Origin of the sequence: Burkholderia sp. AU33803 (assembly GCF_002223095.1) — a bacterium.
GTDB lineage: Bacteria > Pseudomonadota > Gammaproteobacteria > Burkholderiales > Burkholderiaceae > Burkholderia.
The window spans coordinates 1,368,131-1,424,610 of the sequence record NZ_NKFJ01000004.1 but is presented as its reverse complement, the minus strand read 5'-3'; the positions used below and the strand labels follow the sequence as shown (position 1 = coordinate 1,424,610).

The following is a 56,480-nucleotide window of genomic DNA, read 5'->3' as shown; positions in this document are numbered from 1 at the left end:
TGGCGCGTTTTTTTTCGGTGCATAACCGGGCCGCGCCGGCCGGAACGATTCCTTGAAAAAAATGAATTTGTATTCGAATTGAATTCTTTCAATTCGGATTGCTAATTGAATTTGAAATGAAATGTTTGGGTTGATGCGGTGGCGATGCCGACCTGGCTTTGCCGCCGGCAGCAATCCGATACTGGGCGAATCGCTTGGGGGATGGATGGTGGGCATGAAAGTCGAAGAACGTCTGGCTACGTCGAACAGCGGACTGGCTACGCTGGGCCGTCCGCGAGAGTTCGGCAAGAAGCAACAGAATCCGGTGCGCCGGTTCGGCGGCATCGGCATCGTCCTAGTGCTGCATGCGGTGCTGATCTACGCGCTGCTCAACGGCCTCGCGACGAAAGTCGTGCAGGTGATCCAGCACCCGATCGAAACCCGCATCATCGAGCCGGTCAAGCCGCCGCCGCCACCGCCGATGCCCGTGGTCAAGCTCCCGCCGCCGAAATTCGCGCCGCCGCCGCCGCCGTTCGTCCCGCCGCCGGAAGTGCCGGTGCAGGCGCCGCCGCAGGCGACGATCACGCACCAGTCGGCCCCGGTACCGTCCGCACCGGCCGTGCAGGCGCCGGTCGTGGCGCCTCCCGCGCCGGCCAAGCCCGTCAGCCATGACGTGGGGGTGGTCTGCCCGAATTCGGACACGCTTCGCGCGTCGATCCAGTATCCGAAAGAGGCGCAGGAAAACAACATCACGGGCGACGTGACGATCGAGTTCGTCGTGGATGCGGAAGGGAACATCACGAACGAGCGTGTGGCGCAGTCGGCTGATCCGATCCTCGATCGTGCTGCCTTCAACACCGTGAAGCGCTTCAAGTGCGTCGCGCAGGGCCAGTCGGTGCGGGTCCAGGTTCCGTTCTCGTTCAATCTGAATTGATGCAGTGGGCGGCCCGGTGCGATCCGGGCCGAAAAAAACCATCTCGAACTGGGGTATTCAGTTCTTCGAATTAACTGGAGTGGGGTATGACGAAGCGTTCACTGGCCGCGCTGGCGGCAAGCATCCTGATGTCCGTCGCCGCAATCGACGGGTTCGTTGCACCACAGCTCGCCCACGCGCAGGCGAGCGGCGCGGCCGGCACGTCGGCGCAGGCCGCGGCACCGTCGGCTGCGCCGGCCCCGGTTCCGGCGGCCGCCGAGCCGGCTCCGCCGCCCGCGCCGGCCACGACGGAAGCGGTCGAGAATCCGTACGGGCTCGGTGCGCTATGGAAGAACGGCGATTTCGTCGCCCGTTTCGTGCTGATCCTGCTGGTGATCATGTCGATGGGCAGCTGGTACATCATGATCACGAAGTTCCTGGAACAACTGCGCGCCAATCGCCGCGCGAAGCTGGCGGATGCGCAACTCTGGACCGCGCCGTCGCTGGCCGAGGGCGCCAAGCTGCTCGACGAGGCGTCGCCGTTCCGGTTCATCGCCGAAACGGCGATCGAGGCCGGCGAGCATCATGAAGACGCGCTGCTGGAAGCGGTGGACCGCAATACGTGGATCGACGTGTCGGTCGAGCGCTCGATCACGAACGTGTCGAACCGGATGCAGGACGGGCTCGCGTTTCTGGCCACGGTGGGCTCCACCGCGCCGTTCGTCGGGCTGTTCGGCACCGTCTGGGGGATCTATCACGCGCTGACGGCCATCGGCATCGCGGGGCAGGCGTCGATCGACAAGGTCGCGGGCCCGGTGGGCGAGGCGCTCATCATGACCGCGATCGGCCTCGCCGTCGCCGTGCCGGCGGTGCTCGGCTACAACTTCCTGGTCCGCCGCAACAAGTCGGTGATGGAGCGGGTGCGCAATTTCGGCGCGCAACTGCATACCGTGCTGCTGGCCGGCAATCGGCGCCCGGCACGCGCGTCGTCGTCGCCGGCCGCGGCGTCGCTCGCGAACTGACCGGCTGACGGAGACGCGCGATGGCCATGAACGTCGGGCAGGACGATAGCGACGAGGTGATCGCCAACATCAACACGACGCCGCTCGTCGACGTGATGCTGGTGTTGCTGATCATCTTCCTGATCACGATTCCGGTCGTGACGCACACGATCCAGCTTCAGTTGCCGAAGGAGACGGTGCAGCCGCTGCAGACGACGCCGAAGAGCATCGAGATCGCGGTGAACCGCGATGGCGATTTCTTCTGGGGCGAACAGCTGGTGGATGCCACGACCCTGCTCGCGAAGCTGAAGGACGTGTCGCAGCAGCAGCCGCAACCGAGCGTCCACGTGCGGGGCGACCAGAACACGCGTTACGAGTTCATCGGCCGGGTGGTCACGATGTGCGAGCGCGCGGGGATCGCGAAGCTGTCGTTCATTACGGAGCCGCCGGCGCGCGGGGGATAGTCGCGCAGTGGAATCGGGGTGGGACAGGGGGCTGGCGGTAAGTGGGGGAGCGCTGACGCTGGTCGACCGCGAAGCATGGGATCCACGTAAGCGCTGAAGCGCTAACGTGGATCGACAGGAGTTCGACGATGGGAATGAACGTGCCTTCGGGCGGAAGCAACGCCGAGCCGGAAGTGATGGTCGATATCAACACCACGCCGCTGATCGACGTGATGCTGGTGTTGCTGATCATGCTGATCATCACGATCCCGATTCAGATGCATTCGGTGAAGATGGACCTGCCGGTGGGTAAGCCGCCGCCGCCGGCCGCGCCGCCGGAAATCGTGCAGATCGATATCGACTTCGACGGCACGACGACATGGAACGGCGCCCCGGTGCCGGATCGCGCGGCGCTCGAGTCGAAACTGGCCCAGGTGGCCGCGGAACCCGTGCAGGCGGAGATCCATCTGCGCCCCAACAAGCTGGTGCCGTACAAGGACGTGGCCGCCGTGCTCGCGTCCGCGCAACGCGTGGGCGCGACCAAGATCGGCCTGATCGGTAACGAACAGTTCATGCAATGACGACACGGACGAGCCGATGAACCAGCGACGATGGAAACGGATGATGGCGGTGACGGCGCTCGGCGCGGCGGGCCTGCTCGGCCGCCCGGCGCTGCCGGCGGACGCGCTGCGGCCGGACGTGGCGAAACCGTTGGCGGCCGCGCAGGAGCTGTACCGCGCACACAAGTATCGCGACGCGCTGGGCAAGATCGCGCAGGCGGCGGCCGTGCCGAACCGGACGCCGTACGAAACCACCGTGGTTGAAGAAATGCGTGGCGCGGCAGCGATGGCGGCCGGCGATTCGGGGACGGCCGCGCAGGCGTACGAGAGCGTGCTGAACTCCGGGCGGCTCTCGGGCGACGACGAGCAGCGGACCACGGCGGCGCTCGCCGGCATCTACTTCCAGCAGAAGAACTACCCGCTGGCGATCCGCGTCGCGCAGCGCTACCTGAAGGCGGGTGGATCGGACCCGGAAATGCGCACGCTGCTCACGCAGTCTTACTACCTGTCGAACGATTGCGCACCGCTCGTGAGCCAGTTGAAAGCGAGCACCGACGCGCAGGCGAATGGCGGACACGCACCGGACGAAGGGCAGTTGCAGATGCTGGCGACCTGCGCGCAGAAAGTGAAGGACGGCAACGCATATCGCGGTGCGCTCGGGCTGCTGGTGGCGTATCACCCCAGCCCCGCGTACTGGGACGAAATGGTCACGGCCATTCGCGGCAACCCCGGGTATCTGCCGTCGCTCGACCTCGACATCTACCGGTTGCGGCGGGCGACGGGCTCGCTCACGACCGCCAACGCGTACATGGAAATGACGCAGCTCGCGCTGGTGGCGGGCTCGGCCGCCGAGGGCAAGCAGGTGATCGACCAGGGGTTCGCATCCGGTGTACTCGGCAAGGACGCGCAGGCGGATCGCGAGAAGCGGTTGCAGGCGCTCGCCGCGAAGCGCGCGCAATCGGGCGGCGACGCCACGACGCCGGCAGCGCCGATCGACGCAGGCATGAACCTCGTCTTCGAGGGCCATGCACAGCAGGGGCTGCCGATGATGGAGCAGGCGATCGCGAAGGGCGGCCTCGAGCATCCCGACGCGGCGCGGCTGCGGCTCGGTGAGGCGTATTACGTGGCTGGCCAGAAGGCGCGTGCGGTCCAGGTGCTGCGCACGGTCAAGGGCACCGACGGTTCCGGTGATCTGGCACGGCTCTGGACGGTGGTGGCCTCCCGGTAACGCAACGGACGTGCACGGCCGCGCGCAATGCTGGCGGTCGGAAAGCGGTGTGCCGCCGCGATCGCGCGGATGCACGACGAACAGGTCAGCCGATGAAAAGGGGAAAACTTGTTAATTAGTAAGCCGAATGAAATGGACGAGCGATGTGCGGGCGCACGACGCGAGTGCGCTGCCGCACCGCGCGTGGCTTGCACGTCGCGACAGCGTGCAGCGGGGGATCGCGCCGGGCCGGCTGCGTCGCGGCATCGGTCGAGGCTTGACGACATCAAACCGATTTCGACTGCGAGGAACCGTCTTTCCATGGTTTTGCCCCCTGATGAGTCGGTGCTCGTCGCCGTGTCGCTCGGCAACAAGATCCGGGCGCTGCGCCAGCGCCTGAAACTCACGCTCGACGAAACGTCGACGATCGCCGGCATATCGAAGCCGTTCCTGTCGCAGGTCGAGCGCGGGCGGGCGACGCCGTCGATCACGTCGCTGGTGCGGATCGCGAAGGCGCTGGGCGTGACGATGCAGTACTTCATCGACACGCCGACGGAAGCGCGCTCGGTATGCCGCGGCAACGCGCTGCAGTATTTCCAGTTCACAAACTCGGCCAGCCGGTTCGCCAGGCTGACGAACCTGGTGGACGGCCGCAAGCTCGATGCGATTCTCGTCCGGATGCCGGCGGGGCAGCTGTCGTCCGAGATGACGACGCACGCGGGCGAAGAGTTCGTCTACGTGTTGCGCGGGCAGGTGGCGCTGACGCTCGAGGATTGCACGTTCACGCTGAACGAGGGCGATACCGCGCATTACGAATCGACGATGCCGCATGCGTGGCGCAATACGGCCGACGAAGAGGCGGTGATCGTCTGGGTCGGCACGCCGAGGCTGTTCTAGCGAAGGCGGCCGGCAGGAAGGAGAAGTACCCGGTCGACGGCGGAAGGTGCGCAGTACGGCGCATACAGGTTCGCATTTTACGGAACCAACCGCCCGTCGAGCCGGGAAGAAGCAGGCAATGCGCTCAATGTAGGTGTTTAGTATAACGAATCAAAATAGAAAAAGACGGTGATGCCGAATGGCGCTGGTGCTACGAGGCCGATCCGTTCGAGTCGTGGCAGTCGATAGCGTGGCAATCGCGGGTTCCGGTACACGGGCACCCAGGACGCGCAAGGAATTCACAAGGTTCCGGCGCACAGCAGGTGGGGTCTTACTACGAGCGAGAGGGAACAAGATGAAGCAGAGAGTTTTGGCGTTGGCCATCAACAGGATAGTCTGGGCGGAACTGGCGCTGACGGCCGCATTGGCGCCGCCGGCGTTCGCCCAGAGTCAGCCGGCGCCGGGCGCCGTCGCGATCGCGGATGCGGTCGCGAGCGGCGCGCCCGTGACCGTTGCACAGGCGGCCGGCACGGCGGGCAGCGCCGCTGCACCGGACGCCGCGGCGCCCGATGCAGCACCCGGTGCAGCGGCCGAGGCGACGCCTGCCGCACCCGCCGCGAACGGGCAGGGCAAGGTCGCGCAGATCAAGCGGTTCGAAGTGACGGGCTCGCTGATCCGGCAGGCCGACAAGACGGGTTTCCAGCAGGTGCAGACGATCACGCCGAAGGAAATCCAGGCCAGCGGCGCGGTGACCGTCGCCGACTTCCTGCGCGATGCGGCAGCCAACTCGGCGAACAGCTGGGGCGAAGGGCAATCGGGCAACTTCGCGGCCGGCGCGGCCGGCATTGCACTGCGCGGCCTCTCGGAGAAGTACACGCTCGTGCTGGTCGACGGCCAGCGCGTCGCACCGTATGCGTTCTTCTCGAACAGCGTCGATTCGTTCTTCGACCTCAACACGATCCCGCTCAACGACATCGAGCGGATCGAAATCGTGAAGACGGGCGCCGTGTCGCAGTACGGTTCGGACGCGATCGGCGGTGTCGTCAACATCATCACGAAACACAATTTCCGCGGCCTGCAGCTCGACGGCAGCCTCGGCAGCGCGATCAACGCCGGCAACGGCGACGGCACGATGAAGTTCGGCGTGCTCGGCGGCTTCGGCGACCTGAACGCCGACCGCTTCAACGTGACGGCCGCGCTCAGCTACTACAAGTCGAACGGCTTCACGCTGGCCGACCGTGATTCCACGCGCAGCCAGGACTTCACGGGCAAGCCGGGCGGCTTCTCGCTGCTCGCGCCGTCCTACTGGAACATGCCCGACGGCAGTGCGCAGGCGCTGAACGGCGGCTGCCCGTTCGGCGGCTCGGTTCATCCGGCCGCGCCGAATTCGCTGTCGGCCGGGTTGCCGGGCACCATCTGCGGGTACAACACGGCGGAAAGCACGTCGATCCTGCCGATGACCGAGCGCCTGAACGCGAAGCTCCACGGTGACTTCAAGATCGACGACAAGACGACCGCGTTCGCCGACTTTATGGAGAGCTACAACACGACCACGACCAACGACGGCCTGTGGAACAACGTGATCGGCAACTCGCAGAACCCGGCGCTCGTCTGGAATCCGCAGACGAAGCTGCTGTCGCCGTTCAACTACACGGTGCCGGTCAGCAACCCGTACAACACGACGGGTGCGGCCACGCCGCTCACCTATGCGTTTCCGAACACGGTCGCGCAAAAGACCTGGGCCAACTACTGGCGGGCGGCCGCCGGCATCAAGGGGTCGTTCACACTGCCGTACGGCGACTGGGACTGGGCGACGTCGGTCAGCCATTCGCAGAGCACGGTGTCGAACGTGTTCACGAACCAGCTGAACGTGAACGCGCTGAACAACATCTACCAGAACGGCACGCTGAATTTCGCGAACCCGGCCGCGACGCCTAACGCGTTCAACGGTCTCTATCAGGAGGCGAACAACCTCGGCATCTCGAAGCTCGACACGATCGATGCGACGCTGTCGACGCCGAACCTGTTCCATCTGCCGGCCGGCGACGTCGGCATCGGCTTCGGCGCGCAGTTCACGCACCAGAGCGAAACGCTGACGCCGGGCTCCGAATACCTGAGCGGCGCCGTCATCACGCCGGACCTCGAGACGGTGGATGGCCAGCGCAACGTCGCGGCCATCTATTACCAGATCAACATACCGATCATCGAGAACCTGACGTTCAGCCAGGCAGGCCGCTACGATCACTACACCGACGTGGGCGGCGCCTTCTCGCCGCGCTTCGCGTTGCGGTACCAGCCGATCAAGGCGCTCACGTTGTATACGTCGTACAACCGCGGTTTCCGCGCGCCGACCTTCGTCGAGGACAGCAAGTCGCAGACGCTCGGCATCCAGGTTGACCCGGCCACCGGCCAGAACTACACGTCGATCACCGTCGGCAACCCGAACCTCGCGCCGGAGCGCACGCGCAACCTCAATATCGGCTTCCAGGTCTCGCCGAGTCGTTACACCGACCTCGGCTTCGACTGGTACAAGATCCGCATCGACAACGTGATCGGCCAGGGCAAGCCATCGCAGGTCGTGACCGACCCGACGACCGGCCAGCTGCTGTACAAGGTGATTCCGTACCAGAACCTCGGTTACCTCGACACGAACGGCTTCGAAGGCACGTTCCGCCAGGGCCTGCCGCTGAAGGGCTGGGGCACGATTACGCTGTCGGGCGACTGGGCTTACGTCAACAGCTACAAGATCGGCTTCCCGGGCGCCGCGCCGGTCAACGGCGCGGGCAACAACTTCACGATCACGCAGCCGTTCGGCGGCAGCTTCCCGCGCTGGCGCGGCAACACGACGCTGGACTGGAACTACCGGAAGTTCGATGCGGCGCTGACGTGGCAGTTCACGGGTCCGTACGCGCAGAACCTGATGCCCGAGCCGAACAAGGTTGGTTCGTACAGCCAGTTCAACCTGATGGTGACGTACACGGGCTTCAAGAACTGGACGATCTACGGTGGCATCGACAACCTCTTCAACCGCACGCCGCCGTTCGACCCGATCTTCGCGAACGGCACCCTGAGCCAGAGCGGGTACGACACGTCGGTGTACTCGTACATCGGCCGATTCGCACAGGTCGGCGCGACGTACAAGTTCTGATGGCGATCGCGATGCACTGACAGGTTTGGGACAGGCCGCTCCACGTCCACTACCCCCTTTTCGGGGCGGCCTTTTTTCACCTGGCGCCACGACGGCCCGCAACCGGGACGCGCGGCGGTGCAGTTCATCCGATCGGGACCAGCACGAACCATCCGCGGGACGCGGCCGTATGCGGCGTCCGGCACGGGCATCGATTGCGCGCAGGCTTCGCACCCGCACGCTTCCGGACAGACTGACCATGAGACTGTTGAATGGGCGACGGGCACGCGTGCCGCGCCACTCGCACCTGACGCGCACGCACGGGCGGATGCGCACCGCCGCGCGCGCCGCGCTGCTCGCGTGCGCCGTGTGGCTCGTGTCGGGCGGCGTCATGCCGCAGGCCGCGCTCGCGGTGCCGGCAATTTCGCAATACGACCATCCGAAGTATCCGCCGGGCTTCACGCATTTCGACTACGCGAATGCGGATGCGCCCGACAGCGGCACGCTCCAGTTCGAAAACTACGACGAAGCGCAGAGCTACGATTCGCTGAACCCGTTCCTCGTGCGCGGCGCGCCGGCGCCGGACATCAAGAACCTGATGTTCGACACGCTGATGCAGCGCAGCTGGGACGAGCTCGCGTCCGAATACGCGCTGATCGCCGACGACGTCGACGTCGCGCCCGACGGGTTGTCGGCGACGTTTCACATCAACCCGGCCGCACGCTTCTCGAACGGCGACCCGATCACCGCGGCCGACGTCAAGTATTCGTTCGACACGCTGTCGAGCCCGCAGGCGTCGCCGCTGTACAACGCGCAGTTCGCGATCATCAAGCGCGCGGTGGTGGTCGACGGCCACACGGTGCGTTTCGAGTTCAAGCATGCGGAGCGCGACGCCGCGCTGATCGCGGGCGACCTGCCGGTGTTCTCGCCGAAATGGGGGCAGCGCGCGGACGGCACGCGGCCGCCGTTCGACCAGATCGCGAACGTGCCGCCGATCGCGAGCGGCGCGTACCTGATCGACCAGCGCAGGAACGACAAGCAGATCAGCTACGTGCGTAACCCGCACTACTGGGCAGCGAACCTGCCGTCGCGACGCGGCATGTTCCGCTTCGCACACGTGTCGTTCAAGCTGTACCTGGATCAATACACGGCGCTCGAAGCGTTCAAGGCCGGCGACATCGACGCGCGCATGGAATACAGCGCGACCCAGTGGGCGCGCAAGTACGTCGGCAAGAATTTTCGCAACGGCATGCTGACACGCGGCGAGTTTCCCGACGGCCCCGCGCAGATGCAGGGTTTCCTGATGAACATGCGCAAGCCGATGTTCCAGGACGTGCGGGTGCGGCATGCGCTCGCGCTGGCGTTCGATTTCGACTGGATGAGCCGGATGATGTTCTACGGGCAGTATCGCCGCACCAACAGCTTCTGGGAGGCGAGCCCGTTCGCGGCATCCGGCATGCCGAGCGCGAAGGAGCTGGCGCTGCTCGAACCGTTCCGTGCGACGCTGCCGCCCGAGGTGTTCGGCCCGATGGTCCGGCAGCCGTCGACGCTGCCGCCTAACTCGCTGCGCGCGAACCTGAAGGAGGCGCGCGACCTGCTCGCGCAGGCCGGCTGGCACTACCGCGACGGCGCGCTGCGCGACGCGAACGGCACGCCGATGACGATCGAGATCATCGACGACCAGCCCGGCATGGACCGGCTGATCCTGCCGTACACGCAGGCGCTCGCGATGCTCGGCATCCACGCGTATCTCCACGAGATCGACAGCGCGCTCTACCTGAAGCGGCTCGACAATTTCGAGTACGACATGACGACGTACATCTACCTGCCGGTGACGATTCCGGGCGCGGAGCTGACGCGCCGCTTCGGCAGTGCGGCCGCGTCGCAGCCCGGATCCGAGAACTATCCGGGCGTGAAATCGAAGGCGGTCGATGCGCTGATCCGTGCGGCGCTCGCAGCCGACACGCTCGACGATCTCGAGACGGCCACGCACGCGCTCGACCGCGTGCTGATCAACCTGTACGCACTGATCCCGCAGTACTACCTGCCGAACGCGCGGATCGCGTACAAGGCGACGCTCGGCCACCCGGCGATCGTGCCGGACTCCTATCAATACGAGGACTGGATCATCGACTACTGGTACGTGAAGCAACCGGCGGCGAAACCCGCACCGGCCGCCTGACGGAGGAACGACGATGCTGGCATACATACTCAGGCGCTTGCTGCTGATGATCCCGACGCTGATCGGGGTGGTGACGATCACGTTCGCGGTCACGCAGTTCGTGCCGGGCGGCCCGGTCGAACAGGTGCTCGCGCAGTTGCGCCACGGCAGTGCGCGCGGCGGGGAGGCGGGCAGCGCAGGCGGCTACCACGGCAGCCAGGGCGTCGACCCGCAGCAGATCGAGCAGATCCGCAAGCAGTTCGGCTTCGACAGGCCGCCGCTCGAACGCTACGTGCTGATGCTGAAAAGCTATGCGACGTTCGACCTCGGCCAGTCCTATTTCGCGCACCGCAGCGTGTGGGCGGTGATCTGCTCGAAGCTGCCGGTGTCGATCACGCTCGGGATGTGGACAGTGATCCTCACGTACCTGGTGTCGGTGCCGCTCGGCATCGCGAAGGCGGTGCGCAACGGGTCGCGGTTCGATACCGTGACGAGCGTGCTGGTGCTGGCCGGCTACGCGGTGCCCGGCTTCGTGCTCGGCGTGCTGCTGCTGATGCTGTTCGGCGGCGGCACGTTCTGGCAGGTATTTCCGATGCGCGGGCTCACGTCCGACAACTTCGACGACCTGACGCTGATCGGCAAGGCGCTCGACTATCTGTGGCACGTCGTGATGCCGGTGACGGCGTCGGTCGTCGGCAACTTCGCGATCGTCACGATCCTGACCAAGAACACGTTCCTCGAGGAAATCGGCCGGCAATACGTGCTGACCGCACGCGCGAAGGGCGCGCCGGAGCGCGACGTGCTGTGGAAGCACGTGCTGCGCAACGCGGCGATCCCGTTGCTCACCGGGCTGCCGGCCGCGTTCGTCGGCGCCTTCCTGAACGGCAACCTGCTGATCGAGACGCTGTTCTCGCTCGACGGCATGGGGCAACTGTCGTACGACTCGGTGATCCGCCGCGACTATCCGGTCGTGCTCGGCTCGCTGTTCCTGTTCACGCTGATCGGCCTGCTGACCAAACTCATCGCGGATATCTGCTATGTCCTCGTCGACCCCCGTATCCAGTTCAACCGCCTGGACCACTGACCCGGCGTGCGTCGCGTGCGCGGCCTCGCCGTCGCCGTGGCGGCGCACGTGGCTGCGCTTTCGCGCGCAGCCGCTCGGCTACTGGAGCCTCGTGATCTTCGCGGTGCTGTTCGCGCTCAGCCTCGGTGCGGACCTGCTGTCGAACGACCGGCCGTTGATCGTGCGCTACGACGGGCACTATTACTTCCCGATCGTGAAGGACTATCCGGAGACGGCGTTCGGCGGCGACTTTCCCGCGATGACGAACTATCTCGATCCGTATATCCGCACGAAGATCGAGTCGCACGGCAATTTCGCGATCTATCCGCCGAACCGGTATCGCTACGACACGATCGACTATTTCGCGTCGCGGCCGTATCCGGCGCCGCCGTCGTCGAGCAACTGGCTCGGCACCGACCAGTTCGGCCGCGACGTGCTCGCGCGGCTGCTGTACGGGTTCCGGCTGTCGGTGCTGATGGCGTTCGCGCTGACCATATCGGGCGTGCTGGTCGGCGTGCTGACGGGCGCGCTGCAAGGCTTCTACGGCGGCCGCACCGACCTGGTCGGGCAGCGCCTGATCGAGATCTGGAGCGCATTGCCGGACCTGTACCTGCTGATCATCTTCGCGTCGATCTTCACGCCGTCGCTGTGGCTGCTGTTCATCCTGCTGTCGATGTTCGGCTGGCTCGTGCTGTCCGACTACGTGCGCGCCGAATTCCTGCGCAACCGCGCGCTCGACTATGTGAAAGCGGCGCGCACGATGGGGCTGACGAACGCACAGATCATGTGGCGCCACGTGCTGCCGAACAGCCTCACGCCGGTGATCACGTTCCTGCCGTTCCGGATGAGCGCGGCGATCCTGTCGCTGACGAGCCTCGATTTCCTCGGCCTCGGCGTGCCGCCGCCGACGCCGAGCCTCGGCGAGCTGCTGCAGGAGGGCAAGAACAACCTCGATGCGTGGTGGATCTCGATCGCGGCGTTCGCGGCGCTGGTGGTGACGCTGCTGCTGCTCACCTTCATGGGCGATGCGCTGCGCAACGCGCTCGATACACGCACGCGCGGTTCGGCATTCGGCGGAGGGCGGTGATGACGAGACCGTTGCTGCAGATCGACGGGTTTTCCGCGCATTTTGGCGCGCACGCGGCCGTACAGGACCTGAGCCTGTCGATCGCCCGCGGCGAGCGCGTGGCGCTCGTCGGCGAATCGGGGTCGGGCAAGAGCGTGACCGCACTGTCGATCCTGCGGCTCGCGCAGCAGGCGACGCTGTCGGGGCGGATGCTGTTCGACGGCGAGGATCTGCTCGCGAAAACGGAGCAGCAGATGCGCGGGATTCGCGGTGCCGACATCGCGATGGTGTTCCAGGAGCCGATGACCGCGCTCAATCCGCTGTATACGATCGGCAAGCAGATCGCCGAGAGCCTGCGGCTGCACGAGGGGCTGCGCCCGGGCGACGCGCGCGAGCGCGGAATCGCGCTGCTGCGGCGCACCGGGATTCCCGAGCCGGAGCGCCGCATCGACAGCTTTCCGCACCAGCTGTCGGGTGGGCAGCGGCAACGCGCGATGATCGCGATGGCGCTGGCGTGCCGGCCGCGGCTGCTGCTCGCGGACGAGCCGACCACCGCGCTCGACGTGACGGTGCGCCAGCAGATCGTCGACCTGCTGATCGAGCTGCAGGAGCAGGAGGCCGCCGCGCGCGGAATGGCCGTGCTGCTGATCACACACGACCTGAACCTCGTGCGGCGCTTCGCGCAGCGCGTGGCCGTGATGGAGAAGGGCGTGCTGGTGGAGACCAACACGACCGCCGCGCTGTTCGCGGCGCCGCAGCATCCTTATACGCGCCGGCTGCTCGACAGCGCGCCGCAACGGGCGGTCGAGCCGGTTGCCGCCGGCGCGCAGACGATCCTCGACGTGCGGCACCTCGCGGTCGACTACCGTATCGCGGCAAAGGGCTGGCGCTCGGTGCTCGGCAAGACGACGTTCCGCGCCGTCCACGACGTGCAGCTGAGCCTGAAGCGCGGCGAAACGCTCGGGATCGTCGGCGAGTCGGGCTCGGGGAAATCGACGCTCGCGTCGGCCGTGCTCGGCCTGCAGCGGCCGGCGTCGGGCGGGATCGAGATCGATGGCATGCCGCTGGCGTCGCTGCGCACGACGCAGGGCCGGCGCACGCTGTACGGGCGCATGCAGGTGGTGTTCCAGGATCCGTTCGGCTCGCTGTCGCCGCGCATGACGGTCGAGCAGATCGTCGGCGAGGGGCTCGGCGTGCACCGGCCGCAAGTGGCCGGCGACGCGCGGCGCGCGCGGATCGCCGCGCTGCTGCAGGAGGTGGGCCTGCCTCCCGAGGCGATGCTGCGCTATCCGCACGAGTTTTCCGGCGGGCAGCGGCAGCGGATCGCGATCGCGCGGGCGCTGGCGGTGGAGCCGGAACTGCTGGTGCTCGACGAGCCGACGAGCGCGCTCGACGTGTCGATCCAGAAGCAGGTGCTGAATCTGCTGACGAATCTCCAAAAGAAGTACAAACTCAGCTACCTGTTCATCACGCACGATCTGGCGGTGATGCGCGCGATGGCCCACCGGGTCATCGTGATGAAGGCGGGGCGCGTGGTCGAGGCGGGCGAGACGCTCGACGTACTGCACGCGCCATCCCATCCGTATACGCGGGCGCTGCTCGCGTCGTCCATGCTGGCGCCCGAGCGCGGCCCGCAGGAGCAGCAAGAGAGAACCGATGATTGACGAGAACCGGGCGCCGGGCGTCCGAGCCGTGCAGGCAGCACAGGGGTTGCGCAGCGACGCCGATTTCTGGTCGCTGCGTATCGTCGACGAGACGATCGACGAACACGCGGTGCGCAACGACGTCGCGCAGCCGTTTTCGCGCACGCGCGAGCGTGGTGCGATGCTGACGGCCTGGGCCGGCACGGGCGCCGGCTATGCGGCGACGCCCGACCTGTCCCCGGCCGGGCTGCAGGCGGCGCTCGACATCGCGACCGCGCGGGCCCGGGCCAGCGCGCCGTGGGCGCTGGTCGATCATCGCCAGGCCGCGCGTCCGCAGGCGAGCGGCACCTATGCGTCGCCCGATGTCGACGCGGCGCTGCCGTCGCGCGCGGAATGGATCGAGCGTCTCGCGCACGAATGCGCGGCGGCAAACCTCGGTGCGCGTATCGTCGAGCGTTCGGCGAGCGTGATGATCGTGCATACCGAGCAGTGTTACGTGACGAGCGACGGCGTACGGATCGACCAGCGCTTCCGCTTCCTGATGCCCGAGCTGCAAGCCGTCGCCCATGGCCACGGCGACACGCAGACGCGCTCGCTCGGCCAATCGGGCACGCTGGCGCAGGGCGGCATCGACGTGCTGGCGCGCTACGGTTTCGACGGCGCCGGCGCGCGCGTGGCCGACGAGGCGCTGCAGTTGCTCGCCGCGCCGAACTGCCCGACCGGCCGGCGCGACCTGCTGCTGATGCCGGACCAGATGATGCTGCAGATCCACGAGTCGATCGGCCATCCGCTCGAGCTCGACCGGATTCTCGGCGACGAGCGCAACTTCGCCGGGTCGAGCTTCGTCAGGCCGGAGATGGTCGGCCACTATCAGTATGGTTCGCCGCTGCTGAACGTCACGTTCGATCCGGAGCCGACGGCCGAAGCCGCATCCTACGCATTCGACGACGACGGCACGCCGGCGCGCAAGCAGTACCTGATCCGCCACGGCGTGCTCGAACGGCTGCTCGGCGGGGCGCTGTCGCAGCAGCGCGCGGGCCTGCCGGGCGTGGTCAACTCGCGTGCGTCGAGCTGGAACCGCGCACCGATCGACCGGATGGCGAACCTGAACGTCGAACCCGGCGACCAGTCGCTCGATGCGCTGATCGCGGGCACCGAGCACGGGATCCTGATGCGCACCAACACGTCCTGGTCGATCGACGACCACCGCAACAAATTCCAGTTCGGCTGCGAATTCGGGCAACTGATCGAGAACGGCCGGCTCACGCAGGTCGTCAAGCGCCCGAACTACCGCGGCATCTCCGCCCAGTTCTGGCGCAGCCTGCGCGCGGTCGGCGATGCCAGCACGTTCGGCATCTACGGCACGCCGTACTGCGGGAAGGGCGAGCCTGCGCAAATCATCCGTGTCGGCCACGCCGCGCCGGCCTGCGTGTTCGCCGGCGTCGACGTCTTCGGAGGCGCGTGATGACGGGATTCGATCCGATGACACGCCAGGCCGGAATCGACTGGCATGCGTATTTCGCCCGGCTCGCCGAGGAGGCACAACGGCTGACCGCGCGGACCGAAACCGTGCTGCTCGGCTTCTCCGGCGAAACGTCCGACTTCATCCGTTTCAATGGCGGCAGGATTCGCCAGACCGGGCGCGTCACGCAGGGGCGGCTGTCCGTGCGGCTCATCGACGGCGCGCGGCAAGCGCATTCGGCGCTGACCGTGTGCGGCGATCCGGCAGCCGACCTGCGCGAACTGGCGGACGCGCTCGCCGTGCTGCGCGACGTCCTGCGCGATGCGCAGGACGATCCGCACCTGCTGTTCGATACCTCGTCGTGGGTGCAGGAAACGCGCCGCACCGGGCGCCTGCCGAATGCGGACGGGCTCGCGCGAATCGTGGCCGAATGCGCGCGCGGGCTCGACTTCGTCGGCTTTTACGCGGGCGGCACGCTGGCGCGCGGCTTCGCGTCGTCAACCGGCAGCCGCGGCTGGTACGAGGTCGAGAATTTCAACTTCAGCTGGTCGCTGTACGACCCGAGCGGCCGCGCGATCAAGACCGTCTATGCGGGCGACGACTGGCGCGATGCAGCGTTCGCGGCCAAGGTCGACGCGGCCGCCGCGCGGCTGCCCGTGCTCGGCCGCACGCCAAAGGCGCTTGCGCCCGGGCGCTACCGCGCGTACTTCGCGCCGGACGCCATTCACGAGATGACGAGCCTGCTCGGCTGGAGCGGCTTTTCGGCGCGCGCGGTGGCGAGCGCCCGCAGCCCGCTGCATCGCCTGTATGCCGGCGAGGTCGCGCTCGATCCGCGCGTATCGATCACCGAGGATTTCTCGCTGGGCATCGCGCCCGCGTTCAACGCGGACGGCTACCGGCGCGACAGCGTGCCGCTCGTCGTCGAAGGGCGGGGCGCCGGGCAGCTCGTCTGCGCACGCACCGCGCGCGAGCAAGGGGGCACGCCGAACGGAGCGGACAACGGCGAAGCGCCGCAGTCGCTGACGATCGCCGGCGGCACGCTCGCCGATGCCGACGTGCTGGCCGCGCTCGACACGGGGCTCTACGTCGGCAACCTCTGGTACCTGAACTTCTCGGACCCGATCGCGTGCCGGATGACGGGGATGACGCGGTTCGCGACGTTCTGGGTCGAAGGCGGGCGCATCGTCGCGCCGGTCGACGCGATGCGGTTCGACGACAGCTTCTACCGGCTGTTCGGGTCGGCGCTCGAGCAGCTCGGCGCGGCACCGGCGCTGCTCGCGAACGACGACACGTACGGCGAGCGCGCCACCGGAGGCGCACAGCTGCCGGGGCTGCTCGCACGTTCATTCGAGCTCACGCTGTAGCGCGTTCGCGGACCCTCGCCGATGCCGTCATTCTTCATCGACCGTCCCGTCTTTGCGTGGATCGTCGCGCTCGCGATCGTCGTCGCGGGCGTGCTGGCCATTCCACAACTGCCGATCGCGCAGTATCCGCGCCTGGCGCCGCCGCGGGTCGTGATCACCGCGTCCTATCCGGGCGCGTCGACCGAGACGGTCGATGCCAACGTCGGCAGCATCATCGAGGAAAGCCTCGATGGCGCCGACGGGCTGCTGTACTACGAGACCAGCAGCGACGGCCACGGCAACCTCGAGATCGACGTGACGTTCGCGCCCAGCACCGATCCGGACATCGCGCTCGTCGACGTCAACAACCGGTTGAAGCAGGTCGAGCCGCGGCTGCCTCAGCAGGTCGTCCAGCAAGGGATCGGCGTGTTCAAGGCGGCGAACACGTTCCTGATGCTCGTCACGCTGACGTCGACCGACGGCACGCGCGATTCCGCGCAGCTCGGCGATTACCTGAACCGCTACGTGCTGCGCGAGCTGAAGCGCGCGCCGGGGGTGGGCGCGGCCGAGCTGTGGGATGCCGACGAGGCGCTGCGGGTCTGGCTCGATCCGGTGAAGTTGCGCGAATACGATCTCGGCGCCGACGACGTGATCACGGCGATCAGCGCGCAGAACGCGACGGTCACGGCCGGCGCGATCGGCGATGCGCCGTTCGTGCGCGGCCAGCAGCTTACCGCGACGGTCGTGGTCAAAGGGCAGCTCACGTCGCCCGAGGAGTTCGGCCGGATCGTGCTGAAATCGAAACAGGACGGCTCGGTGGTACGCGTGGCCGATGTCGCGCGCATCGAGATCGGTCGCGACGACTATTCGTTCTATTCACGGCTGAACGGCCGGCCGGCCGCGACGGTCGGCATCCAGCTCGGCCCGCGCGGCAACGCGCTCGAAACGTCGAATGCGATCCGCGCCCGGCTCGCGGAGTTGTCGCGGACGCTGCCGCCGGGCGTCGCGGTCGAGATTCCGTTCGACGGCGCGCACTTCGTCAAGATCGCGATCCACGAAGTCGTGCTGACGCTCGTCGAGGCCGTGGTGCTGGTGTTCTGCGTGATGTGGCTGTTCCTGCGCGACCTGCGCTACACGCTGGTGCCGACCGTCGTGATCCCGGTCACGCTGATGGGCGCGTTCGTCGCGATGTGGGCGTTCGGTCTGTCGATCAACGTGTTCACGATGTTCGGCCTCGTGCTGGCGATCGGCATCCTGGTCGACGATGCGATCGTCGTCGTCGAGAGCGTGCACCGCGTGATGGAGGAGGGCGTGTCGCCGCGCGACGCCACGCGCCGGGCGATGAAGCGGATCGGCGGGGCGATCGTCGGCGTAACCGCGGTGCTGACCGCCGTGTTCGTGCCGATGGCGTTTTTCCCGGGCAGCGTCGGCGGCATCTACCGGCAGTTCGCGGTGGCGATGATCGCGTCGATGCTGGTGTCGTCGTTCATGGCGCTGTCGCTCACACCCGCGCTGTGCGCGAACCTGCTGAAGCCAGTTGCGCGACACGATGGCGGCGCCGGCCGTGCGCGGCGACGCGGCATCGGCGCGCGTCTGGCCGACCGGTTCGGTGCGGCTTTCGCGCGCGCCGAAACCGGTTATCGCCGCGTCGCCGTGTTTGCGGTGCGCCGCACCGGCATGGTCGTGGTGGTGTACGCGGCGCTCGTGATCGGATGCGGGTTGCTGTACTGGATGATGCCGGGCGGTTTCCTGCCGACCGAGGACCAGGGGCAACTGCAAGTGATGATCCAGTTGCCGGCCGGCGCCACGCAGGCGCGCACGCTCGCGGTCGTCGAGCGGGTGGAGGCCATCCTGCACGCGGAGCCGGCGATTGCGAACGTGACGAGCGTGATCGGCTGGAGTTTCGTCGGCAGCGGGCAGAACGTCGGGATGGCGTTCGTGGAACTGAAGGACTGGGCGAAGCGCGACGTCGACGCGATGGCGTTGCGCGACCGGCTCAACGGGCGCTTCGGTGCGATCCTCGACGGCGACGTCGAGGCGGCGCTGCCGCCGTCGGTGCGCGGCATCGGGCATTCGGACGGCTTCACGTTCCGGCTCGAGGATCGCGGCGGGGGCGGGCTCGATGCGTTGAAGGCGGCCCGCGAGCAGCTTGCCGAGCGCGCGAAGGCGGATCCGTTGCTCTCGGCCGTGCATTTCGAGGACCTGCCGGATGCACCGCGCATCGAACTCGATGTCGATCGCGCGAAGGCGTATGCGCTCGGCGTGCCGTTCGAGCGGATCGCGGGGCTGCTGGGCGGCACGTTCGGCTCGAACTACATCAACGACTTTCCGGCATCGGGCCGGATGCGACGGGTGATCATCGAGGCCGATCCGGAGGCACGCGCGACCGATACGCAACTGATGGCGCTGACCGTGCCGAACCGTACCGGCGACATGGTGCCGCTGTCGGCCATTGCCGCACCGCACTGGACGATCGGGCCGGTGATGCTGAACCGGTACAACGGCTATCCGTCACTCGACCTCAGCGGCCGCGCGGCGACCGGCACGAGTTCGGGCGCGGCGATGGCGGAGATGGAGCGGCTTGCCGCTGCGCTGCCGGCCGGGATCGGCTTCGACTGGGTCGATGCGGCGCGCGAGGAGCAGGTTGCCGCGCGGCAGACGCCGTTGCTCGTCGGGTTGTCGGTGCTCGCGGTTTTCATGGCGCTGGCCGCGCTGTACGAAAGCTGGACGATTCCGCTGTCCGTGCTGACGATCGTGCCGCTCGGCATGATGGGGGCGATCGCGGCGGCGCTCGCGCGCGGCATGCCGAACGACGTGTATTTCAAGGTCGGGATGATTACCGTGGTCGGGCTGGCGGCGAAGAATGCGATCCTGATCGTGCAGTACGCGCGCGATCTCGCCGGGCATGGCGTGCCGTTGCGGCAGGCGGTGGTCGATGCGGCCGCTGCGCGATTCCGGCCGATCGTGATGACGTCGATGGCGTTCCTGCTGGGCGTCGTGCCGCTGGTGCTGGCGACGGGCGCGGGGGCGGAAAGCCGACGGTCGATCGGCACGGGCGCGTTCGGCGGTGTGCTGGCGGCGACGGTGTTCGGGCTCGTGTTCGCGCCGGTGGCGTTTCGGGTCGTGGCGTCGGCCGGGCGAGGCGGCAGGCGGGTGGCGGTGACGAAGCGGGATGATCGTCAGGCGGAGGTGGTAGGGGAGTGAAGTCGCTTCGAGAGGTGATTTTCGAGCGTTGTGTTGATTAAATGCGATTGCCGCGCAGACGGTTCACCGACATTTCAATTCAAGGAGACGAATTCAGACCATGTCCTACGTTCTGTATTACTCGCCCGGCGCGGCAAGCATGGCCGTGCACTGGATGTTGATCGAACTCGGCGTGCCGTTCGAAACGCGCCTCGTCGATATCGATACGGGGGCGCAGCATACGCCTGAGTATCGGCGGTTGAATCCCGCGGGCCGAGTGCCGACGCTGGTCGTCGACGGCGTGCCGCGGACCGAATCGGCCGCGTTGCTGATGCTGCTCGCCGAACGCCATCCGGAGCCGCGCCTGGCTCCGGATCCGGGCTCGCCTGAACGTGCCGAGTGGTTCGAGATGATGATCTATCTCGCCAATTCGGTGTTGCCGGCGATGCGAAACTGGTTTTATGCGCAGACGGATGGCGATCCGCGGTGCGCTGACATGGTGAAGGTTTTTTCGCAGGGGCAAGTCGAGGCGGCGATGGCGCATCTCGACACGCTGCTGTCCGATGGCCGTTCGTATTTGATCAACGACCGGTTGAGCACGGTCGACTTCCTGGCGCTGATGCTCATGCGCTGGACGCGCAACATGCCGCGTCCGGCAACGACGTGGGTGAATCTGACGCGTTATATCCACGCGCTTCGCGCGTTGCCGACGTTCCTGGAATTGAATGCGCGCGAAGGACTGACGGAGTGGATGAATCCGGTTGCCTGAGCGTTTCGACGGCGCTCAAAAGTGCGGCAGCGGTCGGTTGGAGGCCGCTTGCCGCGAGGTTTGGGGCTGAAATATCGTATTTGACATAATCAACATTATCGACGTTTAAATTGTAGTAGCTTTTTAGAAATGTCGTGTTCTAGCCATTTAGAAATGTCGCGTTTGGACCTCGGTAAGCTTGCCGGCTCCACGTCAGATCATGGAGCCGGCGATGCACCGAACAGCACTGGTGACATTGAACATGAGAGAACTCGACCGTCTGAAGGTAATCCAGGCCGTAGTGGATTTGGGCGTGAAGCCTGGCCGCGCGGCCGAACGCCTGGGCCTGACGGTCCGGCAGATCGAACGGCTGGTGATTCGATACCGGGAGTCTGGCGCGGTGGGCCTGACCTCGCGCAAGCGTGGCGGTCCTGGCAACCGGCGGCTGGATGCGGAGTTGGCCCAGCGGGCCCTGACGATCATCCGGGATCGCTACGCCGATTTCGGGCCGACACTAGCGTGCGAGAAGCTTCGGGAATGCCACGGCATCCAGCTCGCCAAGGAAACGGTACGGCGGCTGATGACGGAAGCTGGTTTGTGGGTGCCACGCCGGCAACGACCGCCGAAGGTCTATCAGCCACGCGCGCGCCGGGCGTGCCTGGGTGAACTGATCCAGATCGATGGTAGCGACCATCGGTGGTTCGAGGAACGGGCGCCGGCGTGCACGCTGCTGGTATACGTCGACGATGCGACGAGCCGGTTGATGATGCTGCACTTCACGCAGACCGAATCGACCTTCAGCTACTTCGAGGCGACGCGAGCGTATATCGAGTGCCACGGCAAACCGGGGGCGTTCTATAGCGACAAGTACAGCGTGTTCCGCAATACAACGCCGGGCAAGGCTGGCAATCGGGTGACGCACTTTGGCCGCGCGATGTACGAGCTGAACATCGATACGTTTTGCGCAAACAGCAGTCCGGCCAAGGGGCGAGTCGAGCGAGCACATCTGACGTTGCAGGATCGCTTGGTCAAAGAGATGCGGCTGCGTGGGATCAACACGGTGGCCGACGCCAACGCTTACGCGCCCTCCTTCATGGCCGCCTACAACACACGCTTCGCAAAGCCGCCGAAGAGCGACTTCAATGCACACCGATCGCTGCGCGCCGAAGAGAATCTCGACTTGGTGATGACGTGGCGCGAGCCGCGGAAAGTCACGAAATCTCTCACGGTGCAGTACGACCGAGTGATGTATTTGCTGGACGATACGCCGGAGAATCGGAAGCTGATCGGTCGAACGATCGAGGTGTGGGAGTACCCGGACGGGCGCATCGAACTCCGAACAGAGGGTCGAGTGTTGCCTTGCAGACAGTACGACCGGCTGGCCGAGATCGATCAAGCTGCTGTTGTCGAACACAAGCGCCTGAGTCACGTGCTCCAGGTTGCGCAGACGATCCAGGCGCAACGCGATAACAGTCGAATCGGTAAAGCCCCGTCTCGAACGCATCGTGGCGACGCGACGCGGACCAATCGAAACGAGGCTGAACCGGGCAAGAAGAAGCAACGCGAGATCACGCAGGCCGACGTCGAGCATGTGATCGTGGATCTGGCGCACCGTCGGCAAACCGCAAAGCCGCCAAACAAACCTGGCCGTCGGTCTGCAAAAGCTGGAGAAACGAACGTGAGCGCCCTGCCCGTTCAGGCGCCGACCTTCGACACTGCGTAACGCTCAAAACGAGGAAAGAGACGCAGCCAACCAACCTTAAAACACGACATTTCTATCTGGCTGGCGCCCCGACATCTTGAAATGGCTACGACATGCGACGCCTGAAGGCGTGCACGACGAATGTTCGCTTCCCTGTCCCCGGTTCGGCGGTGAGAAGCACGGAGGCGGCCCGGACGGTGGGCATCAGACGCGTTTTCGAATCGGCGAGTTTGGACTATTAATAGTGCTATTGTGATAAGAAAAGTTATCCCGACATCAGCATTGAGTTAGCCAACTGCGTGTCCCGCAGCAGACGAATCGGCGCGTCAAACCGTCCGATAATCGGTCGCCTTTTGGTGAGGTCGCGCTACGCCTGAACGTTCGCGCAGCGCATTGAGGCATCGAGGCGCTTGAGCGCGAAGTCGAGCGCCGATTGGGCTGGCCGCCCGCCGCAGTAGTGGCGCATGGCAGTTCAGCCGCGAATATCGCGGGCATGTCGACTGACATGACCGTGAAGCGGCCTCGTGCAGCCGGGCGCCGCCGCCGCGATCCTCGGCCTTTGACCGCCCGCTCCACGCCTCCACGTCCCGACGGGCCGCCCTGACCGCAGTCCCTCAACCCGCCCCACCCCGCCCCGCATTTGTTCCCCCGACGCAAGACTGTTGCTCCACGGTGGGTATTCGAGATCGCAGCCGGCGCGCCTACAGTTCGCCCATCGGATTCACGGATCCGGTCGGCACTGAAGCCGAGAACCCTTCACCCATCGAGGCAAATCATGAGCGCATCCAGAGTCATCATCGTCACCGGCGCATCGCAAGGCATCGGCGCGGCAACGGTCGACGCATTCCGGGCCCGCGGCCATCGCGTCGTCGCAACGTCACGTTCGATCGGGCCGTCGAACGATCCCGATCTCGTCACCGTCGCAGGCGATATCGGCGACGCGGCCGTCGCACGGCGCGTGGTCGACGCCGCCATCGAACGCTTCGGCCGCGTCGACACGCTCGTCAACAACGCGGGCATCTTCATCGCGAAGCCGTTCACGCAGTACACCGCGGACGACTATGCGCAGATCACGAACGTCAACCTGAGCGGCTTCTTCCACGTCACGCAGCATGCGATCGCCGCGATGCAGAAGCACGGCGGCGGCCACGTGGTCAGCATCACGACGAGCCTGGTCGATCACGCGAACAGCAACGTGCCGTCGGTGCTCGCGTCGCTGACGAAAGGCGGATTGAATGCGGCGACGAAGTCGCTCGCAATCGAGTATGCGAAGGCCGGCATTCGCGTGAATGCGGTGTCGCCCGGGATCATCAAGTCGCCGATGCACGCGCCCGAAACGCACGCAACGCTCGCGTCGCTGCATCCGGTCGGCCGCATGGGCGAAATGAGCGACATCGTCGACGCGATCCTGTACCTGGATTCGGCGCCGTTCGTCACGGGCGAGATCCTGCATGTGGACGGCGGCCAGAGCGCCGGGCATTGAGACGCGGCGTCGACACCGCGAGCCGGCGCGCCTAGCGCGATGCACCGGCTCGTTTGGCGCGTTTCCCGGCCGGCTGCCCGGCCGGCGCGCGCGCCAGATGCTCGACGAGAAAGTCGACGAACACGCGCACGCGCGACGACAAAAAGCGCGCATGCGGATACAGCAGCATGAACGGCCGCGACCGGCCGCCGAGGCCGGGCAGCACTTCCACGAGCGTGCCGGCCCGCAGATCCTGCTCGACGATGAAGCGATAGGTCTGGAACAGGCCCGCACCGCTGCGCGCGAGCGTCACACCGGCAAGATAGTCGCCCGACGTACCGTAGCTGCCGGTCGTCGCGACGTCGATCCCTTCCGAGCCATCGTTGAACAGCCACGGAATCGCTCGCCCGCTGCTCGGCAGCTCGAACTGGATGCATTCGTGCGCATGCAGGTCGTCGACGGCGGTCGGCATGCCCGCACGCTTCAGGTAGCCGGGCGTCGCGACGATCACGAGTTCGGCATCCTCCAGCTTGCGGGCGATCAGGTTCGAATCGGCCGGTGCGCTGCCGCGGATCGCGAGATCGTAGCCTTCCTCGGCGAAGTCGATGTTGCGGTTGCTCAGGTGGGTGTCGACGCGCACGTCCGGATATCGCTCGCGAAACGCCGGCAACAGCGGCAGCACGCGATAGTGCCCGTACGGTGTCGGCATGCTGATTCGCAGCACGCCGGCGGGCGTCGCCTGCTGGCCGGTCGCCTCGCGCTCCGCATCGACGAGTTGCGACAGCGCGTCGCGACATTGCTCGAAATAGCGGCGGCCGGAATCGGTCAGGCGGATCTGGCGTGTCGTACGCACGAACAGCCGCACGCCGAGACGCGCCTCGAGCCGCGCGACCGAGCGGCTGACCGCGGCCGGCGTGACGCTCGCCGCGTTGGCCGCGAGCGTGAAGCTGCCGAGTTCGGCGGCGAGGCAGAACAGCTCGATGCTGCCCAGCAGCAGATCGTCGAATTGTCGTTGCATGAGGCGATTCCTGCCGTCTGCGGCGCGTGGCGCGCGATGACGCCGAGTGTGCATGAATCTCGCGGCGGAAACCAGCGGACGCGCACGGCGTGATTCGTTACACCGCGTCGTGAATCAATTGCGCGGCTGACATTTACCGGCTTCGGCCGCATGACTACAGTGACTCAAAGGCAGCACCGAACGCCCGAACCCTTTTCCCGCAAGGAGCACGACATGACCGTCGAACAGAAACTGGCCGACCTCGGCCTCGCGTTACCCGAGCCGCCGAACCCGCTCGGCAGCTATACGGCCGCCAGCGAGGCCGGCAACCTGTTGTTCGTCTCCGGACAACTGCCGCTGGTCGACGGCAAGATTGCCTATACCGGCCGTGTCGGCGAGCAGTTGAACGTCGACGAAGGCAAGCATGCCGCCCGGCTCGCGGCGCTGAACGTGCTCGCGCAGATTCGCCGGCACCTGGGCGGGTTCGAGCGCCTGCGCAAGATCGTACGCGTCGAGGGGCACGTGAGTTCGGCGGACGGCTTTTTCGGGCAGCCGTCCGTGATCGACGGCGCGTCGGACCTGTTCGCCGCCGTGCTGGGCGAAAAGTCGGGCCATGCGCGCTCGGCGTTCTCCCAGCGCCAGTTGCCGGCCGACGCGGCCGTGATTCTCGTCGTGATCGCCGAGATCGACCCGGCCTGACCGATCGGCCGCCCTGCGGGGCGGCCCGCCATTCCCGGAGCGCTTTCACCTGCCCTGCCCGGATGCGTCGCGCGTCGAATATCGGGGATCGACCGTCGGAATGCCTTCTCCCGCAAGGCTATACACGTTCCAGATACATTGAAATACAAAATATCGCATGCGATTTAATCGAATGCGCTTGACTGAGCGGGTCGCCTCGACGAAACTCCATCGCATGCGATCGAATCGCATCTGAAGCAAACCATCCAACTGACGGAGCAAATGATGAGCAAGATCGAAAAAGTGCTGTACACCGGCAAGACGCATACGACTTCGGGCGGCCGCGACGGCTCGGCGCGCAGTTCCGACGGCCGCCTCGACATCCAGTTGTCGTCGCCGGGCAGCGCCGGCACCGGCACCAACCCGGAGCAACTGTTCGCGGCCGGCTGGTCGGCCTGCTTCATCGGCGCGATGCAGCTTGCGGCGCGTGCCGCGAAGGTAACGCTGCCGGCCGATCTCGCGGTCGACGCCGAAGTGGATCTCGGCACCGCCGGCAACGCGTACTTCCTGCAGGCCCGGCTGAACGTGAGCGTGCCGGGGCTCGATCGCGACGTCGCGCAGCGCATCGTCGATGCGGCGCACCAGACCTGCCCGTATTCGAAGGCGACGCGCGGCAACATCGACGTCGACATCCGTATCGCTTGAACGATGCATCAGGCGGCCTGGCGCCGCCTTGCCGAATACCCGATTTCTTTTCTTTCTTTTTGAGGTGAATGATGAATATCCGACTGATCGCCGCCCTTCTCGTCGCTGTTTCGGCCACGGTGGCCGCACCGGCGTTCTCCAGCGAATCGACCGTGACGCGTGCGCAGGTGCGTGCCGAGCTCGCGCAGTTGCAACAGGCCGGCTACCCGCTGAATCGCGCGACCGACGCCACCTATCCGAATGATCTCCAGGCTGCACTCACGCAGATCCATGTCGTCGATGCGGTCGCCCGCAACGAGCAGGCGTCCGGCTACGGCAGCAACGGCGAGGCGGCAACGCAATCGGGCCGCCGGCATGCGCTCAGCGTGGCCGACCGCTCGGTGTATTTCGGTCATTAAGCGCGACGCATCGTCGATACGCGAACCCTGAATCCCTTCTATTTCTCTTCTGTCGAGGTCAATGATGAAAACCCAACTGATCGCCGCCCTTCTCGTGGCCGTTTCCGCATCCGCTGCCGCACCGGCGTTCGCCGATGCAACCGCCGTGTCCCGCGCGCAGGTGCGTGCCGAGCTCGTCCAGCTCGAACAGGCCGGCTATGGGCCGGGCCGCGCGAACGATCCGCACTATCCGGACGATCTGCAGGCCGCGCTGACGCGCATTCACGCGAGCGACACCGCAGTGGCCGACGCAGCGACGTCCGGTTACGGCAGCGATGCCGCCGCTGCAACGCAGTCGGGCCGCCGGGCCACGACGCGAATCGCCGAGCGCTCGATCTACTTCGGTCATTGAACGAAACCGCGCACGGTGCGCAACCGCTGAATTCCCATTTTCTTGTCGAGGTGAATGATGAAGACCCAACTGATCGCTGCCGTTCTCGTTGCCGTGTCGGCTGCCGTTGCCGCGCCGGCGTTTGCCGGTGACGGCACCGTGACGCGCTCGCAGGTGCGTGCGGAACTGGCCGCGCTGCAGAACGCCGGCTACCTGCCGAACCGGCCCAACGATCCGAACTATCCGGACAATCTCCAGGCTGCGCTGCGCCGGGTTCACGACACCAATGCAATCGCGGTCGAGTCGCAGGCATCGGGTTACGGCAGCGACGCCGGCAGTGCGACGCAGTCCGGCAGCCGCAGCGTGGTTCGCACGGCCGAGCGCTCGATCTACTTCGGCCATTGAGCATGGCGCGTCGGAATCGTCGCGCCGATCCGGTCAGTTCGGTACGGGGTGTGAGAAACGGGAGCGCGCGAGCACGGCGCGCGCCTCGCCGGTCGTCGGCGAAAAACAGCGTTGCAGGTCGGCGCGCACCACGTGCTCGTGTCAGCCCGCAATTCGACGGTGCGCCGTGCCGATGCGGCTGCCGGCGCTCGCGGCCCGTGATCGTCGAAGCAGCAACATCAGCCGTGGCAGGCCGGACAACAAGCCGTACCCGGGCGCGTTCACGATGACGCGCTCCCCTCCATCGAGGGTCGCATGCCGCTCGAATCGAGCGATGGCATGGCATCGAAGCCGCGCAAAATAGCGGCTTCCACAACCGTATCGCGCAACGGCCGCGCAACGGGCCTCTGATGGCCGGCCGCATCGATTCGGCGCTCGAAGCGATACACGATGGCGGGCGGGAAGTTCATCCACGCGACACCCACCCGGACGGCGCGAATGCGCATGGCCTCCAGGTCGCGCGCCGGGATCGGGCAGCGCGGCACATACGTGAACTGGTAGAACGCACCATCGGCGGCGAGGTGGCGCGCAAACGCGCAGCGAACGATCGCGACGGCCCGTTCGACCGGCATCGCGACGAGCGGCAACCCGCTCACGATCGCATCCGCACGCGCCCCGCCGAAGAAGTCGCCCGTCATGCCGAGTTGCGCCGCATCCATCTGCATGACCCGCAGCGCGGGAAACTGATGCCGCAGCGTGTTCGCGAAAGCGGGATCGGCTTCCACCAGCACCAGCCGGTCACTCGTGACGCCGCGTGCGAGCAGTGCCCGCGTGAACACGCCGGTGCCCGCGCCGAGTTCGATCACGGTGGCGCCGTCGCGCGGGATATCGGCGGTGATCAGGGCAGCGAGTGCCGGGCCGGACGGCGCAAGCGCGCCGACGCGGCGTGGATGGCGCAACCAGGTACGCAGGAACAGCAACCATTCGGGGATTCGCATCGACAGGCTCCAGGCAGGATCGATCGGTCAACGACATGTCGGGCTAGGTGGCCGCTCGTGCAGCCAGGTAGCCGGCCGTGATGAACAGCGTGTTCCAGAGCGCGATGCCGGCCGCGGCACCCGACGCGAACCGCGCGAAACTCGTCTCCAGCAAGCCGGCGAGCGCGGGGGCGACGAGCCGGACGAACGGCACCAGTTGCGACCAGAGTGCGAGCCGCGTGGGCCGCGCGCGGATGCCGTCGATCAGCGCGTCGATTCTTGCGGGCTGCAGCCTGCCCAGCGGCGCGATGCGGCGCAGCAGGGTCAGCACGCTGTCTTCCGGCCACAGGTTGCCGAGCGCGTAATGCAACAGGCAGCCGGCGAAGCTTCCGAGTGCCGTGACGACGATCGCTTCCGGCAATGTCCATACGCCTTGCGCGCTGGCGACGCCGATCATCGTGAGGAGCGCGTGGGACGGCAGCACGGGGATCAGCCGCTCGATCAGCGACAGGCCGACGAGGCAGGCAATGCTGTTGGCGCCTGCCACGCCGAACGCGAGGCCGAACGGGGCGAGCGTGGCGAGCTGGTTCATCGCACCGCTCCCGCGCGGCCGGCGCGCAACGCGCACGACGCGCACAATGCACGCGGCCTTCCGTGCCAGAATGGCCCGCACCGACGCGGCGCGAAGGTGGGGCGTCGTGCCGCATTGCATTGCAGCAACGGAATTGAAGGACGTGACACGGTCATCGCGAGCCTCTCGAGGAAACGCCAGATGCATTGCACCGGCAATGCGGCGAATGGCACGCATCGTGGCCCCCGGGCTTTAAGAAGTTTTTAATCGCGGTCGGTCAGGCTGGCGACCTCGACAATCGAGGAGCGAAACCGATGCATATCCTGCTGGTGGAAGACGATGTCATGCTGGCCGACGCCGTGTGCGCGGGCCTCAGGCAGAACGGCTGGCGCGCGGACTGGTCGGCCGACGTGCCGGCGGCGCGGCTCGCGCTCGTCGGCCACGACTACGACGCGGTGCTGCTCGACCTGCAACTGCCGGGCGCGTCCGGCTTCACGCTGCTCGCCGCGATGCGCGCGAACTACGACCCGACGCCGGTATTGATCGTGACCGCGCGCGATCAGCTGAGCGACCGGATCCGCGGCCTCGACGCAGGCGCCGACGACTATCTCGTGAAGCCGTTCCAGCTCGACGAACTCTACGCGCGGCTGCGCGCGCTGACGCGCCGCAGCCAGGGCCGCGTGTCGGAACGCCTGGTCTACCGCGACGTGCACGTCGATCCGGCGCGCAAGGAAGTCACGCGCGCCGGCGAACCCGTTGCGCTCAGCATCCACGAGTACCGCACGCTGCTGGCGCTGATGGAGCGGCAAGGCCGCGTCGTCACGCGCACGCAGCTCGAAGCGCGCGTGTACGGCAACGACAGCGATATCGAAAGCAACACGATCGCGGTGTACATCCATCAACTGCGGCGCAAGCTCGGCGACGAGCTGATCGTGACGGTGCACGGCTTCGGTTATCGCGTCGGGGAGAGCCCGGCATGAAGTCGCTACGCGTGCGCCTGCTCGCGACCGTGATGGCGGCGGTCGTCGTGTTCTGGGCGAGCTGGGGGGCGTTTCTCGGCATCGGCCTGTGGCGTGAGCAGCGCGGCTGGCGCGACGGCATGCTCGAGAGCGCCGCGCAACTGCTGCTCCTGGCATTGCCGGATACGATCGATCGCCTGCCCGCGGCGAACGCCCAGGCGGTCGTACCGAACACGGCGTATGGCAACTACGACGTCGCGTTCCAGGTCTGGGTCGATGGCCGGAACGTGATGCACAGCGTGGACGCGCCGGGGCCGGCCCTCAAGGCCGACCTGCGGGACGGATACGGGGTGAGCACCGGGCGTGGCGTCGCGCACGACGAGACCTGGCGCGTGTACTCGCTGTCGGATCCGGCAGGCCGGATTCACGTTCAGACGGGCGGCCCGGCCACGACCTGGCAGGAGAAGGCGAACAATGCGCTGCAACTCGGCCTGTTCAACACGGCGGTGATGCTCGGGATGCTGGGCGTCGTGATCTGGTGGGTGATCCGCTGGTCGTTCGGGCCGGTGCGCGACGTCCAGCAGGCGATCCAGCGCAAGGCGGCGTTCGATTTCTCGCCGTTGCCGCTGGTGACGCTGCCGCGTGAGCTGCGGCCGCTCGTCGAATCGTTCAATCGTCTGCTCGCGCGGCTGGGTCAGGCCGTCGATACCGAGCGCCGTTTCATCGGCGATGCGGCGCACGAGTTGCGCACGCCGCTCGCTGCGTTGTCGGCCCAGGCGGAAGTGGCGTTGCAGGCGGACAGCCTGGCGGACAAGAACGAAGCACTGCGCCGGCTCGCAACGGGCGTCGAGCGCAGCGCGCGGCTATCCGGGCAGTTGCTCGAACTGGCGCGGCTGGATGCAGGGTCACGGGCCGACCAGCACGGGCCGGTCGACCTGTCGCGGCTCGTTGCACTGATCGCGAGCGACTTCGACGCGGCCGCGCATGCGCGCCGACAGACGATGCGGATCGCGGTCGAACCGGCGCGTGTCTGGGGCGACCTCGACGAGATCGCCATTGCGGTGCGCAACCTGATCGACAACGCGCTGCGATACGGCCGTGACGGCGGGCGGGTCGAGATTGCGTGCGACGTCCCTGCCGATGCGGACGGTGCATGGGTCAGGCTGCGGATCGCGGACGACGGGCCCGGTGTGCCGGCCGATGAGCGCGAGCGGATCTTCGAACGTTTTTACCGGGTACCGGGGACGGTGCAGCCGGGCAGCGGCATCGGCCTGTCGCTCGTCGCGCGAATCGCCGAGTCTCACGGCGGTTCGGTCGAAGTAACGGCCGGGATCGGCGGGGACGGGCTGGCGGTGATCCTGTCGTTCCCGATATGGATGGATCCGCAGCGCTGGCAGCGGTAGTTGGCGCGCCGCGCCCTGCCCGTCCGATCCCGGTCTATGCTGTGCCACCGACACCTTCAATCAAGGAGCAGTTCATGTCCGATGCAACGACCGGAAACCCGCCAGGCAATGCGCACCCGCTCGACCGTGTGGTGTGGAATGCGCTGACGGGCAGGCAGCGCCGCTTGGCGCTCGGTCATGGCCGGGCCTGGCGGTTTCCGGTCGCCATCGCGCCGTTTGCCGCGATCGAGGATACAAGCGCGGCGTCGTTAGACGCATTGCGTACGTTGATCGCGGCTCACGGGCCGGCGGCGCTGGTCACGCCGGACGAGATCGAACCGCCGGCGGGATTGTCGGCGATCCGGCGCGCGAGCCTGTTGCAGATGGTCTGGCAAGGGACGCTCGACCCGGCGCCTCAATCGGGTTACGTCACGCTCGCCGAAGCCGACGTGCCGGACATGCTCGCGCTGACCACGGCCGCCCAGCCCGGCCCGTTCGGCCCGCGCACGGTCGAGCTCGGCCATTACATCGGCATCCGCAGCGAAGGCAGGCTGGCCGCGATGGCCGGCGAGCGGATGCAGGTCGACGGGTATACGGAGATCAGCGCCGTGTGCGTGGATGCCGCGTTCCGGGGGCAAGGGCTGGCGGCGCGTCTGATGCGTGCGTTGATCGCGGAGATCGATGCGCGTGCGGATACGCCTTTCCTGCACGTCCTCGCGTCGAACCAGGTGGCGATCGAGCGTTATCTCGCACTCGGGTTTGTCGTCCGCCGCGAGATGAACCTGCTGGTGCTGGGCGACGGGCACGCATGACGACGCGGCCGGCACGCGGGTCGTGCCGGCCGCAGCGTGACCGGGCGTTTATTCGTCGGTCGACCGGATCAGGTTGCCGCGCAGCGTGACGATCGCCTTCTGCATCTTCGCGAATTCGTCCGGCTTCAACCCGGTGGCTTCGACCAGGTTCATGTCGAGCCCCTTCTCACGCAAGCGGCGCCCGCTCTTCGTCAGGCTGACGAGCACCTGGCGTTCGTCCGACGGATCGCGGTGCCGCTCCAGGTAGCCCATCGTCTCGAGCTTCTTCAGGATCGGCGTCAGCGTATTGGATTCGAGGAACAGCTTCTCGCCGAGTTGGCCGACCGTCTGGTTGTCCTGCTCCCACAGCGCAATGATCGTGATGTATTGCGTATACGTGAGGCCCAGCGCTTCGAGGATCGGCTTGTACGCCTTGCCGAACGCGAGGTTCGTCGAGTAGATCGCAAAGCAGAGGAACTCGGACAGCTTCGGCGCGGTATCGGATGGGGCTTCGGTCGGTTTCATGAACGTCCTCCAGCGACGCGAACGGCCGCAGATGGACGCATTATATATCGCGTGCGATCTTATCGGAAGCATGATAATCGGTCTCGATGAACCGGCGCGGCGTCAGGTCGCCCTGCGGCGCTTGCCGGTCTGTGGACGGCTGACCGACAGCATCGAACATTGCACCGGATGCGCGATTTCGGTCGCGAGCCCGCCCGCGGCAAACAGCAGGATCATCAGCCAGCGTTTCATGCGTCCTCCACGACCGAGAGGCTCGCGCCGTTGGCGACCGTCGCATCGAGCGCATACGGGTCGACGCCATCGAGGCAGCCGAGATTGACGCGCCAGCAGGCGGGGTTCATGCGCGTTTGATGGAACGGATAGATGCCGCACTGGCTGCAGAAATAGTGACGGGCCGTGCGTGTGTTGAACTGGTAGCACGTCAGCGCGCCCTCGCCTTCGACGATCTTCAGTTCGCTGGCGGCGAACATCGGGCTCATCAATGCGCCGCGCCGGCGGCACATGCTGCAGTTGCAGCGCGTCGCCGGCGTAATGGCGGTTCGGACTTCGAATTTGACGGCCCCGCAATGGCAGGACCCTTTGAACCAGGTTGCAGACATGGTGCACTCCCGAATAGGTCATGCCTGCTTTATAACGGACGCTCGAGCGTGCGTTGTATCGCGATGTATCCGCGGTTCGTGCTGATACAGAACATTGCAAATTAGCCGCGGGCGGCGACGTATCGATTCGGCGATTGGGGTGCGTTCACCGATCGCCGCTAAAGGCCGGCGGCTCGCCGCCCGCGATTCTTGCGATCAAATCAATCCAGCACGTGCTGCAGCCGCTCGATCGCCGCCCGCGTTTCACGTTCGAGCGCGGCGAACAGCTCGGCCGCCGGCAGCGACCGCGCGAGCGGCACCGCCTGCCCGGCCCACTGCGCGCCGTAGCCGAATTCCCCTTTTGCCTTCGCGGCCGCATGCAGCGCCTTGCCGGCGTCGTACGCGATCGGGTACGCGGGCGTGGCCGGCGCGTGCGGGTCGTCGCCGAGCGTGGTGAGCCGGTTCGCGAGGCCGCGTGCGATCCGGCCCGAGATCGCGGCCGTGAACGTCGTGCGGCGGGCCGTGTCGCCCAGCAGCGCGCGGCGATAGCCGTCGTCGATCGACGTCTCCGGGCATGCGACGAACGCGGTGCCGAGCTGGGCGGCCTGCGCGCCGAGCGCGAGCGCGGCGGCGATGCCCTCGCCGTCCATGATGCCGCCGGCGGCGATCACCGGCAGCGCGCATTCGCGCACGATCAGGCGCGTGAGCGCGAACGTGCCGAGGCGATCGTCATGCGCGGTCGAATCGAACACGCCGCGGTGCCCGCCCGCTTCGATCCCCTGCGCGACGATCGCGTCGATGCCGGCGGCGGCGATCTGGCGCGCCTCGTCGAGATGCGTCGCGGACGCGAACAGCGTGACGCCCGCGCGCTTCAGCGCCGCGATCACCTCTGCGGACGGCAGCCCGAAATGGAAGCTGACCACGGCCGGCTTTTCTTCGACGAGCAGCGCCTGCATGGCTTCGTCCGCGACGAAGCTCGTATAGATCTCCGACAGCGTGGCGGGCGGCGTCGCGCCGTATTCGCGGAACACAGGTGCGAGCCAGTCGAGCCACGCGCGTTCGACGGCCGCGTCGGCGTGCGCGGGCTGGTGGCAGAACACGTTGATGTTGAACGGTCGATCGGTGAGCGCGCGCGTGTCGCGGATCATCTTGCGGGCGCCGTCGGCGTTCGTCGCGCCCACGCCGAGCGAGCCGAGCCCGCCCGCATTCGACACGGCGGCCGCCAGTGCCGGCGTGCTGACGCCGGCCATCGGCGCCTGGATGATCGGGGCGCGCATGCCGAGCGTGCGCAGCAGCGTCCGGTTGTCGGTCGATTGATTCATGTCGCTTGTCTCCTGCAGGATTCGTCGTCGAAATGCGTCGGCCGGATACGGGCCGACACGCGTGTGTCGGGTTCGGATCGGTGCGCGTTCGTCGTGCATGGCGCGCGACCGGTCACGTGAGCGTGATGTCGAATACGATGGGTCGCACGTGCGGTGCGGCGGTGTCTGCAATGCCGGCGATGGTGCATGTCGTCGCCGCTTCCCGGCGCGACACCGGTCACTGCGCTCATCGTACGCCAGCCCGCGCTCCGCCGCCCAGCCGCTATCGGCCGCGTGCCCAGTGCGCAAGCCCCGCGCAGGCCGCCAGCAGCGCGCCCGTCACGAAGAACACCGAATGCAGCCCGAGCGCGACGCCGATCTGCCCGCCGATCACCGGGCCGACCACCTGCCCGCTGAACTGCGCGGACTGCAGGTAGCCGAGCATCTGCCCGGTCGCGCGCTCGTCGACCGATTGCCGCACGAGCTTGCCGATCGACGGCAGCAACCCCGCGAGCGACATGCCCATCAGCCCGCGCAGCGCGGCAAGCTGCCACCAGTGCGTGACGAACGCCTGCGGCACCATCGCGAGCGCGGTCACCAACAGGCAGCCGATGATCACGTTCCAGCTGCCGATCCGGTCGGCCAGCGCGCCGAGCCGTGCGGCGGTCAGCATGCTGCCGAGCGCAGAACACGCCATCACGACGCCGGCGACACGCGCAAGGTGGTCACCGCCCACGCCGAGGCCGCCGATATACACGGTGATGATCGGTTCGATCGACATGTTCGCGAGCAGCACCATCATCGCCGTCACCAGCAGCGCGGCGACCGCTGCACGATTCGTGCGGTGCGGCGTGCCGGCCGCGGCACTCGACGTGCGCGTGGCGGCATCGGTGCCGGCATGGAAGTCTTCCTTTACGACGAAGATCGTCAGCAGCGCGGCGACGGCGATCATCGCGCCACCGGCGAAGAACGTGCCGCGAATGCCGAGCCAGCCCGGCAGCAACCCGCCGACGAGCGGCCCGACCAGATTGCCCGCGAGCGCACCGGTCGACAGGATGCCGAGCGCCCAGCCGGCGCGCTCGCGCGGCGCCTGCGTGCCGACCATCACGGTCGACGCCGACGCGTAGCCGCCGACGAGCCCCGCGAGCAGCCGCAGCGCGACGAGTTCGACGACGTTGTGCGCGACGCCGATCAACGACATCACGATCGCCATGCCGATCGCGGCACGCACGAGCATCGGCTTGCGGCCGAAGCGGTCCGCGAGGCGGCCCCACCGCGGCGCGGTGACGGCCGTGCCGAGAAACGTCGCGCCGAATGCGATGCCCGACCACTGGATCACGGCCGACTGCGTGTCGACGCCGAGTTGCCGGACGTACAGCGGCAGGAACGGCAGCAGCATGCTCAGGCTGACGAGCGTCGTGAACGAGCCGAACACGCAGACGGCGAGATTGCGTCGCCAGTAGCGCGTGTTGCGTTCGGCGTAGCTGGTGGCGGGTCGCTCGGCCCGTGCCGTGGCGGGGGCATGCGAGATCGTGCTCATTGCGCGCTCCCCGTCGAGGCCAGCTGGGCGGGAAGCCCCTGCTTGACGAAGATGGCCGGCAACGGCGCGAATGCGAAACGGGCCCAGCCGATGCCGGTGAGCACGCGGTGTGTCAGTCCGAACGCGCGGGCGCGAGGCTGGACGGGAAGCGCTTGATGCATGTCGACCTCCATTCGCTGAACGGGCGCCATGCGCGACCGTTGGTTGAAGGAAGTCTAGATTGAGCTGGTTATCGGGAGAATCATCGTCTCACGAAAGCCATTCTTCCGCATCCCGGTTCAATCGCCGTCGGTAATGGCCGCCAGCCGCGCGAAGTGCTCACGCAGGCGCGGCGCCGCGAAATCGACGAATGCGCGCACCTTCGGCACCGCAAGGCGTCCGTAAGGTGTGACGAGATGGATGGGCAGCGGCGCGTGCTCGCTGTCGCTCAGCACGATCCGCAGCGTGCCGTCTCGCACCGGTTCGGCGACGTGATACGAAAAGAGCCGCGTGACGCCGTGCCCGGCGACGGCCGACGCCACCGCGCCGCGGATCGTGTTGATGATGAAGCGCGGCGCAAACTGGACGACCTGCGGCAGCGCCGACGGCGTGGACGGCGGGAAGCTCCACGAGTCGAGGCCGAAATGCGTCATCGAGATGATCCGGTGCTGCGCGAGATCGGCTGGCGTCTCGATTGCCGGATGCTTCGCCAGGTAGTCGGGCGACGCCACGACGACCCGCCGCACCGCGCCGACCGGAATCGCGACCAGCGTCGAATCGGACAGGTGCGCGATCCGCAGCGCGACGTCCATTCCTTCGTCGATCAGGCTGACGGGACGGTCGAGTAACTGCAGCCGGATCGACACGGCCGGATGGCGTTCGATGAATTCGTCGAGGAGCGCGCGCAATACGTCTTCACCCGCGGCGACGGGTGCAGTGACCGTCAACAGGCCGCGCGGCGCCGAACGTTCGTCGGCGACCAGCATGTCGGCTTCCTCGAGATCGGACAGGATGCGCCGGCACGCGGCCGCGTAGCGTTCGCCGGCCTCGCTGAGCCGGATCGTGCGCGTCGTGCGGTACAGCAGCGCGGTGCCCGTGTGTGCTTCCAGGAACGCGATCGCGCGGCTGACCGCCGCCGGCGACCGGCCGAGCTTCCGGCCCGCGCCCGCGAGGCTGCCCTCGTCCAGTGTGGCGACGAACACCTTCATCGCATCGATTCGATCCATGGCGTGTCAGCGGGTGCGAGCGGTCGTGGAGTGGGCGGTGGGCAAGCGAGCGTTCAGTCTACCGCACGCGGGTGACGCGCTTTGCCGGGGGATACTGCGCTTGCCGTTTTGGCCCTACAATGCGCAGGCGAAGAAACCGCATGATCGGCCGTCAGGGTGCCGCGTTCATCGAACGTAGCGTCCGACATTCAAGCGGTTCGGCTGAATAACCAACAACATCCAACAGCACACATGAAAAGAAGAACATTTCTCGCGCTGCCCGCCGTGGCAGCGTCCGGCATGCTTGTCGGCTGCTCCAATTTCGGTCCCGTCACCAAGGCGTGGATGAAGGATTCGGAATACGACGAAACCTTGTCGACGTTCCTGATCACCGCGGACGGCAAGCAGCTCGTCGTGCTCGGCAAGAAATATCACTACATCTTCGAGATGCCGCCGAGCCTTGCAACGGTGCTCAACGCGCCCTATCGCCCCAAGATCCACACGGCGTTCAACGGTTTCGAGGCGCACGGCGACGAGATCACCGGTCGATACACGATGAGGCTGGACGACTCGGATGCGCCGACCGGCTCCGACGTGCGCGAGCGCGCGCTCGCGGATGGTTTCAAGCAGGAACGTGGCGACCTGACGTCGAAAGGCGCGATCAGCGGCAAGCGCTATCTACCGAACGACGTCACGCCTTCGTCGGTCCCGCAGGCGTTCAATCGGCCGTACGAGGTCACGGTGACGGACAAGCTGACGGCTGTCGGCCGCGGCGCCAAGCTGGCGTTGTCGCCGATCGCGATGGCAGCCGATGGCGCGTTGGGCCTGCTCGGCCTCGCGCTGTTCCCGATCGCGCTCACCACATTCATCATCGTGGCGAGTTGAGGCCGGAATTCACGATGAAATCGCCTGCCGGACACCTGTTCCGGATTGGCTGCGAGCTTGCGCGACGCAGCAGAATGCATCGCTGAAATGAAACGAGCCGGTACGCCGCGGTGAATTACGGCGTACCGGCTCGTGTCGTGACGTCGCCGCATCAGACTTCATAGCGCACCGCATGCGCTTCGGTGGGCAGCGGCACATCCCAACGCAGCAGCATCGCCTCGAGCGCGCGGTTCGTCAGCGAGGTGTCGCGCCGCGCGTTGCGGCGCAACAGTTCCGCGCGCGGCTGTTCGAGGTAGACGAGCGTCACGTCGGCGTGATACGCAAACAGCAGGTCGAGGGTCTTCTTGCGCATCAGCGGCGACAGGTTCGTCGCATTCCACACGAACGGTTGTTGCGTGCGCAACAGCACCTTCGCGGCGTCGACCGCGTGCTGCGCGACAGCGACGTGATCACGCTGCACTGCCCGCTCACGCCCGCGACGCGGCACCTGATCGACGTGGCCGCGTTCGCGCGGATGGCGCGCCGGCCGTTGCTGATCAATACCGCGCGCGGCGGGCTCGTGGATGAAAGCGCGCTGGTCGACGCATTGCAGTCGGGGCAGATCGCGGGCGCGGGGTTCGACGTGGTCACGCAGGAGCCGCTGCCGGCCGCGCATCCGTTCCACGCGATCCTGTCGCATCCGGCCTTCCTCCTGACGCCGCACGTCGCGTGGGCGAGTGAGGAAGCGATGCAGGCGCTCGCCGATCAACTCGTGGACAACGTCGCCGCGTTCGTGGATGGCGCACCGCGGCACGTGGTGTGACGTGCGTGGCGCAAAGTGCGGCGGGAGGTCATTTGAACCGCGCAAACAGAACGGCCCCGCTCGATGGCTCGGAGCGGGGCCGGCAGAATGTGGGGCTGCTTACGCCAGCGACTCGGCACGTTACGGGTTCGTGCATCCGCCCTATCTTGCGGCCGGTTTCTGAATTCCTGATGGGCTCTACTTTAAGGAATCCAGACGACCAGCGATATAGGACAAGTCCGAAACTGAATGGGACGAACGCTGGAAACGCCCGTTTCGATCGCAGCGCACCGCGACCGACGCGAATCTCAATAAGCCGACATCTCGACGCAAGGATCGACCTTGGATGGCGAGCAGATGACCGAATACTTGGCGCTCTCGCGCATCAGCGCTTCGCCTTCGTGCAGCGCGATCTTGATCTCGGGGTGACGCTCGTACGCGAGGAAGGCCGAGCACACGACGGCGGACATCACGACGAGGGAAAACACAAATTTTTCAAGGGTTTGGAAACGTTCAGGCATGGTTCGACCTATCTCTTAGGCCGTGATTATATCTCGAAATAAGGGTTTTCCCTATAACCGGGCCCGCATACCGAGGATGCGTTCGGTCTTTGGGGGCAGGTGTTCGCGCCCCTTTTCGGTGAATCGGTGTCGAACGCGGGTCGCGCCGGTCGAATGGCGCCACCGCGCCGGCCGCGGTCGTACCCGCACAGGAGAAGGTCATCGATGCTTGAAGAAACGGGACGAGTGCAGCCCGCAGGGACGAAGCCGCGTGCCCGCGGAATCAGGGCACGCCGCGCCGCCGACGCGTCACTGCGGCGCCGACGCCCCGCTCGCGGCATTGCCCGGCCACGCCTTGCCGATTTCGTCGACCAGCGACTTCGCGGTGCCGGTGACGATCGCCGCGTCGACGCCGGACGTCTGCCACGCGCCGTCGGCGGCCTGCACGAAGGTCAGGTTCGCGCGCGAAGGCTTGTAGTCGGCATTGCGCCACGTGACGACGACGTCGCACGAGTAGGTGCGATCGCCGAGCTTCTTGCAGTCGCCGTCGGGTTTCGCCGACACGACATCGGCCGAGACGGGCAGCGGCTGGCCGAACAGCGCGTTCAGGCCGCCGTGGTTTTCCGCCTCGAGCGCGCGGCGCACGGCGGCGTCGACGTCGCTCGAGCCGGGGCCGTCGTGGAGCAGGTTGCAGGCAGCCAGCAGCGTCGATGCCCCGGCGAGTGTCAGCAGCGTGTGGAACTTCATGGATATCCGTGATCGGTGGAACGCCGCGTAGTCTGCAACGTCCGCGTGTCGCGCGCGGTATCCATTTGTAACCAATTGCACGGAGGCGCGCGGCATCGCGTGCCCGTGCGGCGCCCTCGCCTATTGCCGCTCCTGCTTCACGCGGCTGACGAGCTGCGTCGGGCTCACGAACTGCAGCGCGATCACGACCCACACGAGCGTGATGGCCATGTAGATCATCGCCATCGCGTCGATCGACTGCGGCGCGCGCACGCCGGTCGAGAACACCGCGTAATACAGCGCGACGACGAGCGTCTGCGTGCTCGGCCCCGCGGTGAAGAAGGTCAGCTCGAACATCCCGATCGTGCGCACCAGCACGAGCAGCCCCGCCGCGAGCATGCCGGGCACCAGCAGCGGCAGCAGCACGTAGCGGAAATAGCGCCACGTGTTCGCGCCGAAGATCCGCGCGGCGGCTTCGAGGTTCGGATCGATCTGCTCGATGAACGGCGTCATCACGAGGATCACGAACGGCAGCGCCGGCACGAGGTTCGCGAGGATCACGCCGGGCAGCGTGCCCGCGAGCCCGACCTTGTACATCACGGTGGCCATCGGGATCCCGTACGTGACGGGCGGCACCATCAGCGGCAGCAGGAACACCAGCAGCGCGAAGCGCTTGCCGCGAAACGGCACGCGCGCGAGCGCATACGCGGCCGGCACGCCGAGCGCGATCGACAGCAGCACGACCGCGCCGACGACCTCGACGGTCACCCACAGCACGCTCGCGAGCTGGAAGTCTTCCCACGCCTTCGCATACCAGTGCAGCGTGAAGCCTTGCGGCAGCGGCGTGCCGAACCAGCGGGTCGCGATCGAGTTCACCGCGACGGTCGCGATCAGCAGCATCACGTTCAGCAGGAAGAACGCCATCAGCCCCCACACGAGCGCCTTCCAGGCGCGGCCGGCGAGATTGCTTGTCATCTTCTGCGGTTTCCTCGCGTCGACGGGCTGCGCATCGGGCGCATCGGGCGTGCCGTGCTTCGGCGGCCAGATGCGAGCGGCATGATTGTCGGTCGCCATCAGCCCTTGCCTCCCGTCACCGCGCCCGTATAGAAGAAGCGGCGCGCGCCGAGCATCGACGCGACCACCAGCAACTGCACGAAACCCATCACGATCGCGATTGCCGACGCCAGCGAATAGTCGTAGCTCTCGAACGCGGCTTCCGCCGCCGCGATCGAGATCACGCGCGTGGGCCCGGCCGGCGCGCCGAGCAGCACGGCCGACGGGAACACCGAGAACGCCTGCACGAACGACAGGCATGCGGCCATCGTGAGCCCCGGCACGAGCAGCGGCAGGTAGATCTGCCGGAACTGCTGCCACGGGTTCGCGCCGAGCGTTGCCGCGGCGCGCGCGAGCGTCGGGTCGATGCCGCTGATGTACGACAGCATCAGCAGGAACGCGAACGGAAAGCCCGACACGATCAGCGACAGCAGCACGCCCCAGTAGTTGTGCGTGAGGCGCACTTCGTCGGTGTACAGATGCAGCCCCTGCAGCGCCTGCGGGAACCAGCCGTTCGGCCCGAAATACGTGAGCATCCCGTCGGCGACGAGCACCGTGCCGAGCGTCACGGGAATCACGAGCAGCGTCGTGACGAACTTCTGGTACGGCGAGTGGCGGCGCAGCGCGAACGCGACGGGCACCGCGATCCCGACGTTGAGCAGCGTCGCCGGCACCGCGAGCTTCAGCGTGACGAGCACGGTCGGCCACATCGCCGTGTCGGTGAAGAACTGCACGTAGTTCGCGAGCGCGCCGCCGCCGTTCATCGGCTGGAACGACAGCACGAGGCCGTACGCGAACGGATAGATGAACAGCGCGACGATGAACGCGAGCGCGGGCGTGACGAGCCAGGCTTTCGCGTCGCGCGGCGTGCCGCCGGATGCGGCCGTGCTCATGCGGCCTCCCGGTATGACGGCGCGGCGGCTGCGCCGCTCATGTCGGCGCTCCCGGGTAGACGAGCGTGCGGGACGGCGCAACGCGCAGCCGCAGCGGCTCGCCTTCCGTGAATTCGCCGGCGACGCGCGCCCAGATCGGGCCGAATGGCGTGACCGCGCGGATCAGCGAATCGCGGCCGCCGTACTCGACCGTTTCGATGGTCGAGTCGAACGCGTTCGTATTGTCGCCCGCATCGTCTGCCCGCTCGATGTCGTCGGGGCGCAGCGCGACCACGACCTCCTTCGCATCGAAGCCGGCCATCGGCACGCCCGTGACGCGCACGCCACCGGCCGCGACCGTCGCGTAATCGCCGGCCATGCCTTCGAGCGTGAACGGCAGCACGTTGCGATAGCCCATGAAGCGCGCGACGTGCAGGTTGTGCGGGCGCGTGTAGACGTCCTTCGGCGTCGCGACCTGCTGCACGACGCCCTCCTTCATGACGACGATGCGGTCGGCCATCGATAGCGCTTCATCCTGGTCGTGCGTCACGTAGATCGTCGCGCGTTCGAGCTGCGTGTGGATGCGGCGGATCTCGGCGCGCATCTCGATGCGCAGCTTCGTGTCGAGGTTCGACAGCGGTTCGTCCATCAGCACGAGCGGCGGCTCGATCACGATCGCGCGCGCAATCGCGACGCGCTGCTGCTGCCCGCCCGACAACTGCCCGGGCAGCTTGCCCTCGTGGCCGACGAGCTGCACGAGTTCGAGCGCCTGCTGCGCGCGCCGCCGCGTTTCCTGCTTCGGCACGCCGCGCATCTTGAGGCCGAAGCCGACGTTGTCGAGCACCGACATGTGCGGAAACAGCGCGTAGTTCTGGAACACCATTCCGAAGCCGCGGCGCTCGGGCGGCAGCACGTCGATGCGCGTGTCGTCGAGCCAGATGCCGCCGCGCGTGAGCGGTTGCAGCCCCGCGATGCAGTTGAGCGCGGTCGACTTGCCGCAGCCCGACGGGCCGAGCAGCGCGATGAATTCGCCGCGCCGGATCTCGAGATCGAGCCCGTTCAGCGCGGCGACCTGCGCGCCTTGCGCATTGGTGAAACTGCGGCACACGCCATCGAGCCGCAGCCGTTCGAAACTGTGCTTCATTGCGCGAACTCCCTCGACGCGGGCGCCGCGGCGCCCGCCGGTTCATGCGTCACTTCGACTTCTGCGAACCGATCTCGCGATCCCACTTCTGGAACGCGGCGACCATCGCCTGCGCGTTGAGCGGCTGCACGTGCGGGCGATCCGCGAGCAGCTTCGCGTACTCGGGGCGGCCGAATTTCTTGATCACTTCCTGGCTGTGCGCGGGCGCCATCTCGAGCGTCACGCCCTTTACCGCCGGGCCCGGATAGAAGTAGCCGTCGTCGTAGGTCATCGCCTGTTGCGCCGGTTCGAGCAGGAAGTTCATCAGCTTGAACAGCACGTCGAGCTTTTCCTTCGGCACGCCCTTCGGGATCACCATGTAGTGCGCGTCGTTGACCCACGTCATGTTGTCGAAGGCCTGGACCTTGAATTCCGCCGGCACGATGCCGAGTGCGCGCGGGTTGAGGTCCCAGCCGGTGACGGTCACGGTCATGTCGCGCGTGCCCTCGCCGAGTTCCTTCATCACCGCCGACGTGCCGCCCGGGTAGTACGGCACGCAGTCGTTCAGCGCCTTGAGGAACGCCCAGGTCTTGTCCCAGCCGTTGATCGGATCCTGCGGATTCTTGTCGCCGAGCACGTACGGCAGCCCCATCAGGAACGTGCGGCCGGGGCCCGAGTTCGCCGGGCGCGCATAGATCAGCTTGTTCGGGTGCGCCTTGCACCAGGCGAGCAGCTGATCGGGTGTCTTCGGCGGGTCGCTGACTTTCGCCGGGTTGTATTCGAGCAGCGGGCCGGCCGGCATGTAGGTGACTTCGAGGCCGTAGCCCTGCGCGAGATCCTGCATCTTGCGCGGGCCGGGCGCGTACTTGTCGAGCACGCCGGGGAGCGCGGCCGCGTCGTCGGGCAGCAGCTTGCGCCACAGGTTCTGCTCGATGCCGGCGGCCAGCGCGTCGGTGCCCGTCAGCACGAGGTCGATGTCGGCGCGCCCCGCCGCCTGCATCGCCTTGATCTTGCCCGGCAACTGCGGCGCGGGCGCGTTCGTGAACGTGACGTTCGAGACGAGGTTCGGGTTCTTGTCCTTGAAGGCTTCGATGGCCTTCTGCGTGAGCTGCAGGTTGCCCGCGACATCGACGATGTTCAGCGAGACGGGGGCGGCGATGGCTGCCGTAGCAGACAGCGCGAAGCCCAGGGCAAGTGCGATCCGGCGGACACGGCGAGCGATCGGGGTGGCGTTCATGTCTCCTCACTTCGGTCGGTGGATGGGACCTTTCTTTTCAGGAAATCATGACGGCGTTATACGATGTCGGTCAACAAAAAACCACGGCGTGCGGGGCGGGACTTTCCCTGACAAACAGCTTCCGTTTGTTGACGATTTGTGTGTCGGCCGCTGCTGTGGCGTCGTGCCACGTAGATTGGGCTGCGTGTTAAGACGTCGTATCTCGGCGGGCGGCGAAATGGAATTGGTTCGGGGCTGCAGCGCGACCCGACGGTGACGGCGCGCGCGCCGGGTACCCGGTCGGGCGCGGCGCGTGGAAGGCAGGAATATTCAGTCAGTCAGGCGGCGCCGAGTGCGGCCACCTCCCCGATCAACCGCTCGGCATCCTGCCACTCGCCATATCCCGACGCAGGGTTCAAATGCCCGACCTCCCCCAGATCGACGAGCTGGCTGCCCCAACTGGCCGCCAGCGACTCGATGCGTTCGAAACCCGCGAGCGGGTCGTTGCGGCTCGCGGCGACGATGCTCGGAAACGGCAGCCGTTCGGTCGGTATCGGCGTCCAGCCGTTCGCGGCGATCGCATCGGGCGCCGGATAACCGGCGGGCATCGGCGACTCGAGATCGGCCGGCGTCGCGAGCAGCGCGCCGTGGATCTGGCGCGTGGCCCGGCGCGCCCAGTGCACGGTAATCATCACGCCCGCGCTGTGCGCGACGAGGATCACCGGGCCGTCGATCTCGGCCAGCGCCGCATCGAGCGCCGCGACGCGTGCGGCGCGGCTCAGCTTGTCGGCTTCGAGCGGCGGGACGGCGCGTGCGTTCGGCAGGCGTCGTTCGAGGTGCGTCTGCCAGTGGTCTTCGACGTGGTCGCGCAAGCCGGGCACGATCAGGATGGTGGGTGAGGTCGTCAGGGTCATGCAGTCTCCGAAGCGTTCAGGAAAGGTGGGACGCGCGCCGTTCGCGTTCGACGCGCGCGAGGTCGGCCACATAGCTCGCGCGTCCGATTGCGAACAGCGCGGCGGCCATGAGCGGCACGACCGGAATCCATTGCAGTGCGCCGACGAGCCCGGCGCGATCGGCGACCCACCCCGTCAACAGCGGGCCCGGCGCCATGCCGAGCAGGTTGTTGGCGAGCGTGAGCGTCGCGAACGCCGACGCGTGGATCGCGGCCGGCGTCAGGTTCGCGACCATCGCGCCCGACGCACCGGATGCGCCCGCGCCGACCAGCATCCCCGCGCAGATCAGCGCGAGCTGCAGCGGCCCGGGCGGCAGCCGGAACGCAATCGCGAGGCACACGCCCGTGAGGACGCAATACGCGATCGCGGTCAGCCACTTGCGCTTGCCGTCCATTTTGCCGACGCGGTCGGTGACGATCCCGCAGCCGACCATCCCGACGCCCGCGAGCAGCACGAAGCCGGCCGCGAGCACCGCCGCGCGGTCGGGCGCCATCGCGTAGTAGCGGTTCAGGTAGCTCGGCAGCCACGCGAACAGCGCGCCCGGCACGAACAGGTGCAGCCCGCTGCCAAGGTACGCGCAGATCACCGAACGCGATGCGAACAGCCCCGACATCAGCGCGCGCACGTTGCCGCGCAGGCCGCGCGGCACGCCAGCGTCGCGCCGGCACGGTTCGATCCGATACGCGGCGAGCCGCCGTTCGGTCACGACGCAGCGATACGCGACGAGCAGCACGATGCCGAGCGCGGCCATCACGCCGAACGACCAGCGCCAGCCGAGATGCGCACCGACCAGCCCGCCGAGCGCCATCCCGAACACGGAGCCGAATGCGCCGCCGGCCATGAACGCGCCGGTCAGCGTCGCGCGCAGCCGTGCCGGAAAGATGCTGAGGATCAGCGCGACGCCGACACTGCCGTACGCGGCTTCGCCGAGCCCGACGAGGCCGCGTGCGACGAGCATCTCCGCGTAGTTCGTCGACAGCGCGCAGCCGAGCGTCGCGACGCTCCACAACGCGGCCATCAGCACGATGCTGCGCACGCGCCCGAAGCGGTCGGCGAGTACCGACAGCGGGAACGTCAGCAGCCCGACCAGCAGCGCGACGACGCCGGACAGCGAACCGAGCTGCGTGTCCGACAGCCCCCACGCGTGCTTGAGCAACGGGAATATGGCATTGAGCACCTGCCGCGACATGTAGTCCGACAGCAGCAGGCCGACGGTCAGCCCGAACACGAGCCACGCATACGCGGGCGCGCGCCGGCCGGCGGCGGCGACGTCCTGCATCGACGGCTCGACTTGATGGATCAGCATGCGTGTCTCCTCCGGCGCCGGAGGTCGTGCTCCGGCGCGGCTTGCGTGGCCCCGCTCCGTTGACCGGAGTCCGCTCCCGCGCGCTGCGCAGGGGCGGTGCCACGCCACAACGGTCGGCGGGCGGCGGCCGTGACGACCGCCTGCCCGGATGCGCGGCGCGTCAGGCGGCCCGCAGCGGCACGTTCACCTGGCCGGCGCGGCGGTTCGGCGCCATCCCGAGGTGCGCCAGCGTCTCGTCGATGCCGTCGTACTGCACGCCGATCCGGTAGATCGCCTTCGCCTCCTTGCCGGTGGCGATGTCGCGGCCGAGTTCGCGCGCGATCCGCACGCACTGCTCGACCTGCTGCACCGACGTCATCCGGTTGCCCTTCTGGTCGATGATCGTGTCCTCGATCCCGCAGCGCGGATGCAGGCCCAGCGCCATCGCGACCGTGTTGATCGGCAGCACGTTCTTCATCAGCGATTCGAGCGTGATGCACGCGCCGTCCGGGCAGCGCCGCACGAATTCCATGAAGTTGTACGGATTCGGGCCGTCGAAGCCGCCGCCGATGCCCACCCACGTGACGTTCAGCGGGCCGCGATAGACGCCGCGGCGGATGATCCGCTCGAGCGTTTCCAGCGCGTGCATGCCGGTGAGCTGGAAATGCGGCTGGATGCCGGCCGCCTGCAGGCGGCGCAGGTGTTCATCGACCCAGCCGGGGCCGGCCGGCACGGTCATCTCGCGGTACGCGTCCCAGTAAGCGGCTTCGTTCAGCGACGTGCCGGCGATGTCGCGGCGGTCCATCAGCTCGGTGATGTTCATCTGGACGGTGTTGATCGCGACCGTCACCTGGTCGGGCTTCGGCGTCAGCTCGGCGAGCATGTGGCGCGTGTCGTCGGACAGCCATTTCGCGTCGGCGCCCTCGCCTTCCGGCGCGAACGAGATCGAGCCGCCCACCTGCAGGATCATGTCGGGCACCGCCTCGCGCAGCCGGCCGAGCAGTTCGTTGAACTTCGACAGCCGCTTGCTGCCCTTGCCGTCGAGCTCTCGCACGTGCATGTGCAGCACCGTCGCGCCCGCGTTGTAGCAGTCGACGGCCTTCTGCACGTGCTCGTCCATCGTCACCGGAATGTCTTCGGGAAAGTCGGCCGGCATCCATTCGGGGCCGTACGGCGCGACCGTGATGACAACCTTGTCCTGGTTTTCCGGGTGCAGCGAATCGTCGAGAAATTGCATGTCGTCCTCCAGTGGAAATCGTTGTATTGCGGGTACGGGCGCGCGTATCCCGCCGCGCCGGGCGGCGGGCCCGGCGCGTTGCATGGGGTTTCAGAGATGGGCTACGGTGTTGGCGGGCTCAGAACGGCACGTCGCCGACGATGCCCGCGCGCTCCATCTGGCGCACGCACGGCGGGTAGTCCATCACCGCGTAGTGCTGGGTGCTGCGGTTGTCCCAGATCGCGACGCTGTGCTTCTTCCAGCGCCAGCGCACCTGGTACTCGGGGATGTACGCCTGGCTGATCAGGTATTGCAGCAACTGGCCTGCGCCGGGATTCGCGTCCTGCCCGACCCGCACGCGCGCCGGCGTGTGGAAGTTCGTGAAATGCGTGGTGAACGCATTCACGTACAGCACCTTCTCGCCGGTTTCGGGATGCGTGCGCACGACCGGGTGCTCGGCGTCCGGGTACTGCGCCTTCAGCGCGAGACGCTTGTCGATCGGCATCGCCGCGCCGAAGCTCGCCTCGATGCTGTGGCGCGCGCGCAAGTCGTCGATCTGCTGCTTCACGTGCTCCGGCAGGCGCTCGTAGGCGAGCACCATGTTCGCCCACATCGTGTCGCCGCCAACCGGCGGACCGTCGATGCAGCGCAGCACGCAGCCGAACAGCGGCGCCACGCGCCAGCTCGCATCGCTGTGCCACGCATTCTCGTAGCGGTCGTTCGGCTGGTCGGGCGACTTGTAGATCCGCACGAGCCCCGGGTGCGCGGGATCGCTGCCGGCCACCGGATGATCCTCGAGCTCGCCGAAGTGCCGCGCGAACGCGACGTGCTCGGCGCGCGTGATGTCCTGGTCGCGCAGGAACAGCACGCGATGCCGGAGCAGTTGCGCACGGATCTCGGCGAACAGGCCGTCGTCGTGCACGGCGTCGGCGAGGCTCACATCCAGCAGTTCCGCGCCGATCGCGCAGGTCAGGGGTTCGACTCGCATGCGCGTCTCCTCAGACGATGAACACCGACGAACCGGTCGTCTTGCGCGATTCGAGATCGCGATGCGCCTGTGCGGCATCCTGCAGCGCGTAGCGCTGGTTGATCTCGATCCGGATCCGGCCGGCCGCGACGTGTGCAAACAGTTCGCCGGCCAGGTCGTTCTTCTCGGCCGGATCGGCAATGTAGTCGGCCAGCGCCGGGCGCGTCAGGTATAGCGAGCCTTTCATCGCGAGGCGCTGCGGATCGAACGGCGGAATCGGGCCCGACGCGGTGCCGACGCACACCATCAGCCCGCGCCGCTTCAGCGAATCGAGCGAGCCTTCGAAGGTGTCCTTGCCGACGCTGTCGAACACGACGTCGACGCCCGCGCCGTCCGTCAGCTCGCGCACGCGCTTCGCGACGTCCTCGCGGCTGTAGTCGATCGTATGGTCGCAACCGTGTGCGCGGGCGATTTCGGCCTTGTGCGCGCTGGAGACCGTGCCGATCACCGTGAGCCCGAGCAGCTTCGCCCATTGCGACACGATCAGCCCGACGCCGCCGGCGGCCGCGTGCAGCAGGATCGTGTCGCCCGGCGCGAACGCGTGGATGCGGCGCAGCAGGTAGGCCGACGTCAGGCCGCGCATCGTCATCGCCGCGGCCGTTTCGCAAGAAATGCCGGCCGGCAGCCGCACGAGCGGCGCGGCGGGAATCAGCCGTTCGGTGCTGTACGCACCGAGCGTGTTCAGGAAGCCCGTGTAGGTCACGCGGTCGCCGACGGCGACGTTCGTCACGCCGGGGCCGACCGCTTCGACCACGCCGGCCGCCTCGACGCCGAGGCCGGCAGGCAGCGGCACCGGATACAGGCCGCTGCGGAAATACGTGTCGGCGAAATTCAGGCCGACCGCGTCGTGCCGCAGGCGCACCTGGCCGGGACCCGGGTCGCCCACGTCGACTTCCTCCCAGCGCAGGACCTCGGGGCCGCCGGTTGCGTGGAATCGCACTGCATGTGCCATCTTTGTTCTCCGTAGGGTGTCAGTCGGATGCGCGTCGCGCATCGTCGGGTTCGTTCGGTTCGTTCGCGCGTGGCGGCGTCGCGGCTGCGCCGTCCGCCAGCGATTCATCCAGTCCGGCCCAGTCCGCGTCGCCGAGATAGCGCCGCGCGGCCGGGAAAATCACGCCTTCCATCCGCCCCATCTGCTCGAACGCGCCGTGCGCATAGCGGGCGAGCGCCGTGTCGAACGCGACCGACGGTAGCCCTTCCGCGGCGATCCTCATGAGCGCATCGAGCGCTTGCGCATCGCGCTGCCGCTGGCGGTCGAGTTCGTCCAGTTCGGCCGCGACGCACTCCGCACGGACGCGCAATGCCGCGAACAGGCGCGCTTCGGCGGCCGTGCCGAACCGGGCGCGCTGAAGCACGGCGAGCGATGTCAGCGCCTCCTGCGTGTCGGCTACCTGCTGCCGTGGCTCGCGCGAGGCGGTGCCGGTCGCCGTCAACGCCCGCAGCCACCCTTCGACCGCACGATGCGCATCGAGGCAACGCGCCATCACGCGCGCCTCGGCAGGCGTTCGCCGCGACGTGCACACGAGCACCGGCACGCCGCTGGTCGCGAACAGGTGCAGCCGTTGCGCGCAGGCCGCCGCATCGGCATCGTGCGGCAGCGCCGCGACGCCGATCAGGTCGCAGCCGAGTTCGGCCGCCAGCGCACCGGGCGCTGCGTTGCCGGCCGCCCCCGGATGGCCGGCCCCCGGATGGCCGGCCCCCGCGATCGCATGAGACAACCCTTGTGCCCGCGCGGCGGCTTCCACTTTCGCACCGTGCTCCGGCAGCCGCGCTCCGGATAAACGCGAGTCCGGTGCGGCGCCGGTCAGCATGAACGTGACCCGGGCGCCGACCGCGCGCGCCAGTTCGAGCGCATGGCCGATCGCGTCGATGCCGCCGGGCGAGCCGTCGACCGTCACGAGCAGATGGCGGTACATCGTGCCGCTCCGCTTATCCGGCGAGCGGCGCGCTGCGCCGCGTGCCGGTCGATACGATCTTCATGGGTGGGCTCCTCGTGGTGTTCGTCTTGCATCGGAACCCATGCTATCGATGCGCTGCCGGTGCGGCCCCACTCGTCGCGGGGGGGATTGACGGGCGAACGCGGTTCGACCGATCCTTCCCCCACACCCACCCCGGACGCTGGCCCGCACGGCACCGCCGGAATCCGACTGCTGCCCCGATGGCCCACCCACCCGATCGCGCCGACGCGCCTCCCACCGAACTGGTCCTGAAGACGACCGCGCCGCGCGTGCCGGCGCAGTTGCTGGCCCGCGCGCGGCTGAGCCTCGCCGCGCCCGCTTTCGACGGCCGGCCGGTCACGCTGGTGCAGGCGCCGGCCGGTTACGGCAAGACGTCGCTGCTCGCGCAATGGCGCCGCGAAACCCTCGCGCTCGGCCGTGCGGTCGTATGGCTGTCGGCCGACGAGCGCGACGATGCGGCGCGGTTGCTGCAGGGGCTCGTGCAGGCGGTGCGGACCGGTTGTGCACGGCCCGGCTTCGGGCGCCTGATCCCGATGGGCGCGGCCGACGCGGCGCGCGCGCTGGAGGGCGTGACCGCGTGGCTGGCCGAGGTCGCGCAACTGTCGATCGATGCGCTGCTGATCGTCGACGATGCGGAGCGGTTGCCGCCCGCGGGCCTCGATGCGCTGACCTACGTGCTGCACAACGCGCCGCAAAACCTGCATGTCGTCGTCGCCGCGCGGCGCGGGCTCGATCTCGTGGCCGGCGATCTGCTCGCCGGCGGGCAATGCACGCTCGCGGGCCCCGACTGGCTGCGCTTCACGCTCGACGAGACGATCGCGCTGGTCGGCGCGCGCTTTGCCCAACGGGTCGACGCCGACGCGTGCGCGCGGCTGTTCGAACGCGTCGACGGCTGGCCGCTCGGCCTGCAGCTCGCGATGGCCGCGATGGCGCGCTCGGCCGATCCGCGCCAGGCGGTCGACGCACTCGCCGCCCGCGTGGACGGCACGCGCGACCGGCTCGTCGAGCTGCTCCTCGCGAACCTGTCGGCCGACGACACCGCGTTCCTGACGCGCACGAGCGTCGCCGATCGCCTGCATCCGTCGCTATGCGCCGCGCTGCTCGACGACGCAGGCGCACCCGCCCGTCTCGCCCGGCTCGCACGCGACACGCCGCTGTTCATCGCGTCGGACGATTCGGACTGGTGCCGGCTGCATCCACTCGTGCGCGACACGCTGCGCGACCGCCTGGCCGCAGGCTCGGACACCGAGCGCAGCGCGCTGCATGCGCGGGCGGCTGCCTGGCTCGACGCGCACGGGATGACCGAGGAAGCCGCCCGTCACGCGTATGCGGCCGGCCAGTTCGAGGTGGCGTACGCGCTCGCGCAGCGCTGTCTCGAGGATGCGATCAAGCAGGGCCGCATCAACGACGTGCTCGACTGGCTCGCGCTGCTGCCCGATGCGGAGCTCGACAAGCGCCCGACGCTGCGCGTCGCCGTGGCGTGGGCGCTGGCGCTCGGCGAGCGCCATGTCGAGGCGCAGCGCCAGATCGCGGGCATCCTCGCGGATCCCGGCACGCCCGCGGCGATGCGCTACGAGTGCGCGCTGATCCTCAGCGCGGCCGCGTATTACGCCGACGAAATCGACCGCTTCGTCGAGCTGTTCGAACCGTGGGCCGACTTCACGCCGCCGGCGGCGACCTGGCTCGCGCAAATGCATGCGAACCGGCTGTCGGCGCGCGCAATCATCGTCGGCGAACCGGCGCAGGCACGCCGCTTCCAGCACGCGGCGCCGCGCGGCGAGACGGCGGCCGGGTTTGGCTACGTCGCGCGCTGGGGCGAGCTGATCACGGGCCTGAGCTACCTGCGCGAGGGCCAGGTGCGGCTGGCCGACGATGCGCTGTCGCCGGCACTGGCGCGTGCGGAAGCCGATCTCGGGCGCCGCCATCCGCTCACCTGCATGCTCGCGGCGATGTGCGCGGCGCTCGCGTACGAGGCCGACCGCGTCGACCAGGCCGCCGCGTTGCTCGCGAACCGCCTCGACGTGCTCGAACACGCGGGCACGCCCGATACCGTGCTGCTCGGCTATCGCACCGCCGCGCGCATCGCGCTGCTGCGCGGCGTCGAGCACCGCGCGATCGACCTGCTCGAAGCGCTCGACGCGATGGGGGTCGCGCGCCGCCTGCCGCGCCTGTCGGTCGCGAGTCTCGCCGAACAGGTGCGCATTCATGCGGCGCGCTATCGCGAGGCGACCTGCCACGCGCTCGTCGAGCGGATCGATGCGATCGCCGCGGCCGAGTTTCCGTCGCATGGGCCGTTGTGGCGGCGCCCCGTCGTGCTGCTGCAGGCAACGGCGCACGCGGGTGCCGCGCTGGCCGCGCGCCGCTGGGACGACGCAAGCGCAGCGCTCGACGAAGCCGCCGTGCTGGCCCGCGAAATGAGCATGGGCCAGGCGCGCATCGAGATCATGGCGCTCAGCGCGTTCGCGCGCGAACAGTCGGCCGGCGGCGGCCGTGCGTTGCTCGACGAAGCGATGAACCTCGCCGACCTGTTCGGGCTGACGCGCACGCTCGCCGACGCGCATCCGGCCATCGCCGACTGGGCGCGCCGCGCCGGCGACGAAGCGGCCGCCGGCACCGGCCCCGCGCGGCACGCGCTGCCGCTGCCGCGCATCGTGCCGCCCGCGCCGCGCGCCGCGGCCAGCCCGCGCGCGGTGCCGAGCGTCGTGCTGACGCCCAAGGAGCGCGCGATTCTCGAGCTGCTCGCGCGCAACCTGTCGAACAAGGAGATTGCGGTGGCGCTCGCCGTCGGCGAGGAAACCGTGAAGTGGCACCTGAAGAACCTGTTCGGCAAGCTCGACGCCAGTTCGCGCAAGCATGCGGTGCGCCGCGCGCTGGTGCTCGGCCTCCTCGAAAGCGCGCCCTGACGTCGTAACGCCGGTTCCGCCGATCGGGCGCAGCGTCGCGCCAGCCTTCCGCCGATTCTCCGCAACCCTGCCCCCCGCGCATGGGGGGGAGCGGCCGCCCGCCGTTGCGTAGTCTTTCCGCACGGCTCAGGCGGGCGTCGCCTGTCACACCTTCCCGCCAGCCTCCCTGCTTTCCCGCTTCACCCGGACGGGCTCGATCCCGTCCGGTCCAATACGACCCTGGAGACTTCGATGAAGACGAAACTGGCCGCGCTCGCGGCGCTTGCCGGCTGTTCGGCGCTCGCGCATGCGCAATCCTCCGTCACGCTCTACGGCGTGATCGACTCGGGCCTGCTGTACCAGAGCACGTCGGCGGCGTCGTTCAGCCCGACCGCGCCGAACACGGGCAAGGTGTTCCGCATGAAGGACGGCGGCATCTACTCGAGCTTCTGGGGCATCAAGGGCAGCGAGGACATCGGCGGCGGCTACAAGGTCAACTTCAAGCTGCAGGGCTCGTTCGACAGCGGCAGCGGCAAGCTGCAGCTGAGCGACACGCCGGGCGCCGTCGCGATCTTCAACCAGGTCGCGTCGCTCGGCGTGTCGGGCCCGTTCGGCACGTTCACGGCCGGCCGCCAGATCGTGCCGATGATCTACGCGATGGCCGACACCGACGTGCGCAACGCGCAGTTCTTCGGCAGCGTGCTGATTGCGTGGCTCGGCCTGAACACGGCGGCCGGCTGGTCGGGGACGAGCACCAACGCAGCGATCGGCGCGTTGTACGACAGCAATGCGCTCGTCTACCAGTCGCCGACCTTCGCGGGTGCGTCGATCGCGCTCGAATACGCGCCGGGCGGCGTGGCCGGGCAGTTCCAGGGCGGCACGCGCGAATCGGTCGTGCTAAGGTATGCGAACGATGGGCTCAATGCTTCGGCCGCTTACTACAACGGCCACGACACGAGCCCGGCGCCGGGCGTCGCGCCGACCGGCGTCGACAACAACCGCTTCATCTACTTCGGCGCGAAATATACGATCCACGATTTCTCGGTGTCGGCGTCGTACGGCAACGGCCGGAATCCGTCGCATGCGGACAAGGTGAACCTCGACATGCTGTCTGCCGGCATCGGCTATCGCTTCAGGCCGGCGCTGCAGGTGACGTCCGCGGTGTATTACCTGAAGGATCGCAACGTCTCGGCGAACAAGTCGACGGCGGTCGTGCTCGCGGCCGACTACAGCCTGTCGAAGCGGACGATGGTCTATGCGCAGGTCGGCCACGTGAACAACCGCGGCACGATGGACCAGATGCTCGTGTACGGGCAGCCGGTCGCGCCGGGCGTCGGCACGACGGCCGTGATGGTCGGGCTGCGGCACAACTTCTGACGGTTGCCGGCGGCGCCTGGCGATGCCGCGGCGGTCGCGCGTGGCCACCACCTGCATCGATCGCCGGGATCGGCTACAGTGGGCGTTTTCGGCGCGCTCCGCCCTGCCGTCTCGCCGTCGACCGTGGCGCGTGCGGCAGCAGGAACGGGCGCGGATCCTTCACTTCGACGAGCGACCCTCCATGTCCGACCTGTCCGCCTTCCCGATCACGCAAAAGTGGCCGGCCCAGCATCCCGACCGTCTCCAGCTCTACTCGCTGCCGACGCCGAACGGCGTCAAGGTGTCGATCATGCTCGAGGAAACCGGCCTGCCGTACGAGCCGCACCTCGTGCGCTTCGACACGAACGACCAGTTCTCGCCCGCGTTCCTGTCGCTGAACCCGAACAACAAGATCCCGGCGATCATCGATCCGAACGGCCCGGACGGCAAGCCGCTGCCGCTGTTCGAATCGGGCGCGATCCTGATCTATCTCGCGGACAAGACGGGCCAGCTGATCCCGAAGGATCTCGCGGGCCGCTACGAGACGATCCAGTGGGTGATGTTCCAGATGGGCGGCATCGGACCGATGTTCGGCCAGGTCGGGTTCTTCCACAAGTTCGCCGGCCGCGACTACGAGGACAAGCGTCCGCGCGATCGCTACGTCGACGAATCGAAGCGCCTGCTCGGCGTGCTCGATGCGCATCTCGCGAACCGTCAGTGGGTGATGGGCGATACCTATACGATCGCCGATATCGCAATTTTCCCGTGGGTGCGCAACCTCGTCGGCTTCTACGAAGCGGGCGACCTGGTCGGCTTCAGCGAGTTCCGGAACGTCAAGCGGGTGCTCGACGCGTTCGTGGCGCGTCCGGCGGTCGAGCGCGGGCTCAATATTCCGGCGCGAGACTGACCGACCACGCGGCCGCATCATGTGCGGGTCGCGAACTGCAAGGCCCGCCGCATTGCGCGGCGGGCTCTTTGGGGTTTATCGCGAATTCCCGGGGAACGGCGGGAAGCCTGTTGGTTTTCGGCCAAGAACAATCGTTAACACCGTCGGTCATTTGGACAATCAGATGTCGGCTTTACTCTGCAAACAGTCGTTCGAGTTCCACATATGCGCGTTGCCTTGTCATCCTCTGCGAACATTGGGCCATTTCCAGAAATCTTCTCCATCGACCGTGCTCAGTCAGGATGTCGGATCCGTTTAAACTCGAGTGAAAATCAAGCAGTTAAATATGACCCCGTCGCGCGTTGAATCGCTAGTTTCCCGTCGCTACTAGTAGCTTCCAGCGGATAGGCCCCTGATTGGCAGCGTGAGTGTGATGATTCTGAGGCGGGAGTACATGGTCCTTTGCTATCCCTATCTCGTGC

52 protein-coding genes and 2 pseudogenes (1 of these 54 cut by a window edge) are annotated in these 56,480 nt (G+C 67.4%); 30 read left to right on the top strand and 24 right to left on the bottom strand.

Features of this window, described 5'->3' with window-relative positions; all coding sequences use genetic code 11:
• A protein-coding gene (locus CFB41_RS37265; RefSeq protein ID WP_144029912.1) for a hypothetical protein crosses the window boundary here: on the bottom strand, positions 1-216 show its 5' portion. The gene continues 147 nt to the left of window position 1, outside the view; 216 of the gene's 363 nt are visible here — the first part of the coding sequence; the start codon lies at positions 214-216; the stop codon falls past the left edge of the window.
• Between CFB41_RS37265 and CFB41_RS09055 the strand changes: the two genes are divergently transcribed.
• From CFB41_RS09055 to CFB41_RS08975, 17 genes are all read left to right on the top strand, one after another.
• Entirely contained in the window at positions 215-913 is a 699-nt protein-coding gene (locus CFB41_RS09055) for an energy transducer TonB (RefSeq protein WP_089425491.1), read from the top strand. The two genes, CFB41_RS37265 and CFB41_RS09055, sit on opposite strands and share 2 nt — an antisense overlap.
• Positions 914-999: 86 nt before the next feature.
• Positions 1,000-1,914, top strand: coding sequence for a MotA/TolQ/ExbB proton channel family protein (locus CFB41_RS09050; protein WP_089456263.1), 915 nt, complete (start codon positions 1,000-1,002; stop codon positions 1,912-1,914).
• Between the two features lie 20 nt (positions 1,915-1,934).
• The gene (locus CFB41_RS09045; RefSeq protein ID WP_089440152.1) at positions 1,935-2,357 is read left to right on the top strand and encodes a biopolymer transporter ExbD; all 423 of its coding nucleotides are present in this window, start codon (positions 1,935-1,937) and stop codon (positions 2,355-2,357) included.
• Between the two features lie 128 nt (positions 2,358-2,485).
• A complete protein-coding gene (locus CFB41_RS09040) occupies positions 2,486-2,917 on the top strand; it encodes a biopolymer transporter ExbD (RefSeq protein WP_089456262.1) in 432 nt (143 codons plus the stop codon).
• A 16-nt stretch (positions 2,918-2,933) separates the two neighbouring features.
• Complete coding sequence (locus CFB41_RS09035; RefSeq protein WP_089456261.1) at positions 2,934-4,124, top strand: tetratricopeptide repeat protein; 1,191 nt, start codon at positions 2,934-2,936, stop codon at positions 4,122-4,124.
• 300 nt (positions 4,125-4,424) lie between these two features.
• Complete coding sequence (locus tag CFB41_RS09030) at positions 4,425-5,000, top strand: helix-turn-helix domain-containing protein (RefSeq protein ID WP_027787334.1); 576 nt, start codon at positions 4,425-4,427, stop codon at positions 4,998-5,000.
• 334 nt (positions 5,001-5,334) lie between these two features.
• Positions 5,335-8,127 (top strand): TonB-dependent receptor, encoded by a 2,793-nt coding sequence (locus tag CFB41_RS09025; RefSeq protein ID WP_089456260.1) that lies wholly within the window; start codon positions 5,335-5,337, stop codon positions 8,125-8,127.
• A gap of 238 nt (positions 8,128-8,365) precedes the next feature.
• Positions 8,366-10,288 (top strand): extracellular solute-binding protein, encoded by a 1,923-nt coding sequence (locus CFB41_RS09020; protein ID WP_089456259.1) that lies wholly within the window; start codon positions 8,366-8,368, stop codon positions 10,286-10,288.
• 13 nt (positions 10,289-10,301) lie between these two features.
• The gene (locus CFB41_RS09015) at positions 10,302-11,351 is read left to right on the top strand and encodes a microcin C ABC transporter permease YejB (RefSeq protein ID WP_089456258.1); all 1,050 of its coding nucleotides are present in this window, start codon (positions 10,302-10,304) and stop codon (positions 11,349-11,351) included.
• Positions 11,305-12,417: an ABC transporter permease gene (locus tag CFB41_RS09010; RefSeq protein WP_089456257.1), complete on the top strand. Its 1,113-nt coding sequence runs from the start codon at positions 11,305-11,307 to the stop codon at positions 12,415-12,417. Before CFB41_RS09015 ends, CFB41_RS09010 begins: the two co-directional genes overlap by 47 nt.
• Positions 12,417-14,060, top strand: coding sequence for an ABC transporter ATP-binding protein (locus tag CFB41_RS09005; RefSeq protein WP_089456256.1), 1,644 nt, complete (start codon positions 12,417-12,419; stop codon positions 14,058-14,060). Before CFB41_RS09010 ends, CFB41_RS09005 begins: the two co-directional genes overlap by 1 nt.
• Positions 14,053-15,504, top strand: coding sequence for a TldD/PmbA family protein (locus CFB41_RS09000; protein ID WP_089456255.1), 1,452 nt, complete (start codon positions 14,053-14,055; stop codon positions 15,502-15,504). The genes CFB41_RS09005 and CFB41_RS09000 overlap by 8 nt, the downstream gene beginning before the upstream one ends.
• Positions 15,504-16,865: a metallopeptidase TldD-related protein gene (locus tag CFB41_RS08995; protein ID WP_089456254.1), complete on the top strand. Its 1,362-nt coding sequence runs from the start codon at positions 15,504-15,506 to the stop codon at positions 16,863-16,865. Before CFB41_RS09000 ends, CFB41_RS08995 begins: the two co-directional genes overlap by 1 nt.
• Positions 16,866-16,886: 21 nt before the next feature.
• The gene (locus CFB41_RS08990) at positions 16,887-20,048 is read left to right on the top strand and encodes a multidrug efflux RND transporter permease subunit (protein WP_089456253.1); all 3,162 of its coding nucleotides are present in this window, start codon (positions 16,887-16,889) and stop codon (positions 20,046-20,048) included.
• A gap of 100 nt (positions 20,049-20,148) precedes the next feature.
• Positions 20,149-20,796, top strand: coding sequence for a glutathione S-transferase family protein (locus CFB41_RS08985; protein ID WP_089456252.1), 648 nt, complete (start codon positions 20,149-20,151; stop codon positions 20,794-20,796).
• A gap of 211 nt (positions 20,797-21,007) precedes the next feature.
• Positions 21,008-22,498, top strand: coding sequence for an ISNCY family transposase (locus tag CFB41_RS08980; protein ID WP_089456609.1), 1,491 nt, complete (start codon positions 21,008-21,010; stop codon positions 22,496-22,498).
• A gap of 754 nt (positions 22,499-23,252) precedes the next feature.
• Entirely contained in the window at positions 23,253-23,960 is a 708-nt protein-coding gene (locus CFB41_RS08975) for an SDR family NAD(P)-dependent oxidoreductase (protein ID WP_089425469.1), read from the top strand.
• 31 nt (positions 23,961-23,991) lie between these two features.
• Here CFB41_RS08975 and CFB41_RS08970 read toward each other — a convergent pair whose 3' ends face one another.
• Positions 23,992-24,957, bottom strand: a complete 966-nt coding sequence (locus tag CFB41_RS08970) for a LysR family transcriptional regulator (protein WP_089456251.1) — start codon at positions 24,955-24,957, stop codon at positions 23,992-23,994.
• Positions 24,958-25,170: 213 nt separating this feature from the next.
• Between CFB41_RS08970 and CFB41_RS08965 the strand changes: the two genes are divergently transcribed.
• The 5 genes from CFB41_RS08965 to CFB41_RS08945 all read left to right on the top strand — a co-directional run bounded on the left by CFB41_RS08965 (position 25,171) and on the right by CFB41_RS08945 (position 27,492).
• Positions 25,171-25,635 (top strand): RidA family protein, encoded by a 465-nt coding sequence (locus CFB41_RS08965; RefSeq protein WP_089456250.1) that lies wholly within the window; start codon positions 25,171-25,173, stop codon positions 25,633-25,635.
• A gap of 264 nt (positions 25,636-25,899) precedes the next feature.
• Positions 25,900-26,319: an organic hydroperoxide resistance protein gene (locus tag CFB41_RS08960; RefSeq protein WP_089440138.1), complete on the top strand. Its 420-nt coding sequence runs from the start codon at positions 25,900-25,902 to the stop codon at positions 26,317-26,319.
• A 71-nt stretch (positions 26,320-26,390) separates the two neighbouring features.
• Positions 26,391-26,717, top strand: coding sequence for a DUF4148 domain-containing protein (locus CFB41_RS08955; protein WP_089456608.1), 327 nt, complete (start codon positions 26,391-26,393; stop codon positions 26,715-26,717).
• 61 nt (positions 26,718-26,778) lie between these two features.
• Complete coding sequence (locus CFB41_RS08950; protein WP_089456249.1) at positions 26,779-27,108, top strand: DUF4148 domain-containing protein; 330 nt, start codon at positions 26,779-26,781, stop codon at positions 27,106-27,108.
• Between the two features lie 54 nt (positions 27,109-27,162).
• A complete protein-coding gene (locus CFB41_RS08945; protein ID WP_089456248.1) occupies positions 27,163-27,492 on the top strand; it encodes a DUF4148 domain-containing protein in 330 nt (109 codons plus the stop codon).
• A 260-nt stretch (positions 27,493-27,752) separates the two neighbouring features.
• On the opposite strand, the gene CFB41_RS08940 is transcribed toward CFB41_RS08945, so the two are convergent.
• Positions 27,753-28,469, bottom strand: a complete 717-nt coding sequence (locus CFB41_RS08940) for a class I SAM-dependent methyltransferase (protein WP_089456247.1) — start codon at positions 28,467-28,469, stop codon at positions 27,753-27,755.
• Positions 28,470-28,512: 43 nt separating this feature from the next.
• A complete protein-coding gene (locus CFB41_RS08935; protein WP_089456607.1) occupies positions 28,513-29,040 on the bottom strand; it encodes a DedA family protein in 528 nt (175 codons plus the stop codon).
• Between the two features lie 293 nt (positions 29,041-29,333).
• Between CFB41_RS08935 and CFB41_RS08930 the strand changes: the two genes are divergently transcribed.
• From CFB41_RS08930 to CFB41_RS08920, 3 genes are all read left to right on the top strand, one after another.
• Complete coding sequence (locus CFB41_RS08930; protein WP_089440135.1) at positions 29,334-29,999, top strand: response regulator transcription factor; 666 nt, start codon at positions 29,334-29,336, stop codon at positions 29,997-29,999.
• Positions 29,996-31,381: an ATP-binding protein gene (locus tag CFB41_RS08925; RefSeq protein ID WP_089456246.1), complete on the top strand. Its 1,386-nt coding sequence runs from the start codon at positions 29,996-29,998 to the stop codon at positions 31,379-31,381. The genes CFB41_RS08930 and CFB41_RS08925 overlap by 4 nt, the downstream gene beginning before the upstream one ends.
• Before the next feature lie 74 nt (positions 31,382-31,455).
• Positions 31,456-32,172, top strand: coding sequence for a GNAT family N-acetyltransferase (locus tag CFB41_RS08920; RefSeq protein ID WP_089456245.1), 717 nt, complete (start codon positions 31,456-31,458; stop codon positions 32,170-32,172).
• Positions 32,173-32,220: 48 nt separating this feature from the next.
• On the opposite strand, the gene CFB41_RS08915 is transcribed toward CFB41_RS08920, so the two are convergent.
• The 7 genes from CFB41_RS08915 to CFB41_RS08890 all read right to left on the bottom strand — a co-directional run bounded on the left by CFB41_RS08915 (position 32,221) and on the right by CFB41_RS08890 (position 37,300).
• The gene (locus CFB41_RS08915; RefSeq protein ID WP_069247997.1) at positions 32,221-32,676 is read right to left on the bottom strand and encodes a MarR family winged helix-turn-helix transcriptional regulator; all 456 of its coding nucleotides are present in this window, start codon (positions 32,674-32,676) and stop codon (positions 32,221-32,223) included.
• 102 nt (positions 32,677-32,778) lie between these two features.
• Entirely contained in the window at positions 32,779-32,907 is a 129-nt protein-coding gene (locus tag CFB41_RS38555) for a hypothetical protein (RefSeq protein ID WP_256940902.1), read from the bottom strand.
• Positions 32,904-33,275: a GFA family protein gene (locus tag CFB41_RS08910; RefSeq protein ID WP_089456244.1), complete on the bottom strand. Its 372-nt coding sequence runs from the start codon at positions 33,273-33,275 to the stop codon at positions 32,904-32,906. Before CFB41_RS08910 ends, CFB41_RS38555 begins: the two co-directional genes overlap by 4 nt.
• Before the next feature lie 200 nt (positions 33,276-33,475).
• Entirely contained in the window at positions 33,476-34,576 is a 1,101-nt protein-coding gene (locus CFB41_RS08905; RefSeq protein ID WP_089456243.1) for a nitronate monooxygenase family protein, read from the bottom strand.
• Positions 34,577-34,838: 262 nt separating this feature from the next.
• Positions 34,839-36,095 carry an MFS transporter gene (locus tag CFB41_RS08900; RefSeq protein WP_089456242.1) on the bottom strand — a complete coding sequence of 419 codons (1,257 nt, stop codon included), beginning with the start codon at positions 36,093-36,095 and terminating at the stop codon, positions 34,839-34,841.
• Entirely contained in the window at positions 36,092-36,256 is a 165-nt protein-coding gene (locus tag CFB41_RS38085) for a hypothetical protein (protein ID WP_179249991.1), read from the bottom strand. The genes CFB41_RS08900 and CFB41_RS38085 overlap by 4 nt, the downstream gene beginning before the upstream one ends.
• A 117-nt stretch (positions 36,257-36,373) precedes the next feature.
• Positions 36,374-37,300 carry a LysR family transcriptional regulator gene (locus CFB41_RS08890; RefSeq protein WP_089440128.1) on the bottom strand — a complete coding sequence of 309 codons (927 nt, stop codon included), beginning with the start codon at positions 37,298-37,300 and terminating at the stop codon, positions 36,374-36,376.
• A gap of 156 nt (positions 37,301-37,456) precedes the next feature.
• On the opposite strand from CFB41_RS08890, the gene CFB41_RS08885 reads away from it, so the two are divergent.
• Entirely contained in the window at positions 37,457-38,164 is a 708-nt protein-coding gene (locus CFB41_RS08885) for a 5-formyltetrahydrofolate cyclo-ligase (RefSeq protein WP_256940901.1), read from the top strand.
• Between the two features lie 151 nt (positions 38,165-38,315).
• Here CFB41_RS08885 and CFB41_RS08880 read toward each other — a convergent pair.
• Positions 38,316-38,606 (bottom strand): annotated as a pseudogene (locus CFB41_RS08880) (AAA family ATPase); the annotation flags it as partial.
• Here CFB41_RS08880 and CFB41_RS08875 point away from each other — a divergent pair.
• Positions 38,583-38,966, top strand: a pseudogene (locus tag CFB41_RS08875) (NAD(P)-dependent oxidoreductase); the annotation flags it as partial. The pseudogenes CFB41_RS08880 and CFB41_RS08875 overlap by 24 nt on opposite strands.
• Positions 38,967-39,253: 287 nt before the next feature.
• Here the strand turns inward: CFB41_RS08875 and CFB41_RS08870 are convergent.
• The 12 genes from CFB41_RS08870 to CFB41_RS08815 all read right to left on the bottom strand — a co-directional run bounded on the left by CFB41_RS08870 (position 39,254) and on the right by CFB41_RS08815 (position 50,832).
• Positions 39,254-39,466, bottom strand: a complete 213-nt coding sequence (locus CFB41_RS08870; protein ID WP_006497261.1) for a hypothetical protein — start codon at positions 39,464-39,466, stop codon at positions 39,254-39,256.
• A gap of 288 nt (positions 39,467-39,754) precedes the next feature.
• Positions 39,755-40,192 carry a hypothetical protein gene (locus CFB41_RS08865; RefSeq protein WP_089425443.1) on the bottom strand — a complete coding sequence of 146 codons (438 nt, stop codon included), beginning with the start codon at positions 40,190-40,192 and terminating at the stop codon, positions 39,755-39,757.
• A gap of 120 nt (positions 40,193-40,312) precedes the next feature.
• On the bottom strand, positions 40,313-41,245 hold the full coding sequence (locus tag CFB41_RS08860; protein WP_089456240.1) for an ABC transporter permease: 933 nt from the start codon (positions 41,243-41,245) through the stop codon (positions 40,313-40,315).
• Entirely contained in the window at positions 41,245-42,117 is an 873-nt protein-coding gene (locus CFB41_RS08855) for an ABC transporter permease (RefSeq protein WP_089456239.1), read from the bottom strand. The genes CFB41_RS08860 and CFB41_RS08855 overlap by 1 nt, the downstream gene beginning before the upstream one ends.
• A gap of 37 nt (positions 42,118-42,154) precedes the next feature.
• Positions 42,155-43,240 (bottom strand): ABC transporter ATP-binding protein, encoded by a 1,086-nt coding sequence (locus CFB41_RS08850; RefSeq protein ID WP_089456238.1) that lies wholly within the window; start codon positions 43,238-43,240, stop codon positions 42,155-42,157.
• Between the two features lie 49 nt (positions 43,241-43,289).
• On the bottom strand, positions 43,290-44,456 hold the full coding sequence (locus CFB41_RS08845) for an ABC transporter substrate-binding protein (RefSeq protein WP_089456237.1): 1,167 nt from the start codon (positions 44,454-44,456) through the stop codon (positions 43,290-43,292).
• A gap of 317 nt (positions 44,457-44,773) precedes the next feature.
• Positions 44,774-45,349 (bottom strand): alpha/beta hydrolase, encoded by a 576-nt coding sequence (locus CFB41_RS08840; RefSeq protein WP_089456606.1) that lies wholly within the window; start codon positions 45,347-45,349, stop codon positions 44,774-44,776.
• Positions 45,350-45,365: 16 nt separating this feature from the next.
• Positions 45,366-46,694: an MFS transporter gene (locus CFB41_RS08835; protein WP_089456236.1), complete on the bottom strand. Its 1,329-nt coding sequence runs from the start codon at positions 46,692-46,694 to the stop codon at positions 45,366-45,368.
• A gap of 160 nt (positions 46,695-46,854) precedes the next feature.
• Positions 46,855-47,910: a 3-keto-5-aminohexanoate cleavage protein gene (locus CFB41_RS08830; RefSeq protein ID WP_089456235.1), complete on the bottom strand. Its 1,056-nt coding sequence runs from the start codon at positions 47,908-47,910 to the stop codon at positions 46,855-46,857.
• A 118-nt stretch (positions 47,911-48,028) separates the two neighbouring features.
• On the bottom strand, positions 48,029-48,877 hold the full coding sequence (locus tag CFB41_RS08825) for a TauD/TfdA family dioxygenase (RefSeq protein WP_089456234.1): 849 nt from the start codon (positions 48,875-48,877) through the stop codon (positions 48,029-48,031).
• Between the two features lie 10 nt (positions 48,878-48,887).
• Positions 48,888-49,868: a quinone oxidoreductase gene (locus CFB41_RS08820; protein ID WP_089456233.1), complete on the bottom strand. Its 981-nt coding sequence runs from the start codon at positions 49,866-49,868 to the stop codon at positions 48,888-48,890.
• 19 nt (positions 49,869-49,887) lie between these two features.
• Entirely contained in the window at positions 49,888-50,832 is a 945-nt protein-coding gene (locus tag CFB41_RS08815; RefSeq protein ID WP_089456232.1) for a universal stress protein, read from the bottom strand.
• Between the two features lie 242 nt (positions 50,833-51,074).
• Between CFB41_RS08815 and CFB41_RS08810 the strand changes: the two genes are divergently transcribed.
• The 3 genes from CFB41_RS08810 (at position 51,075) to CFB41_RS08800 (ending at position 56,019) form a co-directional block, all read left to right on the top strand.
• Positions 51,075-53,777: a LuxR C-terminal-related transcriptional regulator gene (locus CFB41_RS08810; RefSeq protein WP_089456231.1), complete on the top strand. Its 2,703-nt coding sequence runs from the start codon at positions 51,075-51,077 to the stop codon at positions 53,775-53,777.
• A 231-nt stretch (positions 53,778-54,008) separates the two neighbouring features.
• Positions 54,009-55,133, top strand: a complete 1,125-nt coding sequence (locus CFB41_RS08805) for a porin (protein ID WP_089456230.1) — start codon at positions 54,009-54,011, stop codon at positions 55,131-55,133.
• A gap of 181 nt (positions 55,134-55,314) precedes the next feature.
• Positions 55,315-56,019: a glutathione binding-like protein gene (locus tag CFB41_RS08800; protein ID WP_089456229.1), complete on the top strand. Its 705-nt coding sequence runs from the start codon at positions 55,315-55,317 to the stop codon at positions 56,017-56,019.
• Positions 56,020-56,480 lie beyond the last annotated feature (461 nt).

Excerpts from the sequence above, each read along its gene's own strand:
- CFB41_RS09055 (WP_089425491.1), top strand. The coding sequence starts at position 215 with ATGAAAGTCGAAGAACGTCTGGCTACGTCGAACAGCGGACTGGCTACG.
- CFB41_RS08835 (WP_089456236.1), bottom strand. The coding sequence starts at position 46,694 with ATGCTGATCCATCAAGTCGAGCCGTCGATGCAGGACGTCGCCGCCGCC.
- CFB41_RS09025 (WP_089456260.1), top strand. The coding sequence starts at position 5,335 with ATGAAGCAGAGAGTTTTGGCGTTGGCCATCAACAGGATAGTCTGGGCG.
- CFB41_RS09035 (WP_089456261.1), top strand. The coding sequence starts at position 2,934 with ATGAACCAGCGACGATGGAAACGGATGATGGCGGTGACGGCGCTCGGC.
- CFB41_RS08910 (WP_089456244.1), bottom strand. The coding sequence starts at position 33,275 with ATGTCTGCAACCTGGTTCAAAGGGTCCTGCCATTGCGGGGCCGTCAAA.
- CFB41_RS38555 (WP_256940902.1), bottom strand. The coding sequence starts at position 32,907 with ATGAAACGCTGGCTGATGATCCTGCTGTTTGCCGCGGGCGGGCTCGCG.
- CFB41_RS08830 (WP_089456235.1), bottom strand. The coding sequence starts at position 47,910 with ATGCAATTTCTCGACGATTCGCTGCACCCGGAAAACCAGGACAAGGTT.
- CFB41_RS08980 (WP_089456609.1), top strand. The coding sequence starts at position 21,008 with ATGCACCGAACAGCACTGGTGACATTGAACATGAGAGAACTCGACCGT.
- CFB41_RS09005 (WP_089456256.1), top strand. The coding sequence starts at position 12,417 with ATGACGAGACCGTTGCTGCAGATCGACGGGTTTTCCGCGCATTTTGGC.
- CFB41_RS09030 (WP_027787334.1), top strand. The coding sequence starts at position 4,425 with ATGGTTTTGCCCCCTGATGAGTCGGTGCTCGTCGCCGTGTCGCTCGGC.
- CFB41_RS08970 (WP_089456251.1), bottom strand. The coding sequence starts at position 24,957 with ATGCAACGACAATTCGACGATCTGCTGCTGGGCAGCATCGAGCTGTTC.
- CFB41_RS09000 (WP_089456255.1), top strand. The coding sequence starts at position 14,053 with ATGATTGACGAGAACCGGGCGCCGGGCGTCCGAGCCGTGCAGGCAGCA.
- CFB41_RS38085 (WP_179249991.1), bottom strand. The coding sequence starts at position 36,256 with ATGCATCAAGCGCTTCCCGTCCAGCCTCGCGCCCGCGCGTTCGGACTG.
- CFB41_RS08900 (WP_089456242.1), bottom strand. The coding sequence starts at position 36,095 with ATGAGCACGATCTCGCATGCCCCCGCCACGGCACGGGCCGAGCGACCC.
- CFB41_RS08920 (WP_089456245.1), top strand. The coding sequence starts at position 31,456 with ATGTCCGATGCAACGACCGGAAACCCGCCAGGCAATGCGCACCCGCTC.
- CFB41_RS08850 (WP_089456238.1), bottom strand. The coding sequence starts at position 43,240 with ATGAAGCACAGTTTCGAACGGCTGCGGCTCGATGGCGTGTGCCGCAGT.
- CFB41_RS08800 (WP_089456229.1), top strand. The coding sequence starts at position 55,315 with ATGTCCGACCTGTCCGCCTTCCCGATCACGCAAAAGTGGCCGGCCCAG.
- CFB41_RS08855 (WP_089456239.1), bottom strand. The coding sequence starts at position 42,117 with ATGAGCACGGCCGCATCCGGCGGCACGCCGCGCGACGCGAAAGCCTGG.
- CFB41_RS08975 (WP_089425469.1), top strand. The coding sequence starts at position 23,253 with ATGAGCGCATCCAGAGTCATCATCGTCACCGGCGCATCGCAAGGCATC.
- CFB41_RS08890 (WP_089440128.1), bottom strand. The coding sequence starts at position 37,300 with ATGGATCGAATCGATGCGATGAAGGTGTTCGTCGCCACACTGGACGAG.
- CFB41_RS09010 (WP_089456257.1), top strand. The coding sequence starts at position 11,305 with ATGTCCTCGTCGACCCCCGTATCCAGTTCAACCGCCTGGACCACTGAC.
- CFB41_RS08945 (WP_089456248.1), top strand. The coding sequence starts at position 27,163 with ATGATGAAGACCCAACTGATCGCTGCCGTTCTCGTTGCCGTGTCGGCT.
- CFB41_RS08840 (WP_089456606.1), bottom strand. The coding sequence starts at position 45,349 with ATGACCCTGACGACCTCACCCACCATCCTGATCGTGCCCGGCTTGCGC.
- CFB41_RS08820 (WP_089456233.1), bottom strand. The coding sequence starts at position 49,868 with ATGGCACATGCAGTGCGATTCCACGCAACCGGCGGCCCCGAGGTCCTG.
- CFB41_RS09040 (WP_089456262.1), top strand. The coding sequence starts at position 2,486 with ATGGGAATGAACGTGCCTTCGGGCGGAAGCAACGCCGAGCCGGAAGTG.
- CFB41_RS08960 (WP_089440138.1), top strand. The coding sequence starts at position 25,900 with ATGAGCAAGATCGAAAAAGTGCTGTACACCGGCAAGACGCATACGACT.
- CFB41_RS09050 (WP_089456263.1), top strand. The coding sequence starts at position 1,000 with ATGACGAAGCGTTCACTGGCCGCGCTGGCGGCAAGCATCCTGATGTCC.
- CFB41_RS08810 (WP_089456231.1), top strand. The coding sequence starts at position 51,075 with ATGGCCCACCCACCCGATCGCGCCGACGCGCCTCCCACCGAACTGGTC.
- CFB41_RS08805 (WP_089456230.1), top strand. The coding sequence starts at position 54,009 with ATGAAGACGAAACTGGCCGCGCTCGCGGCGCTTGCCGGCTGTTCGGCG.
- CFB41_RS08990 (WP_089456253.1), top strand. The coding sequence starts at position 16,887 with ATGCCGTCATTCTTCATCGACCGTCCCGTCTTTGCGTGGATCGTCGCG.
- CFB41_RS08905 (WP_089456243.1), bottom strand. The coding sequence starts at position 34,576 with ATGAATCAATCGACCGACAACCGGACGCTGCTGCGCACGCTCGGCATG.
- CFB41_RS08950 (WP_089456249.1), top strand. The coding sequence starts at position 26,779 with ATGATGAAAACCCAACTGATCGCCGCCCTTCTCGTGGCCGTTTCCGCA.
- CFB41_RS08815 (WP_089456232.1), bottom strand. The coding sequence starts at position 50,832 with ATGTACCGCCATCTGCTCGTGACGGTCGACGGCTCGCCCGGCGGCATC.
- CFB41_RS08985 (WP_089456252.1), top strand. The coding sequence starts at position 20,149 with ATGTCCTACGTTCTGTATTACTCGCCCGGCGCGGCAAGCATGGCCGTG.
- CFB41_RS09045 (WP_089440152.1), top strand. The coding sequence starts at position 1,935 with ATGGCCATGAACGTCGGGCAGGACGATAGCGACGAGGTGATCGCCAAC.
- CFB41_RS08995 (WP_089456254.1), top strand. The coding sequence starts at position 15,504 with ATGACGGGATTCGATCCGATGACACGCCAGGCCGGAATCGACTGGCAT.
- CFB41_RS09020 (WP_089456259.1), top strand. The coding sequence starts at position 8,366 with ATGAGACTGTTGAATGGGCGACGGGCACGCGTGCCGCGCCACTCGCAC.
- CFB41_RS08870 (WP_006497261.1), bottom strand. The coding sequence starts at position 39,466 with ATGCCTGAACGTTTCCAAACCCTTGAAAAATTTGTGTTTTCCCTCGTC.
- CFB41_RS08865 (WP_089425443.1), bottom strand. The coding sequence starts at position 40,192 with ATGAAGTTCCACACGCTGCTGACACTCGCCGGGGCATCGACGCTGCTG.
- CFB41_RS08845 (WP_089456237.1), bottom strand. The coding sequence starts at position 44,456 with ATGAACGCCACCCCGATCGCTCGCCGTGTCCGCCGGATCGCACTTGCC.
- CFB41_RS08825 (WP_089456234.1), bottom strand. The coding sequence starts at position 48,877 with ATGCGAGTCGAACCCCTGACCTGCGCGATCGGCGCGGAACTGCTGGAT.
- CFB41_RS08930 (WP_089440135.1), top strand. The coding sequence starts at position 29,334 with ATGCATATCCTGCTGGTGGAAGACGATGTCATGCTGGCCGACGCCGTG.
- CFB41_RS08940 (WP_089456247.1), bottom strand. The coding sequence starts at position 28,469 with ATGCGAATCCCCGAATGGTTGCTGTTCCTGCGTACCTGGTTGCGCCAT.
- CFB41_RS08860 (WP_089456240.1), bottom strand. The coding sequence starts at position 41,245 with ATGGCGACCGACAATCATGCCGCTCGCATCTGGCCGCCGAAGCACGGC.
- CFB41_RS09015 (WP_089456258.1), top strand. The coding sequence starts at position 10,302 with ATGCTGGCATACATACTCAGGCGCTTGCTGCTGATGATCCCGACGCTG.
- CFB41_RS08925 (WP_089456246.1), top strand. The coding sequence starts at position 29,996 with ATGAAGTCGCTACGCGTGCGCCTGCTCGCGACCGTGATGGCGGCGGTC.
- CFB41_RS08955 (WP_089456608.1), top strand. The coding sequence starts at position 26,391 with ATGAATATCCGACTGATCGCCGCCCTTCTCGTCGCTGTTTCGGCCACG.
- CFB41_RS08965 (WP_089456250.1), top strand. The coding sequence starts at position 25,171 with ATGACCGTCGAACAGAAACTGGCCGACCTCGGCCTCGCGTTACCCGAG.
- CFB41_RS08935 (WP_089456607.1), bottom strand. The coding sequence starts at position 29,040 with ATGAACCAGCTCGCCACGCTCGCCCCGTTCGGCCTCGCGTTCGGCGTG.
- CFB41_RS08915 (WP_069247997.1), bottom strand. The coding sequence starts at position 32,676 with ATGAAACCGACCGAAGCCCCATCCGATACCGCGCCGAAGCTGTCCGAG.